The organism is Kitasatospora sp. NPDC032121, from assembly GCF_055580145.1.
The window spans coordinates 315,209-372,879 of the sequence record NZ_JBVILX010000005.1 but is presented as its reverse complement, the minus strand read 5'-3'; the positions used below and the strand labels follow the sequence as shown (position 1 = coordinate 372,879).

General features: G+C 72.8%; 31 protein-coding genes and 1 CRISPR repeat array (2 of these 32 running past the window's edge). Of the genes, 17 read left to right on the top strand and 14 right to left on the bottom strand.

Annotated elements, in window-relative coordinates; all coding sequences use genetic code 11:
* The 4 genes from cas1e to ACZ5OX_RS17660 all read left to right on the top strand — a co-directional run.
* Positions 1-969 carry the 3' portion of a type I-E CRISPR-associated endonuclease Cas1e gene (gene cas1e, locus ACZ5OX_RS17675; protein WP_465630770.1) on the top strand. Its footprint begins 54 nt before the window's first position, so only the last 969 of its 1,023 coding nucleotides appear in the window; its start codon lies beyond the left edge, outside the window; the stop codon is at positions 967-969.
* A complete protein-coding gene (gene cas2e / locus ACZ5OX_RS17670) occupies positions 966-1,244 on the top strand; it encodes a type I-E CRISPR-associated endoribonuclease Cas2e (protein WP_331744407.1) in 279 nt (92 codons plus the stop codon). The genes cas1e and cas2e overlap by 4 nt, the downstream gene beginning before the upstream one ends.
* Before the next feature lie 19 nt (positions 1,245-1,263).
* Positions 1,264-1,720: direct repeats of the CRISPR family, unit length 29 nt; unit sequence GTCGGCCCCGCACGCGCGGGGATAGTTCC.
* Positions 1,721-2,019: 299 nt separating this feature from the next.
* Complete coding sequence (locus ACZ5OX_RS17665; protein ID WP_465630767.1) at positions 2,020-3,726, top strand: amidohydrolase; 1,707 nt, start codon at positions 2,020-2,022, stop codon at positions 3,724-3,726.
* 445 nt (positions 3,727-4,171) lie between these two features.
* Positions 4,172-7,516, top strand: coding sequence for a bifunctional cytochrome P450/NADPH--P450 reductase (locus ACZ5OX_RS17660; protein ID WP_465630765.1), 3,345 nt, complete (start codon positions 4,172-4,174; stop codon positions 7,514-7,516).
* Positions 7,517-7,581: 65 nt separating this feature from the next.
* Here the strand turns inward: ACZ5OX_RS17660 and ACZ5OX_RS17655 are convergent, their stop codons facing one another.
* Complete coding sequence (locus tag ACZ5OX_RS17655; protein ID WP_465630763.1) at positions 7,582-8,205, bottom strand: TetR/AcrR family transcriptional regulator; 624 nt, start codon at positions 8,203-8,205, stop codon at positions 7,582-7,584.
* Between the two features lie 363 nt (positions 8,206-8,568).
* On the opposite strand from ACZ5OX_RS17655, the gene ACZ5OX_RS17650 reads away from it, so the two are divergent.
* Both ACZ5OX_RS17650 and ACZ5OX_RS17645 read left to right on the top strand, forming a co-directional pair.
* A complete protein-coding gene (locus ACZ5OX_RS17650; RefSeq protein WP_465630761.1) occupies positions 8,569-11,241 on the top strand; it encodes a SpoIIE family protein phosphatase in 2,673 nt (890 codons plus the stop codon).
* Positions 11,242-11,570: 329 nt separating this feature from the next.
* Positions 11,571-13,973 (top strand): sodium-translocating pyrophosphatase, encoded by a 2,403-nt coding sequence (locus ACZ5OX_RS17645; protein ID WP_465630759.1) that lies wholly within the window; start codon positions 11,571-11,573, stop codon positions 13,971-13,973.
* Positions 13,974-14,199: 226 nt separating this feature from the next.
* Here the strand turns inward: ACZ5OX_RS17645 and ACZ5OX_RS17640 are convergent, their stop codons facing one another.
* A complete protein-coding gene (locus ACZ5OX_RS17640) occupies positions 14,200-16,245 on the bottom strand; it encodes an FG-GAP-like repeat-containing protein (protein WP_465630757.1) in 2,046 nt (681 codons plus the stop codon).
* Positions 16,246-16,721: 476 nt separating this feature from the next.
* Here ACZ5OX_RS17640 and ACZ5OX_RS17635 point away from each other — a divergent pair, with 476 nt between their 5' ends.
* From ACZ5OX_RS17635 to ACZ5OX_RS17625, 3 genes are all read left to right on the top strand, one after another.
* Positions 16,722-18,662 carry a DUF8189 domain-containing protein gene (locus tag ACZ5OX_RS17635; protein WP_465630755.1) on the top strand — a complete coding sequence of 647 codons (1,941 nt, stop codon included), beginning with the start codon at positions 16,722-16,724 and terminating at the stop codon, positions 18,660-18,662.
* Between the two features lie 243 nt (positions 18,663-18,905).
* Entirely contained in the window at positions 18,906-19,955 is a 1,050-nt protein-coding gene (locus tag ACZ5OX_RS17630) for a LacI family DNA-binding transcriptional regulator (RefSeq protein ID WP_465630753.1), read from the top strand.
* Between the two features lie 237 nt (positions 19,956-20,192).
* Positions 20,193-20,690 carry a helix-turn-helix domain-containing protein gene (locus ACZ5OX_RS17625; RefSeq protein ID WP_465630752.1) on the top strand — a complete coding sequence of 166 codons (498 nt, stop codon included), beginning with the start codon at positions 20,193-20,195 and terminating at the stop codon, positions 20,688-20,690.
* A gap of 3 nt (positions 20,691-20,693) precedes the next feature.
* Here ACZ5OX_RS17625 and ACZ5OX_RS17620 read toward each other — a convergent pair whose 3' ends face one another.
* The 3 genes from ACZ5OX_RS17620 to ACZ5OX_RS17610 are packed head-to-tail and all read right to left on the bottom strand — an operon-like array spanning position 20,694 to position 25,221.
* Positions 20,694-21,662 carry an antibiotic biosynthesis monooxygenase gene (locus ACZ5OX_RS17620; protein ID WP_465630750.1) on the bottom strand — a complete coding sequence of 323 codons (969 nt, stop codon included), beginning with the start codon at positions 21,660-21,662 and terminating at the stop codon, positions 20,694-20,696.
* Positions 21,659-24,397, bottom strand: coding sequence for a molybdopterin-dependent oxidoreductase (locus tag ACZ5OX_RS17615; RefSeq protein WP_465630748.1), 2,739 nt, complete (start codon positions 24,395-24,397; stop codon positions 21,659-21,661). The genes ACZ5OX_RS17620 and ACZ5OX_RS17615 overlap by 4 nt, the downstream gene beginning before the upstream one ends.
* Positions 24,394-25,221, bottom strand: a complete 828-nt coding sequence (locus ACZ5OX_RS17610) for an FAD binding domain-containing protein (RefSeq protein WP_465630746.1) — start codon at positions 25,219-25,221, stop codon at positions 24,394-24,396. The genes ACZ5OX_RS17615 and ACZ5OX_RS17610 overlap by 4 nt, the downstream gene beginning before the upstream one ends.
* Before the next feature lie 388 nt (positions 25,222-25,609).
* On the opposite strand from ACZ5OX_RS17610, the gene ACZ5OX_RS17605 reads away from it, so the two are divergent.
* Positions 25,610-26,131 carry a nucleoside-triphosphatase gene (locus ACZ5OX_RS17605; protein ID WP_465630744.1) on the top strand — a complete coding sequence of 174 codons (522 nt, stop codon included), beginning with the start codon at positions 25,610-25,612 and terminating at the stop codon, positions 26,129-26,131.
* Positions 26,132-26,322: 191 nt separating this feature from the next.
* On the opposite strand, the gene ACZ5OX_RS17600 is transcribed toward ACZ5OX_RS17605, so the two are convergent.
* Positions 26,323-27,144 carry a hypothetical protein gene (locus tag ACZ5OX_RS17600; protein WP_465630742.1) on the bottom strand — a complete coding sequence of 274 codons (822 nt, stop codon included), beginning with the start codon at positions 27,142-27,144 and terminating at the stop codon, positions 26,323-26,325.
* Between the two features lie 12 nt (positions 27,145-27,156).
* Positions 27,157-27,489, bottom strand: coding sequence for a hypothetical protein (locus tag ACZ5OX_RS17595; RefSeq protein ID WP_465630740.1), 333 nt, complete (start codon positions 27,487-27,489; stop codon positions 27,157-27,159).
* A 35-nt stretch (positions 27,490-27,524) separates the two neighbouring features.
* On the opposite strand from ACZ5OX_RS17595, the gene ACZ5OX_RS17590 reads away from it, so the two are divergent.
* The 4 genes from ACZ5OX_RS17590 to ACZ5OX_RS17575 all read left to right on the top strand — a co-directional run bounded on the left by ACZ5OX_RS17590 (position 27,525) and on the right by ACZ5OX_RS17575 (position 34,251).
* Complete coding sequence (locus tag ACZ5OX_RS17590) at positions 27,525-31,022, top strand: CHAT domain-containing protein (RefSeq protein WP_465630739.1); 3,498 nt, start codon at positions 27,525-27,527, stop codon at positions 31,020-31,022.
* Positions 31,023-31,434: 412 nt separating this feature from the next.
* Positions 31,435-32,106 carry a GAP family protein gene (locus ACZ5OX_RS17585; protein ID WP_465630737.1) on the top strand — a complete coding sequence of 224 codons (672 nt, stop codon included), beginning with the start codon at positions 31,435-31,437 and terminating at the stop codon, positions 32,104-32,106.
* Positions 32,107-32,279: 173 nt separating this feature from the next.
* Positions 32,280-32,594 (top strand): hypothetical protein, encoded by a 315-nt coding sequence (locus ACZ5OX_RS17580; RefSeq protein ID WP_465630735.1) that lies wholly within the window; start codon positions 32,280-32,282, stop codon positions 32,592-32,594.
* On the top strand, positions 32,545-34,251 hold the full coding sequence (locus ACZ5OX_RS17575) for a SulP family inorganic anion transporter (protein WP_465630734.1): 1,707 nt from the start codon (positions 32,545-32,547) through the stop codon (positions 34,249-34,251). The genes ACZ5OX_RS17580 and ACZ5OX_RS17575 overlap by 50 nt, the downstream gene beginning before the upstream one ends.
* A gap of 209 nt (positions 34,252-34,460) precedes the next feature.
* On the opposite strand, the gene ACZ5OX_RS17570 is transcribed toward ACZ5OX_RS17575, so the two are convergent.
* The 5 genes from ACZ5OX_RS17570 to ACZ5OX_RS17550 all read right to left on the bottom strand — a co-directional run bounded on the left by ACZ5OX_RS17570 (position 34,461) and on the right by ACZ5OX_RS17550 (position 38,225).
* A complete protein-coding gene (locus ACZ5OX_RS17570) occupies positions 34,461-35,129 on the bottom strand; it encodes a GAP family protein (protein WP_465630732.1) in 669 nt (222 codons plus the stop codon).
* Positions 35,130-35,480: 351 nt separating this feature from the next.
* Positions 35,481-36,005 (bottom strand): NUDIX domain-containing protein, encoded by a 525-nt coding sequence (locus ACZ5OX_RS17565; protein ID WP_465630730.1) that lies wholly within the window; start codon positions 36,003-36,005, stop codon positions 35,481-35,483.
* Positions 36,006-36,121: 116 nt separating this feature from the next.
* Positions 36,122-36,622, bottom strand: coding sequence for an NUDIX hydrolase (locus tag ACZ5OX_RS17560; protein ID WP_465630728.1), 501 nt, complete (start codon positions 36,620-36,622; stop codon positions 36,122-36,124).
* Entirely contained in the window at positions 36,619-37,992 is a 1,374-nt protein-coding gene (locus ACZ5OX_RS17555; protein ID WP_465630727.1) for an NUDIX hydrolase, read from the bottom strand. The genes ACZ5OX_RS17560 and ACZ5OX_RS17555 overlap by 4 nt, the downstream gene beginning before the upstream one ends.
* Positions 37,989-38,225, bottom strand: coding sequence for a hypothetical protein (locus tag ACZ5OX_RS17550; protein WP_465630725.1), 237 nt, complete (start codon positions 38,223-38,225; stop codon positions 37,989-37,991). The genes ACZ5OX_RS17555 and ACZ5OX_RS17550 overlap by 4 nt, the downstream gene beginning before the upstream one ends.
* A gap of 559 nt (positions 38,226-38,784) precedes the next feature.
* Between ACZ5OX_RS17550 and ACZ5OX_RS17545 the strand changes: the two genes are divergently transcribed.
* From ACZ5OX_RS17545 to ACZ5OX_RS17535, 3 genes are all read left to right on the top strand, one after another.
* Positions 38,785-40,758 (top strand): Ig domain-containing protein, encoded by a 1,974-nt coding sequence (locus tag ACZ5OX_RS17545; RefSeq protein WP_465630723.1) that lies wholly within the window; start codon positions 38,785-38,787, stop codon positions 40,756-40,758.
* 160 nt (positions 40,759-40,918) lie between these two features.
* Positions 40,919-41,449 carry a hypothetical protein gene (locus ACZ5OX_RS17540; protein WP_465630721.1) on the top strand — a complete coding sequence of 177 codons (531 nt, stop codon included), beginning with the start codon at positions 40,919-40,921 and terminating at the stop codon, positions 41,447-41,449.
* 799 nt (positions 41,450-42,248) lie between these two features.
* Positions 42,249-44,291 carry a BTAD domain-containing putative transcriptional regulator gene (locus ACZ5OX_RS17535; protein WP_465630719.1) on the top strand — a complete coding sequence of 681 codons (2,043 nt, stop codon included), beginning with the start codon at positions 42,249-42,251 and terminating at the stop codon, positions 44,289-44,291.
* Here the strand turns inward: ACZ5OX_RS17535 and ACZ5OX_RS17530 are convergent.
* Positions 44,278-44,634 carry a nuclear transport factor 2 family protein gene (locus ACZ5OX_RS17530; RefSeq protein ID WP_465630718.1) on the bottom strand — a complete coding sequence of 119 codons (357 nt, stop codon included), beginning with the start codon at positions 44,632-44,634 and terminating at the stop codon, positions 44,278-44,280. The two genes, ACZ5OX_RS17535 and ACZ5OX_RS17530, sit on opposite strands and share 14 nt — an antisense overlap.
* 154 nt (positions 44,635-44,788) lie before the next feature.
* Positions 44,789-57,671 carry the 3' portion of an SDR family NAD(P)-dependent oxidoreductase gene (locus tag ACZ5OX_RS17525; protein WP_465630717.1) on the bottom strand. 4,154 nt of this gene lie beyond the right edge of the window, so the window shows 12,883 of its 17,037 coding nt (coding positions 4,155-17,037); the start codon falls outside the window, past its right edge; it ends in the stop codon at positions 44,789-44,791.

Below are 57,671 nucleotides of genomic sequence, written 5' to 3'. Positions count from 1 at the left end.
CGCGTCTCCAGCGTCTACGTCGAGCGCAGTCACATCGACCGCGACGAGAACGCCGTCGTCGTCATCAACAAACGCGAAACCGTCCGCGTCCCGGCCGCCATGGTCGCCGTGATGCTCCTCGGCCCGGGCACCCGCATCACCCACGGTGCCGTCAACCTCCTCGCCGACTCCGGCACCACCGTGTGCTGGGTCGGCGAGCAGGGCGTACGCATGTACGCCGCCGGCCTCGGCCCCAGCCGCGGCGCGGGCCTGCTCAACCGACAGGCCTGGCTGGTCAGCCGCACGAAGGAACGCCTGGCCGTCGCGCGGAACATGTACCGCATGCGGTTCCCCGGCGAAGACGTCAGCACCGCCACCATGCAGCAGCTGCGCGGCCGCGAGGGCGCCCGCATCCGCAAGCTCTACCAGGCCGAATCGCGGCGAACCGGCGTCCCGTGGAACGGCCGCGTCTACAAGGCCGGCGACGCGTACGCCGCGGGCGACGACCTCAACCGGCTGCTGTCGGCGGCCAACGCCGCCCTGTACGGGATCTGCCACGCCGTCATCACCGGGCTGGGCGCCAGCCCGGGGCTCGGCTTCGTCCACACCGGTTTGGCGACCTCGTTCGTCCTGGACATCGCCGACCTCTACAAGGCGGAGTACACCATCCCCCTCGCCTTCGACCTCGCCCAACAGGGCCACACCGAGGAACGCGACGCCCGCCTCGGCCTACGCGACCGCATCGCCCAGGACAAGCTGCTGGGCCGCATCGTCCACGACGTCAAGGCGCTCCTCAGCCCGGACGGCACCGAGATGCCCGACGTCGAGGTCAACGAACTCTGGGACGAACGCGTCGGCACGGTCCAAGGCGGCGTCAACTGGTCCGGCACCGAAGGCCCACCGATGCCCGTTGCCTCCGACCCCGGCATGGGAGACGAACACCTGGCCGTCATCGGACCGGAGTTCACCGAGGACACGAGCAGCCCATGACCGTCATCATCCTCATCGCAGCCCCCGAAGGCCTCCGCGGACACCTCACCCGCTGGATGGTCGAGGTCAACGCCGGCGTCTTCGTCGGCACCCCCAGCCGCCGCATCCGCGACCGCCTCTGGGACCTCCTCGCCACCCGCATCGGAGACGGCCAAGCCGTCCTCGTCGAACCCGCCACCAACGAACAGGGCTGGACCGTCCGCACCGCCGGCAAGGACCGCTGGAAGCCCGTCGACTTCGACGGACTGATTCTCTCGGCCCGCTCCCGCCGGTAAACCCACAGGTCACGAAGGGGTCGGCCCCGCACGCGCGGGGATAGTTCCGGGATTTTGAAGCTGGGCATGGGGTCTCTCTCGTCGGCCCCGCACGCGCGGGGATAGTTCCCGACCCGTACCCCCGCGACGAACGGCCCGCGGGTCGGCCCCGCACGCGCGGGGATAGTTCCTCGCTACAGGCACTTATCGCCCCGAAGTTGGCGTCGGCCCCGCACGCGCGGGGATAGTTCCATCCGGGGCGCGCTCTGAGGCGGATAGAGTGCGTCGGCCCCGCACGCGCGGGGATAGTTCATTGGCTGCTTCTGGGGGATGAGGGTGCGAGCTGGTCGGCCCCGCACGCGCGGGGATAGTTCCCCCCGCATCCCTGTCGGGGGGATGCGGGGGTGGTCGGCCCCGCACACGCGGGGATAGTTCCCATCCGAGCTGGGTCGCGGTGTCGGCGGCGATGTCGGCCCCGCACACGCGGGGATAGTTCCTGCCCTACGCCGCCCAAGCCCAGCTCCCGCCACCCGCCTCGCCGGGTCGACACGACGGGCCCGACGGTGCGCCCCAGGTTGCGCGGGCATCCGGCGGCCCCGGACGGACGTCCCCGCCTCACCCCACCCCGCGATCCCAGCGCCTGCGCCAGCGCCAGCGCTTGCGCCCTGCGTCCTCCCCTCCCGGGCCGCCGTATCGGTGGGATGACCGATGTGCGGTGGTCGGGTGCGCGGCGATAGTCCTCGGGAGGGCGTTCGCGGGTTGGCCGTGGTGCGCCCGGTTCCTGAAAGGGCTTTCCATGGGCACGCACGCGGATCTGGTGTTTCTCAACGGACGGGTGGTCACGGTCGATGCGGACTTCTCCGTAGCCGAGGCCCTGGCGGTGACCGGCGGGGTCATCAGCGCCGTCGGTCGGCGGGACGACGTGGCCCCGCTCGTCGGGCCCCGTACCCGGGTTGTCGACCTGCGGGGGGCGACGTTGCTGCCCGGTATCAACGATTCCCACCTGCACGGGTGCGCCTTCGGCATGGCGACGCCGCCGCTCTCCCTCGACCTCGGCCACCCCGCGGTGTCCTCGCTCGGGGACGTGGCCGAGGCGGTACGGGAGGCGGCCGGCCTGGCCCCGGCCGGGCAGTGGATCACCGGGCACGGTTGGGACACCGGCTTTCTCGACGAGTGCCTCCTGGATCCGTCGCGGCAGCCCTCGCGGCACGACCTCGATGCCGTCAGCCCGGATCACCCGGTCGTGCTGTACTCCTTCTCCGGACACGCGACATGGGTCAACTCCAAGGCCCTGGAGCTCATCGGGATCGACCGGCACACCGTCGCGCCGCCCGGCGGGGCCATCGTCGTGGACGAGGCGGGGGAGCCGACGGGGCTGCTGCACGAGGGGGCGCAGGACTTCGTCCAGAACGCGCTGCCGCCGCTCAGCCGGCAGGAGCGGAGCGACGCGATCAGGGCGACCCTCGCCACCCTCGCCCGGCTCGGCGTGACCAGCTACACCGAGCCCGGGCTCGGCCCGGGCGGCGAGGGCATCATGAGGGGCGCGCTCGGGGCGGAGACCCTCGACGTCTACCGCGAGCTGCTGGCCAACGGTGAACTGACCGCCCGCGTCGGCGTCCTGCTCCTGCCGACCGGGATGGCGAGCACCACCGAGGAGTTCGCCCGCGGCCTCGCGGACCTCGGCGGCGGACCCGGCGACGCGGATCCGCGCCGCCTCGCGGTCCACGGGGTCAAGGTCTTCGCCGACGGCATCGTGCCCAACAAGACGGCCTGGATGCACGAGCCGTACGTCGGCGGCGGCTGCGGTTCGCTGTGCGTCGGCGGCGACACCGACACCGAGCGCACCGCCGGGATCGCGGCCATGATCCGGCTCGCCCACAGCGCCGGGCACCAGTTGGGCGTCCACGTCACCGGCGACCGGGCCATCGACACCGTCGCGGACGCCTTCGCCGCGGCCATGGCCGAGCACCCGCGGCCCGACGCCCGCCACTACGTCATCCACGGCGACTTCCTCACCGCGCACAGCATGCGGATACTGGCCGCACACGGCTTCGGCGTCAACATGAACCCCACCATCAAGTGGACCGTCGCCGACATGGAGGAGGAGTTCGTCGGCGCCGAACGGGCCGCCTACGCGTGGCCCTACCGCGACGCCATCGACGCCGGTGTGCGGGTCGCCAGCGGTTCCGACGCTCCCGTCACACACCCCGACTGGCGCCAGGGTCTCGCCACCATGATGCTGCGCGAGTCCAAGGCCGCCCGCCGGGTGAGCGGCCCGGAGCAGCGCATCGGCCTCGCCGAGGCGCTGCGCACCTACACGATCGACGCGGCCTGGCAGGACTTCGCCGACGACTGGAAGGGTTCCCTGGAGCCGGGCAAGGCCGCCGACCTGTGTGTGCTCGACGGGGACCTGCTCGGCGCCGACCCGCGTGACATCCCGGCGATGCCCGTCGTCCTCACCGTCATGGACGGACGGGTGGTGCACGACGCCCTTCGCGACTGACGTACGCGATCGTCGCACTCCGGGCACATGATCATCCTTGGGGATGGCAGCGGAGTGGGGTGCGGCGGACATCCTGGAGGCGGCCGCCTCCGTCGCCCGAGCGGCCGCCTCCGTCGCCCGAGCGGCCGCTCCCGGCCCCGCCTGCCTCCGTCGCCCGAGCGGCTGCCGGGGAGTTCGAACCGGCCGCTGATCCGGACTCTCGCGCTGATCCGCATGGTGCGGGAGGTGCGGGAGGTGCGAACGAACCGTCTTGGCGCGGAAATTGATTGACCGTGCCGTATGACGAGGTCGGATCCCAAGTGAGCGCGACGCTACGTTCCGTGCGCCCCGTTAGTTCCCTCACTCGACCGTGTCAATCAATACAGTCGACCGACATGAGCACCTGACCATGTCGCCTGTATGGTGACTCGCAAGCGACTGCTGGTGTGCGACGAAAGGCACGGTCATGACTCAGAAGTCCGTCGGCGGGGCCCGGGCGATCCCCGAGCGCCCCTCGCTCCCCCTGATCGGCCACGCCCTCAACCTCCCCGGCGGGGCCGACCTCCTCGTCCACATGATGAAGGAGGTCAAGGAGCTGGGACCGATCTACCGGCTGCGGATCTTCGGCGCCGAGACCGTCGTCGTCGGCGGCCTCGACCTGGTGGCCGAACTGGCCGACGAGACCCGGTTCCGCAAGAACGTGCACGGGGACCTCGTCGAGGTCCGGCAGATCGCCGGAGACGGCCTGTTCACCGCCTTCAACCACGAGCCGAACTGGCGCAAGGCGCACGACATCCTGATGCCGGCGTTCTCCCTGGGCGCGATGCGCGGCTACCACGGCACGATGCTCAAGGTCGCCCGCTCCCTCATCGGCAAGTGGGACCGGCTCGCCGGCGTGCAGCCGGTGGACGTCCCCGACGACATGACCCGGCTCACCTTCGACACCATCGGACTGTGCGGCTTCGGCTACGACTTCGAGTCGTTCCGCCGCAGCGACGCCCACCCCTTCGTCGAGGCGATGGCCCGCGCCCTGCACTTCACCCAGGAGAAGAGCGAATCCATCCCCGGTTCGGAGCTCTTCAAGCGCAAGCAGGTCGAACGGTTCCGCCGGGACGCCGAGTTGATGACGGACCTGGTCGACGACGTCATCCGGCGGCGCAGGGCCTCCGGCGACACCGGCACCGACGACCTCCTCGGCAGGATGCTGCACACCAAGGACGCGGTGACGGGCGAGCCGCTGGACGACCTGAACATCCGCCACCAGGTGATCACGTTCCTCATCGCCGGGCACGAGACCACCAGCGGCGCGCTCTCCTTCGCGCTCTACTACCTCACCAAGCACCCCGAGGTCCTCAGCCGGGCCCAGGCCGAAGTGGACGCGCTGTGGGGCGACGCCGAGAACCCCGAGCCCGACTACGGGGACGTCGGCAGGCTCAGCTACGTCCGCCAGGTGCTCAACGAGAGCCTCCGCCTGTGGCCGACCGCCCCCGGCTTCGCCGTGGAGCCCCTCGAGGACACGGTGATCGGAGGCAAGTACGCCGTGCGCAAGGGCGAGACGCTGATGGTGCTCACCCCCGCCCTGCACCGCGACCCCGCCTGGGGCGAGAACGTCGAGCTGTTCGACCCGGAGCGCTTCTCGCCCGAGCGGGAGGAGGCGCGGTCGGTCCACCTCTTCAAGCCGTTCGGCAACGGCGAACGCGCCTGCATCGGACGGCAGTTCGCCCTGCACGAGGCCACCCTGCTGCTCGGCCTCCTGGTGCACCGCTACCGGCTGATCGACCACGCCGACTACCAGCTGAAGATCAAGTCGTCGCTCACCATCAAGCCCGACGCGTTCACGCTCGACCTGGCCCGCCGCACCAGCGGCGAACGCAGGACGCCCGCCCGGGCCTCCGCCCTCGCCACCACCCTGGCCCCCGCCCCCGCCTCCGCCACGACCACGGCCACCGGCGGCCACACCCGGACGACCACGGTCCGGCGCGCCGCCGGCACCGCCCTCACCCTGCTGCACGGCTCCAACCTCGGCACCTGCGCGGGCATCGCCCGGGATCTCAGTGTCGACGCCGAGGACCACGGCTTCACCCCGTCCGTCACCTCCCTCGACGACCGCGCCGGCCGGCTCCACGCCGCCGACGGCCCGGTGGTGATCGTGGCCGCCTCCTACAACGGCCGGCCCACCGACGACGCGGCCGAGTTCGTCGCCTGGCTCGACGGCCTGGCGCCCGGCGCGCTCGACGGACTCCAGTACGCCGTCCTCGGCGTCGGCGACCGCAACTGGGCGGCGACCTACCAGCGGGTCCCCGCACTCATCGACGAACGCCTGGCGGCGGCCGGCGCCACCCCGCTCCTCGACCGCACAGCCGCCGACGCCTCCGGCGACTTCGCGGGCACGGTCGACCGGTGGACGACCGAGCTGTGGACCGTACTGCTCGACCGGTACGGCGCGGCGGTGGAGGAAGCCGCCCAGGCCGGCCCGGCCGCCCCGGCCACCGAAGCGCATGACGAGGGGCAGGGCCAGGACCAGGGCCAGGACCAGGGCCAGGGCCAGGACCAGGGCCAGGGCCAGGGCCAGGGCCAGGGCCTGTACGAACTCCAGGACACCGCCGAATCCGTCACCGCCGGACTCGCCGCCCGCCACGGCCTCCTGCCGATGGAGGTGCTCGACGCCCGCGAACTCGTCGACACCGATCACGAACTCGGCCGCTCCAAGCGCTTCCTGAGGCTGCGACTGCCCGAAGGCGTCACCTACCGCACCGCCGACCACCTCGCCCTGCTCCCGAGCAACCCGCCAGCCCTGGTGCAGCGGGTCGCCGACCGCTTCGGCCTCGACCTGGACCGCACCGTCCGACTGCGCGCCCGCCGCCGCAGCCGCAACGCCCTGCCCGTCGACCGCCCGCTGACGCTGCGCCGACTGCTCACCGACTTCGTCGAACTCCAGGACACCGCCACCCAGGAGCAGGTCGCGGTACTCGCCGCACACACCGCCTGCCCGCCCGAGGAGCAGCCGCTGACCCGACTCGCCACGGCGGCCCCGGAGGAGTTCCGGCAGCAGGTGACCGCCGCCGGACACAGCGTCCTGGACCTGCTGGAGCGCTACCGCGCCTGCGAACTGCCCTTCGAGCACTACCTCGAACTGCTGCCGGTCCTGCGCCCCCGTCACTACTCCGTCTCGTCGTCCGCCGCCGCCCAGCCCGGCGAGGTGGACCTGATGGTCTCGCTGCTCGCCGCACCCCACCGCGCCGGCGAGGGCACCTTCCGCGGCATCGCCTCCCACCACGTGCAGACCCTCCGGGCCGGCGAAACCGTCCAGGCGCGGATACTGCCCTGCGGCGAGTCCTTCCGTCTCCCGGCGGACCCGTCCGTCCCGGTGATCCTGGTCAGCGCCGGCACCGGCCTCGCGCCCTTCCGCGGCGCGGTCCTCGACCGGCACCACACCGGCTCGACCGGTACCCTGCTGTGCTACTTCGGCTGCGACCACCCCGACGTGGACTACCTGCACCGGGAGGAGTTCGAGGCGGCGGAGGCGGCCGGAGCCGTCAGCATGCGCCCCACCTTCATGCACGCGCCCGTCGACGGCGCCCGCTTCGTCCAGGACCGCATCGCCCGCGAGAGCGACGAGGTCTGGGCAGTGCTGCAGGCAGGCGGCCGGGTGTACATCTGCGGCGACGGCCGCCGGATGGCCCCCGCCGTACGGGAGGCGTTCACGGCCGTCCACCGCGAGCACACCGGCGCGAACGACGAGGAGGCCGCCGCCTGGCTGGCCGAGCTGATCGCGTCCGGCCGCTACGTCGAGGACGTCTGGGCCGGCTGACTCCGGGCACGCGTGAGGCCCCACCGTCGTCGACGACGGTGGGGCCTCGCCTCACAACCCTTTTCTCAGTCCGTCGGCACGTCCGCGAGCTCCAGCCGCCCCCCAGCCAGGGCCACGGTCGCCGACACCAGCGCCTGCAGACCGACCCGCTCGGACTCCTCGTCCGGCAGGCAGAGACGCTGCATCGTCAGCCCGTCGAACCCGGCGAGGAAGAACCGGGCGACCGTCGCCGAAGGCTGGGCCAACTCGTGCCCCGCCCGCGCGGCCGCCTCGGCCACCAACTGCGCCGTCACCTCTATGACCCGCCGGTAGTGCTCCTGGCGGGCCTCGGCCAGCCGAGGAGTGCGGAGGGCGAACATGGTCAGTTCGGTGAGCAACTGGTGATTCGTCGCCGGCTCCAGCACGGTCCGCCACAACTCACCCGCCAACGCGGCGACCGTCTCCGCGAACCCGCCACCCTCCGGCGCCGCCCGCCCCACCCGAGCGGTCAGCTCGTCGGTGATCTGGTCCATGACCGCCCGGTACAGGTCCTCCTTCGTACCGAAGGTGTAATGCACCGTGGCCTGGGACACCCCCAGCTCGGCAGCGATCGCCCGGGTGCTCCCGGCGGCGACGCCCTCCCGGGACATGAGGTCGATGGCCGCCTTGATGAGCTGCGGACGGCGTTCGGCGGCAGTGACATGAGCCATCCGGCGATTATAGCGACTTAGTCTCCCGATTCAGTCGCTCACTCGCACCACCGGCCGCCCGGAGCACCGCTACCGGAGCACCGCTACCGGAGCACCGCTACCGGAGGACCTGGCGGAACACCCCGGACGGCCCCGGGGCACCAACCCGCCGGCGGTTCGTTCGGCTCTCCAGCGGCTTCGGGCGTGCGCACCGCCGGGCTGGGTGGCAGCGTGGAGGAGGGAGCCGGATACGCGGGGACGGCCTGCATGCATAGAGCGGACAGCCACGCCAACGGGGGGACGGAACCTGGCGGACCGGGGGAGTACCGGTCCGCCGGGGGGCGGTCACGCTCGAAGCTGGGGACGCACAGTGTCGCCGGGCAGGTGTTCCTGTGGCTGTTGGTCGTCGTGGTGCTGCTGGTAGGTGCCGGGTTGACGGCGCTCGTCCTGCAGGCCCGCGGCAACGCCACGAGTGACGCCGTGCAACGCACGCGCGCCGCGGCCGTCACCATGGCGCAGGCCCCCACGGTGGCGGCTGCTCTGGACAGCGCCGACCCGACCGCGGTGCTGCAGCCGCTGGCCCTGGCCGTCGCTCACAAGGGCGGCTTCGACTACGTCGCGGTCGCCGGCCCCGACGGGAAGCGCTACGCGCAGACCGCCCAGCCCGAGCTGATCGGGAAGCACCTCATCGGCCCGTACCAGCAGGCCCTCAACGGACCGATCACCACCAGCTTCACCGCGCCCATCGGACGGGTCGTGGAAAGCAGCGCGCCGGTCACCAGGCCGGACGGCTCGGCCGCCGGCCTGGTCCAGGTCGGCTACACCGTCGCGCACGTGAGCAGTACGGTGAGTAGCCAGTTGCCGGTGCTGTTCGGCGGTGCGGCCGCCGCGCTCGCCGTGGGCACGGGCGGGGCGGTGCTGGTGCGGCGGCGGTTGCGCCGCCAGACCCACGGCCTGGGCCCGGCCGAGATGACGCGGATGTACGAGCACCACGACGCGGTGCTGCACGCTGTGCGCGAGGGCGTGCTGATCGTCGGCGGGGACGGGCGGGCGCTGCTGGCGAACGACGAGGCCCGGCGGCTGCTGAAGCTGCCGCCCGAGGTGGAGGGGCGGCCGATCAGCGAGCTCGGGCTCGATCCGGGGCTGGCCGAGCTGCTGGTGTCCGGGCAGGTCGCCACCGATGAGGTGCATCCGGCCGGGGACCGACTGCTCGCGGTCAACAACCGCTCCACGGCGCCGTTCGGCGGTGGGCCCGGCAGTGTCGCGACGATCCGGGACACCACCGAGCTGCGGGCGCTGGCCGGGCAGGCCGAGGCGGCCCGGAGCCGGCTGCAGCTGCTCTACGACGTCGGGCTGCGGGTCGGCACGACCCTGGACATCGTGCGGACCGCCCAGGAGCTGGCGGATGTGACGGTTCCCAGGTTCGCGGACTTCGCCACCGTCGAGCTGGCCGAGGCGGTGCTGCACGGTGAGGAGCCGCTCCCCGGCACGGGCGTCGCGGGAGGCCCGCGGATCCGCCGGGTGGCCGCGGGCGGCATCCGCGAGGACCGGCCGTTCTACCCGGTGGGTTCGCAGATCAGCCCGCTGCCCGGCACGCCGGAGGCCACTGCCATGGAGAGCGGGCGTGCCACGCTGGTTGCCGACCTGGGTCAGGCACACGTGTGGCGGGCACGCGACCCGCAGACCGCCGACCGGATCCTCGCGTACGGCGTTCACTCGCTGATCTCCGCGCCACTGGAGGCACGCGGCCAGCCCCTGGGCACGGTCAGCTTCTGGCGTGCGGGGCGGTCGGAGCCGTTCGGGCCGGAGGATGTCGCCTTCGCCGAGGAGCTGATCGCCCGCGCGGTGATCTGCGTCGACAACGCCCGCCGCTACACCCGCGAGCGCCGGATGGCCGAGGCACTGCAGCGCAGTCTGCTGCCCCGGGGACTGCCCGAGCAGAGCGCCCTGGAGACGGCCTACCGCTACCTGCCGGCGCTGAACAGGGTCGGCGGGGACTGGTTCGACGTCATCCCGCTGCCCGGTTTCCGCGTGGCACTGGTCGTCGGCGACGTCGTCGGGCACGGCCTGCACGCCGCCGCGACCATGGGCCGACTGCGCACAGCCGTTCTCAACTTCGCCGCCCTCGACCTGCCCCCGGACGAGTTGCTCGCCCGTCTCGACGAACTGGTCGCCCGGCTCGACCCGGACGAGGAGGGGGCGGGAGAAGGCGACGTCGAGGGCCAGGACGAGGGTGAGGGCGGGCGGACGGTCACGGGCGCCACCTGCCTGTACGCGATCTACGACCCGGTCTCCGGACACTGCACCATGGCGCGGGCGGGTCACCCACCGCCCGCACTGGTCCGCGCCGACGGCAGCGTGGAGTTCGTCGACCTGCCCGCCGGGCCGCCACTCGGCGTGGGCGGCCTGCCCTTCGAAGCCACCGAACTCCAGCTGGCACCCGGCGCCGTTCTGGTCCTCTACACCGACGGACTCGTCACCAGCCGTGACCGCGACCTGGGGACCGGACTCGCCACGCTGCGCCGTTCCCTGGCGAACGCCCACGCGGACGCGTCCCCGGAGGAGATCTGCCGGGCCGTGTTCGACGCGGTGGCCCCGCCGAGTCCGAGCGACGACATCGCACTCCTCGTCGCACGCACGCAACTGCTCACGCCCGACCAGGTGGCCACCTGGGACGTACCCGCCGACTTCGCGGCCGTCTCCCGCGTCCGCAACGCGTGCACCGACCAGCTCGCCGCCTGGGACCTGGAGGAACTGGCCTTCACCACCGAGCTGATCCTCAGCGAACTGGTCACCAACGCCATCCGCTACGGCACTGAGCCCATCCGCGTGCGCATGCTGCGCGACACCAGCCTGGTCTGCGAGGTCTCGGACGGCAGCAGTACCGCCCCGCACCTGCGCTACGCGGACACCACGGACGAGGGTGGCCGGGGCCTGTTCCTGGTGGCCCAGCTGGCCGAACGATGGGGGACCAGGTACACGGCACGCGGCAAGGTCATCTGGTCGGAGCTGCCACTGACCGCACCCGAGTTCCGGTTCGAGGCGATGCTGCTGTGACCGGGGCTCCGGATGTCACCGGGGCTCCGAAGCGGCTTTCACCGGCCCGGTCGCGCCGCGGAAGCGCCCTGATCCGGGTCCCGTGGCTGCGGGCCTCCTGGGCGGCGGCTCCGGAGCGTGAGGTCTCGATCTCGGCGTAGGCGTCGGCAGCACCGGTTTCAAGGGCGGCAGCCCCGGTTTCCAGGGGGGGCATTCGCCGCCGCACGCCGGGTACGCGATTGCCCTAACCCCCGTGGAGACCTTCAGGCCCCGGGGTTAGCCTCGGTCTGAAGTTCCCGGGCGGCTGATTCGCGCGCCTGGCGCCCAGGCACGACGTCAAGGAGGACGGCATGGCTGGGGTCTTTCATGCGGGCGCATCCGTGGCGGCCGGGCCCGAGTTGACCGGGTCGGGCCGGACGCTGCTGGTGATCGTCGCGGTGATCGGGGCAGGAGCCCTGGTGGTGGCCTGGGCGCTTGCGCGCCAGGTCCTGGCCGCGGACGAGGGCACCGAAACGATGAGGCGGATCGCCGGGGCAGTTCAGGAGGGCGCGAACGCCTACCTGAGGCGCCAGTTCCGCACCCTGGGCGTCTTCGCCGGTGTGGTGCCCTTCGTGCTGTTGCTGTTGCCGGCGGACGACTGGGCGCAGCGGATCGGGCGTTCGGTGTTCTTCCTGGTCGGGGCGGCGTTCTCGGCGACGACGGGGTACGTCGGGATGCAGCTCGCGGTGCGCAGCAACGTTCGGGTGGCGGCGGCGGCCCGGGCGGGGACGCCGCCCGTCCCGGCCGTCGAGTCCTGGGAGGGACCGACGGCGGCATCGATCGTGCGGGAGGTGTCGCAGCGGGCGATGCGGATCGCCTTCCGCACCGGTGGGGTGGTGGGGATGTTCACCGTGGGGCTGGGTCTCCTGGGGGCGGCCACGGTGGTGCTGATCTACCAGGCGAACGCGCCGAAGGTACTGGAGGGCTTCGGCTTCGGTGCGGCGTTGCTGGCGATGTTCATGCGGGTGGGCGGCGGGATCTTCACCAAGGCCGCGGACGTGGGCGCGGACCTGGTGGGCAAGGTCGAGCAGGGGATCCCCGAGGACGATCCCCGCAACGCGGCGACGATCGCCGACAACGTGGGTGACAACGTGGGCGACTGCGCGGGGATGGCGGCCGACCTGTTCGAGTCCTACGCCGTGACCCTGGTCGCCGCGCTGATCCTGGGCAGGTCCGCCTTCGGCGACGACGGGCTGACCTTCCCCCTGGTGGTGCCCGCCATCGGGGTGCTCACGGCGGTCCTGGGCATCGAGACGGTCTCCCCCCGGCGCACGGACCGCAGCGGGATGACCGCCATCAACCGCGGCTTCCTCGTCTCCGCCGCGGTGTCCCTCGCCCTGGTGGCCGGCGCGGTGTTCGCGTTCCTGCCGGCCCGCTTCTCCGGACTGCACGGGGTGCCTGCCGAGATCACCCGGCACGCGGGCAGTCCGCGGGTGTTCGCCCTGGTGGCGGTGGCCATCGGGATCGTGCTGGCCACCGTCATCCAGCAACTGACCGGCTACTTCACCGAGACCACCCGCCGCCCGGTACGGGACCTGGGCAAGACCTCGCTGACCGGGCCGGCCACCGTGGTGCTCTCCGGCGTCGCGCTCGGCCTGGAATCGGCCGTGTACTCCGCGGTGGCCATCGGAGCCGCCGTCTACGGCGCCTTCCTGCTCGGCGGCGGCTCGTTGATCCTCTCCTTGTTCGCGGTCGCGCTGGCCGGGACCGGACTACTGACCACCGTCGGTGTGATCGTCGCGATGGACACCTTCGGCCCGGTCTCCGACAACGCCCAGGGCATCGCGGAGATGTCCGGGGACATCACCGGCGCGGGCGCCCAGGTGCTCACCGAACTGGACGCCGTCGGCAACACCACCAAGGCGACCACCAAGGGCATCGCCATCGCGACCGCGGTGCTCGCCGCCACCGCGCTGTTCGGCTCCTACACCGACACCATCGCGACCGCCGAGGCGCAGATCGGCCCGGCCGCCCACGGACCGAGCCTGAGCCTGGCCATCGACCAGCCCAACAACCTGGTCGGTCTGCTGGTCGGCGCAGCCGTCGTCTTCCTCTTCTCCGGCCTGGCGATCAACGCCGTCTCACGTTCCGCCGGCGCGGTCGTCTTCGAGGTCCGGCGCCAGTTCCGGACCCGGCCCGGCATCATGGACGGCACCGAGCGGCCCGAGTACGGCCGTGTGGTGGACATCTGCACCCGGGACGCGCTGCGCGAACTGGTCACCCCGGGCCTGCTCGCCGTGCTGACCCCGATCGCCCTCGGCTTCCTCCTCGGCGTCGGTCCGCTGGGCTCCTTCCTGGCCGGAGCGATCGGCGCGGGCACCCTGATGGCCGTCTTCCTGGCGACCTCGGGCGGCGCCTGGGACAACGCCAAGAAGCTGATCGAGGACGGTCACCACGGCGGCAAGGGCAGTCCCGCGCACGCGGCCACGGTCATCGGCGACACGGTGGGAGACCCCTTCAAGGACACCGCAGGACCAGCCATCAACCCGCTTCTCAAGGTGATGAACCTGGTCTCCCTCCTGGTGGCGCCCGCGATCGTCAACCTCAGCTTCGGGGCGCACGCCAACCTGGGCCTCCGGCTGGCCGTCGGCCTGCTGGCCCTGGCGGTCGTCGTCCTCGCCGTGTGGATCTCCAAGCGCCGGGGCACCGTCATCGGCACCGACGAAACGCCCACCGGCACCCACGCGCCGGAGGAACCCGCGCCCGTCCGGTGACGAGACCCCCGCGACACACGCGGACATCTCCATGACGCCGGGCATCGAGGGCTGGTACCTGCCGGCCGAACTCGAAGCACGCGTACGAATCATCCGCAGAAGCACCGGGTCCGTGGTGCCTGGCGGCGGGTCCGGATGGTCCTGCTTTCCGCCGAGGGCAGGCCGGTGGCGAAGATCGCCGGCGTGACGTTCACCGGCGCTGACCGCCGGGATCGCCCCTCGGTGTTCACCAGCCGTCGGTGAGCCGGAAGGGGCGTGTGAAGGAGGCTCCGCCCGTGTTGACCCACTCGTCGAGGACGCCGTAGGTGTCGTTGCGGGCGATGAGGTCGGCGCGGCCGGTGCCGCGGAAGTCGCCGGCGACGGTCTGGGAGAACGGGCTCCAGCCGTCGGTGACGAGGACGCGGCTGCGGAAGGTTCCGTCCCCGTTGCCGGGCCACAGGTAGAGGTTGCCCGTCGAGTCCTCGCGGGCCATCAGGTCGGCGTGGCCGGTGCCGCGGAAGTCGCCGGCGACGGTCTGGGAGAACGGGCTCCAGCCGTCGGTGACGAGGACGCGGCTGCGGAAGGTTCCGTCCCCGTTGCCGGGCCACAGGTAGAGGTTGCCCGTCGAGTCCTCGCGGGCCATCAGGTCGGCGTGGCCGGTGCCGCGGAAGTCGCCGGCGACGGTCTGGGAGAACGGGCTCCAGCCGTCGGTGACGAGCACGCGGACGCCGAAGGTTCCGTCCCCGTTGCCGGGCCACAGGTAGAGGTTGCCCGTCGAGTCCTCGCGGGCCATCAGGTCCGCGTGGCCGGTGCCGCGGAAGTCGCCGGCGACCGTCTGGGAGAACGCGCCCCAGCCGCCCGTCAGGTCGATCCTGGCGGCGAAGGACCCGTCTCCCAGCCCTGCCCACTCGTACAGGTGCCCGTCCGAGTCGTCGCGGGCGACGAGGTCGCCGCTGCCCTTGCCGTGGAAGGCTCCGGCCGTCGTCTGGGAGAAGGTGTGGGAGGGCCTGGTCGGAGCGGGCCGCGGGGCGAGGACCTCGGCGAGGGCCGCGTTTCCGTTGGTGGTGAAGTGCAGGTGGTCGGAGTCGACGTAGCCGGCGAACGCGGCGCTCGGGTTGATCGGGTCGCGGGTCGCCTCGTCGAAGTCGTGGAAGCCGTCGATCTCCGTCGTCGTGCGGATCCAGCTGTTCACCCGTCGGCGCACCTGGTCCCGGGCGACGGTGTAGTCGCCGTAGCCCTGGAAGGCGGGGATGGTGGCCACGGTGAAGCGGAGCCCGGCCGCGTGCGCGCGCGAGGCCAACTGCCGGATCCCCGACACGATCGCGGTGTCGGAGGCGTCGTCCATCGTGATGTCGTTGATGCCCTCGTACAGCACGACGCTCCGCACGCCGGTCTGGGAGAGCACGTCCCGGTCGAAGCGGTTGAGCGCGCTCTGGCCGAACCCGACGCGTCCTCCCGTCCCGTCGGTGAGGATCCGGTTGCCGGAGATGCCCTTGTTGACGATGCCCTCGGGCGTCGGCTGGGCCCTGAGGGCGCGCCCGTAGTCGTCGGTCCAACGGGTGTTGGAGTCCTGGTAGGTGTGCCCGCCGTCCACCTGCGAGTCGCCGAGGGCGACGACCGTCCCGCCGCTGCCGGCGGCCGTGACGTCAAGACCGCTGAGGTAGGCCCAGTAGTCGTACCTGGCAGGGAGGTTGGCGCCGCCGGTGTCCTGGCTGTGGTCGGCGCCGTCGCCGGGAGCGGAGGTGTAGGAGGTCGTGAGCGTGTAGGGGTGGTAGGGCGCGGTGGTGATCCCGTCGGGGAGCCAGAGGCTGACCAGCAGGTTCTCGTCCGCGGCGACCGGGAAGGCGGTGGGGTCGCTGTAGATCTCGCCGCCGGGCGGGATGACGGTTTGGCCGGATCCGCCGAACGTCAGGGTGACGGGCGTGGCGGTTGCCGTGGCCGGGTTCCCGTTCCGGGCCGCGGTCCCGTCCTGGGCCGCGATCGTGACGTGCCCGATGGTCACCGGGTCCGGGCTGAAGGTGTTCGCCAGGCGGATCCGGGCGGAGCTGCCGCCGATGCTGGTGTGGATGACCATGCGCAGCGTCTGCCGGCCCGTCACGCCCGAGGACGCGGGTGGTCCGGCCAGGCTCATGGCGGTGCCCCAACTCCCGGTCCAGGCCGAGGACGCGGGACGGGGTGCGCTCGGGCCGGATGCCGGCGCGGCGGCCAGCGGCCCGCAGCAGGTGGCCGCGTACGCGGGGGCCGTGGGCGGCAGGGTGACGAACGCGCCGACGACGACAGCGGCTGCCGTCATGGCGGACAGGCGGCCCCGCGGCGGGCGGTGGGCGACGTGCACAGGAATCCTTTCGCTGGGTACGGAAAACCCTTTTCCCGCGCGGTCCAGGCGGCGGACAATGGCGGCGCCCCCTTTCCCGGACGAGGAAATCCGAGATAGCGGCGAGAACTCTCGGAGCTCGTCCGCCGCCCACGATGCAATCACTCCCGGCCCGGAGTCCGCCATGCGGAACACCAGGCGGAAAGCATGGGGAAGTTCCCGCAGAAACCGCGTCACCAGGCACGTTCCTCCGGTGGCGCACGGTTCGACGGAGGAGCGGATTCGTCCGGGACCGAACCGGATGAGCGGGAAAGGGCAGCTCGGCCTGACCATGCGTCAGCCCACGGTTGCGCCTGGCGGATTTGCGATATACCGTCTCGGGCATTTCCTGCTCGACAATCCGCCAAATACCTCCTGGCGTGATCACCTGCCGACCTCGAATCAGGGGCAATCACATGGCAATCGGACGACGGCGACTCCTCGCCTCCCTCGCAGTCACCGCCCTCGCCGCACCCGTCCTGGCCAAGGGGACCGCGACCCGCGCCGCCGCGGCCACGGCTACGGGCACGGCTCTGACCGCCGGCTCCGGGCCGCTGTTCATGCAGGTCGTCGCCCACGAGGACGACGACATCCTGTTCATGAACCCGGACCTGTCCAACGCGATATCCGACGGCACGCCGTCCGTCACGGTGTTCGTCACCGCGGGGAACATCACCGGTGACCCGTGCAGCGGGGGCTGCGACGACCCCGCCGGCGATCCGCTGCGCACCTGGAACCGCCAGATGGGCGCCGTCAACGCCTACTCCCGGATGGCCGGAGTCGGTGACACGGACCCGGCGACCGACGAGATCGGGCACTGGATCGTCGAGGCCTGGACGGTCGCGGGCAAGCAGGTCGAGCGGTACATGCTCAGGGACCGGTCGGTACACCTGATCTTCCTCAACCTGCACGACGCCGGGCTCGCCAACGTGCTGAACGGCGGCACCGACACCACGGTCGTCCCGAAGGACAGCCCGCTGTCCGGGCCGTCGACCTACACGGCGGCGGACGTCGTCGAGGTGCTGCGGCAGATCATGGTGACGTACCGGCCGACCGTGCTCCGGGCTCAGGACGAACTCCCGGACACCCGCTACAAGGGCGACCACTCGGACCACATCTCCGCCGCGAAGTTCGCAGGCATGGCGGCGAGTCAGTACGGCGGCTCGCTGATCCAGGTGAACTACCGGGACTACAACATCAGCGACGTCCCGGTGAACCTGGACCCGGCGACGGTCGGCACCAAGGCCTTGTTCGTCTCCGAGTACGCCAGCCACGACCACTCGGGGAACTACGAGACCGCCTGGTTCTCCCGGATGTACTACCGCTGGTCGCGCGGGACCTCCTGGGCCGGGCTGAACCAGGACGGCCGGCCGCAGGTCTTCGTCGTCCGGGCCGGCTCCCTCTACACCTACTGGCGCCAGGGGGACGGCAGTTGGGGCGGCCCGGCGCCGATGGCCGACCCGGGCGGGCGGCTGGCGCCGGGCATCGCCGTCGGCACCAACGCGGACGGCCGGATGGAGGTCTTCGCGCGCCGCCTGACCGACCACCACATCATCTGCGTACCGCAGATCGCCCCCAACAGCGTGTGGCGGAACAGCTGGGCCGACCTCGGCAACCCCAACGCCGGGCTCAACAACGCGGACCAGGTCGGCGTGCCCGCGGTGGTCTCCTCCCAGGACGGCCGGTTGGAACTCTTCATCAAGAACGGCGGCGGCGGCCTCAGCAGCATCCGGCAGACCACCCCGAACGGTGCCTGGACGACCACCTGGGAGGACCTGCGCGGCACCGACCTCCAGGACCCGGTCACCGCGATCCGCAACGGTGCCGGGAGGATCGAGGTCTTCGCCAGCACCCGCTCCGAGGTCCTCAACTGGTGGCAGACCGCACCGAACGACGCCATCAACGGCCCGGTCTCGATTCCGAACGCCCGCCCGGCGAGCCCGCCCAAGGCCGCGCTCGACCAGGACGGGCGGATCGAACTCGCCTACCGCGAGGCCGACACCGGTGCCATGCTGGTCAGCTACCAGACCCGGCTCGGCAGTTCGTGGAGCCAGTCCCCGGCCAACCTCGGCGGCCACGCGGGTGTGGGCGAGCCGGCGATGGCCAACCTCAACGGACAGGTCGTCCTGTTCGAGCGCAACGGTGGCGGCGGCGTGAGCACCACCGCCCAGACCGCCCCGAACGCCGGCTACGGCGCCTGGCAGGACCTCGGCGGCACCGTCCTCGACCACCCGACCGCGATCGTCGACGGCGGCGGCGTCCTCCACGTGTTCGCCATCGGCACGGACGGCCGCGTCTACTTCCGTGCGGGCACCTCGGCCACCGGATTCGGCGGCTGGCAGGGCCTGCCGCTCTGACAGCAGGTCTCGCCGGCCGGTCGGGAGCAGTCCCGACCGGCCGGCGGGCCCCGGCTGACGGGCCCCAGGTCGGCGGGACTCGTGTGGCGGGGTGGGTCGAGAGGCGGTGGGAGCGCTCCCACCGCGTGTAGGATGGCCGCCCCCGAGAGTGCGCAAGCATGTCTCCCGAACAGTCGACCTCGTGGATCACTTCCGTCGCCCCGTTCCGGACGATCGCCCGGTGAGCCACGCCGGAGTGTGATCATGCCCCGAACTGAACGGCCGGGTCCCGGAACCGCCCGGTCCGGCGCGCGACCGACGGTGGAAGACGTGGCCGCTCGCGCGGGAGTCAGCCGGGGAACGGTGTCCCGGGTCATCAACGGTTCGCCCAAGGTGAGCACCGAGGCGAGGGAGGCCGTGGAGCGCGCCATCGCCGAGCTCGGTTACGTACCCAACCATGCGGCACGGTCCCTGGTGACCTCGCGGAGCGATGTCATCGCCCTGGTCGTCCCGGAAAGCGCGGCGCGGCTGAGGTCGGAACCGTACTTCTCGGACGTCATCACCGGGATCTCCGACGAACTCGCCGCGACCGACCTGCAGTTGCTGCTGGCCCTGGTCCGCAACGAGGACGAACGCGAGCGTCTGACGCGCTACCTCACCGCGCGTCGGGTCGACGGTGTGCTCCTGGTCTCGGTGCGTCAGGACGACCCGCTGCCCGACCTGCTCGAGTGGCTCGAGATGCCGACCGTGCTGGGCGGTCGCCGTTCCGAGCGGGAACCGCTGAGCTATGTCCACGCCGACAACGCGGGCGGGGCCCGGGCGGCCGTCCGGCACCTGGTCGCGCGCGGCAACAGCAGAGTGGCCACCATCACGGGGCCGCTCGACATGGAGGCGGCCGGAGCACGTCTGGCGGGGTACCGGGAGGCGCTCATGGAGGCCGGCCTCCCCTTGGAGGAAGCACTCGTCGCCCACGGCGACTTCACCGAGGCGGGGGGCTACGCGGCGATGCGCGAACTCCTGGCCGGAGCGCCCACCCTCGATGCCGTGTTCTGCGCCTCCGACCTGATGGCCGTGGGCGCGTTCCGGGCGCTGCGCGAGGCGGGGCGGCGCGTGCCGGGACAGGTGGCAGTCGTCGGGTTCGACGATTCCGTTGTCGCCCGGAGCACCGAGCCGCCGCTCACCAGTGTTCGCCAACCGGTCGAGGCGATGGGGCGGTTGATGGTTCAGCTGTTGCTCGAAGAGATCGCCGAACCCGGTCGGCCGCGTCGCCAGGTGACCCTTCCGACCGAACTGACGGTTCGGGCCTCGGCCTGACGGGCTCGGCCTGGCGCTCGGCTTGGCGCTCGGCTTGCGGGTTTGGCCTGGCGCTCGGCCTGGCGGTTTCGTCCTGGCCGATCCGGCCTGAGAGGGCATCAAATTCCGTTGTCCTTCCACGAGCTCCCGGCGGGTGTCGCGACCTACCCGGAGGTCACGGGCTGCTACGCTCCCCATCGTGGGAGCGCTCCCACGCGCCAAGACGTGGAAGCGCGCGTTCGGTAGGAGGGGGGACGGATGCCCGGGGGTGACGTGTCGAAGGCACAGCAAGGGGATGCGGCATTCGGGGGGATGCTGAGGGCGCTTCGGCGTGCAGCGGGACTCACGCACGAGGAACTCGCCCGGCGTTCCCAGGTCAGTGTGAGGACGATCAGCGACATCGAGCGGGGCCGGGTGCGCCGACCACATCGCCGTTCGGTCCAGCAACTCGCGACGGCACTCGGCCTGGGGGCTTCGCGCTTGGAGGGGTTTCTCCGTGCCGCGCGGGCCGTTCCCGGTAGCGGGATCGATCAGCCGGGCGGGGGCCACTGTGGGACGCCGGCCGCCGAGGTGGTGGACGAGCAGCCGTCCGCGGTGGTCGTGATGGTCCTGCCGTTGACGGCGATCGGGGAGAGCGGTCCGTGCTGTCGGCGCCGCCGGCGGTGTCCGCAGCCCCGCCCCGCCCGGCCCCAGCACCAGGGCGGGGCCCGGCCGGGGCGCCGACGCGGCGCGGACTCTTCGGTCCAGGCCCCCTGAAGGTCAGGGCAAGGTCCAGAACCGGGTCGTGACGAGGTAGAAGACGGCGGCCCAGAACGCGGTCACCCCGGTGACGATGCCGAGACCGATGCGGTTGTTCCTCCCCGCAGGCTCGTCCGGCGGGGGCCGCAGCCACCGCTTGAGCAGCCGGTTCACGTAGAAGGGCATCGTCAGGAAGCTCATGGTGAAGCTCGACAGCAGGTTGCCCACCAGCAGTCCGATCCAGAGCGGCATCTTCAGCGGCGAAAGGGCGAGCGTCAGCAGCACGACGGTCGGGTACAGGCCGACCCACACCGCGATGGCGGTCTTGGTCTCCGAGGGCGGCGGCACCTCCTCGCCGTTCTCCTCGAAGGCGAACCAGCTGCCGAAGGAGTTGTCGATCGTCCGGAGTCTGAACTCGTTGAACCTGCTGCCCTCGGCGAGAAGCTTCCGCCGCGCGCCTGACGTCAGCCAGGCGTCGAGGTGCTCGGCACTGTCGAACCGGTACAGGGTGGTCCACTCGTCCTGGAGTCCCTCGACCGGGCGGAAGAGCTCCGTACCGCGAAAGCCCTCGAACGTCCGCTCCTCCTGACTCATCCGCCGCTGCCAGTCGAGGAACTCGTCGACGTGGTCGGGGTGGACACGGTGGGTGACCACGACGGTCACGAGCGGATCCGGTTCCCGCACGCCGCCTCTGACGACCTGCTGGGTTCCCGGACCGTCGAGGTACCTGCTGCCGGCGTCGAGCAGGCGCTGCCTGGTCGCGCTGTTGATCCATGCCTGCAGGTGGGCTATCGAGTCGAACCGGTAGACGACGATCCAGTCGGGCTGCCGGGACGTCGGCGGGGAGACCTCCGCGCCGAGGTAGCCGGGGTAGTCGGCGGCGGCGGCGTTGACGTCCTCCTGCCACGTCTCGTACTCGCGCTCCAGCCCCGGCCGGACCTTCAGACCGATGATGGCCGTCGCCGCAGCGTCCCCGTCCCGGGGCTTCACGGTGTTCCTTTCGACCCCGCCGCCGTCGACACCGGACTGGCTTCGTTCAGCCGGCTGAAGATCCGTTCCGGGGTCAGCGGCAGCGCGCGGTAGCGGACGCCGGTGGCGTCGTGGAGCGCGTTCGCCAGGGCGGCGGCCACCGGGTTGACACAGCATTCCGCAATGCCCTTCGCGCGCAGCGGCCCGACCGAGTCCGAGGACGCCACCAGGAGCACGTCGGTTCGGGGAACGTCGGCGTAGGTGGGGATGCGGTAGTTGCGGAGGTTCGGGTTGACCACGGCACCGCTCGCGTCGATCCGGTGATTCTCGGTCAGCGCGAAGCCGATGCCCTGGGCGACACCGCCGTCCACCTGTCCCCGGACCTGTGCGGGGTTGATGACCTCGCCGGCGTCGGTGGCCTGCACGCTGTAGAGGATGCGGATCTCGCCCGTCACCCGGTGGACGGCGATCCGGAACCCCTGCGTGTTGGAGGTGACGCTTCGCGGCGAGCCGTAGGCCTTGCGGGCGGCGGTGAAACGGATTCCGCGCGCGCGGGCCAGGGCGACGAGGTCCGCCAACGACACGCGCTGCTCGCCGCAGAGGACGCCGTCGTCGTCCATCGAGCACATCACGACGTGGACGCCCGTGTGGGCGGCGGCGAACTCCAGGATCCGGTCCCGCACCGCGTTGGCCGCACGGAGGACGGCGTTGCCCGCCACGAAGAGTCCCGCGCTCGCGAAGGCGCCGGTGTCGAACCCCGTGCGGTCGGTGTCGGACTGCACCAGGCGGATCCGCTCCGGCGTCGTGCCCAACTGGTGGGCCGCGATCTGGACATGGGCGGTCGGGGTGCCCTCGCCGAACTCGACCGTCCCGACAGCCAGCTCGTACACCAGGTCGTCCCCGAGCGTGACCCAGGCCTCCGAGATGTGCTCGGTCGGGGGCGCGGTCTCGTGCAGGGAACTCGCCACGCCGGCCCCGACGAGCCAGTCGGGCCCCGGTGGCGGCTCGTGAGCCGTTCGGGCCATCGCGGCGTCCACCAGGTCGATGCACTCGGCGAGGCCGTCCTCGGTGAACGTCACGTCGTCGGGTCCGTCGTGCAACGCGACGAGCGGATCGCCCGGTCGGACGATGTTGCGGCGCCGCAGTTCCAGCGGGTCGAGGTGCAGGGCGCGGGCCAGTTCGTCCATCGCCGATTCCACGGCGAACGCCGGCTGTGTCGTCCCGTATCCGCGCAGTGCCCCGCTCGGAACGGTGTTCGTGTAGACGGCGAAGGCGTCGTACTTCTTGTTCGGACAGCGGTAGATCATGACGGCCGCGCCACCCGCGTACAGCGTCTCGCCGCCGTGGTTGCCGTAGGCGCCGGTGTTCGACACGTTGCGGACCTGGAACGCCGTGAGCGTCCCGTCCGCCTTCGCGCCGAGCTTGACCGTCAGCGTCATCGGATGCCGGGGCGAGGCCGTGGTGAACTCCTCCTCGCGGGTGTACTCGAAGCAGACCGGCCGCCCGGTGTCCAGCGTGGCGAGCGCGGCCAGATCCTCGGAGATCACTTCCTGCTTGCCGCCGAAGGCGCCGCCGACCCGCTTGCAGAACACCCGCAGCTGGTCCGGCCGCAGGGCGAACAGGTGGGCGAGCTTCGCCTTGGCGATCGACGGCGACTGCGAACTGGTACGCACGTTCAGGCGACCGTCCTCCATCCAGGCGATCGAGCCGTGGGTCTCCAGGTGCGCGTGCTGCACGCGCGGGGAGGAGTACGTGCCCTCGTGGATCACGTCGGCGTCGGCGAATCCGGCATCGACGTCACCGATGTGCGCATGGATCTCCATCAGGACGTTGTGGACCGGATCCCGGACGAAGGGGTCCTGCGAGCCGTGCAGTTGCGGCGCCCCCTCGGCCATCGCCTCCTCGGGGTCGAACACGGCCGGCATGACGTCGTAGTCGACGACGACCCTCCGGCAGCCCTCCTCCGCCGCCCCGACGGTGTCGGCCAGGACGGCCACGACGCGCTGGCCGACGAAGCGCACCGTGTCGTCGAGGATGAAGGTGTCGTCCGGGTCGACGAGATGGTCGGTGTGGATCGCCGTGGTGAAGCGCTTGCGCGGCACGTCCTCCCAGGTGTACACGCGGCGCACGCCGGGAACCGCGAGTGCGGCGGTCTTGTCGATCGAGACGATCCGGGCGTGCGCGTGCGGTGAGTGCAGCACCTTGAGGTGCAGCATGCCTTCGAGACGGGTGTCCATGGTGAACTCGGCGCGGCCGGTCACCACGTCGTCGGCCGCCGGCGCGCCGACACTGGTCCCCACCGCCTTCCCCGGGGCCGCCGTCTCCACACCGGTGACGCCCCGCACGGCGTCCTCGATCGCCCGGTAGCCGGTGCAGCGACAGAGGTTGCCCTTCAACGCCCGGGGCAGGTCGTCCTTCTGGGCCTCGGTGAGCGCCGCCGACGTCATGATCATCCCGGCTGTGCAGAAGCCGCACTGGAACCCCGGGGCGTCACGGAACTGTCGCTGCATCGGATGCAGGTCACCCGGTGATCCGAGACCCTCGATCGTCGTCACCTCGTGACCGTCCGCGCGGAACGCGGGGGTGATGCAACTGTGCACCGGATCGCCGTCCAGCCACACCGTGCACGCGCCGCAATCGCCCGCGTCGCACCCCTTCTTGACACCGAAGTGACCGAGCGAACGGAGGAAGGTACGCAGGCACTGGCCGGGTTGCGGCTCGTCGTCGAAGCTCCTGCCGTTCACCGTGAAGGTCATGCCGGGCCCCCAGCCATGAGTTCGTGACGAATCTCCTCAGCGAAGTGCTTGGTCAGGTGGCGACGGTGTTCGGGAGTCCCGTTCGGATCGGCGAACCAGTAGTCGGCGGGGATGACATCGATGCTGTGCTGAAGAGTTCGTGCGTCGGGAACGCTGTTGAAGGCGATCCGCACCGGCCGCGTGGTGCCGGCGGTGACGGTGAGCGTCAGGTCGTTCGTCCCGGGCGTCCGGGTACCGATGACGAACACCGTCGAGCGGCCGAGCCGGGTCAGTGCGAAGCGGCGGTGCGCGGTGCGTTTCCGCAGGGCACTCGCCGGAATCCTGACGCGGCGCAGCAGTTCGCCAGGTGCGAGGAGGTTCCGCTTGTCGCCGGTCACGAAGTCGAGGGCATCGACGACGCGGATCGACCCGTCGGGAGCCCACAGCTCGTACCAGGCCTCGAGGGCGACCGTCAGCGTGATCATCGGGCCGGCAGGCAACGACAGGCAGATGTTGCCGCCGACGGTCGCCGAGTTCCACACCTTGAACGAGGACAGGAACGCCTCGCAGCCCGTGGCGAAGAGGACACCCGCGGTCCATTCCCGCGGCGGCTCGAAGGCGTACAGGTCGCGGATGGTGCAGGTCGCGCCGATCTCCAGGCCGGTGTCGCCCGGAACGAGCGGATCCCAGCCCAGGGACGTCAGGTCGATCAGGCGGCGCAGGCCCGGCTGCTCGGCGGAGAACAGGAAGGTGCCGCCCGCGAGCCAGGCGTCGCCTTCACGCCAGTCCAGGCCGGGCCGACCGGGCGGGTGCCGGACGACTTCGGTGACGGTGTTGAGGTCCATGGGAACCGTTCTCCCTCATGCCGACCACCGCGCGACGGACCGCCCCCGGAGTCGCTCTCGGGCCGCTGCGGTCGAACGCCCGAGGAGGAGCCTTGGCGGGCGCTGGGACGCACATCCAGCGTATAGCCGGACGAGCCGGGCCCGCCAAGTCAGGGCCTCGGCATGACGCCGAGCCGTCGGGGTCGGTGCGGTGGTTGCGGCAGGTGTGGGGCCGGCGGTCCGGCGGGGGACCGGTCCCGGACGGTTCCCCGTGCGGCCGGGTACGGGCCGACCGGCGTTGCGGCCCGGGTGCGCGGAGGGCCACGCTGAGAGCGGAAGACCGCGCTGAGAACAGGACCGCGCTGAGAACAAGACCACTTGCCCGACGACCACCCGCCCGGAGCCCGCGATGCCGATCAGGATTCTGCTGGAGGGCCGCCCCGGCAGCGGGAAGACCACCGCGATCCGCCGACTCGCGGCGCTGCTGCCGACCCGGGAGACCTCCGGCTTCACCACGGAGGAGATCCGTACGCACGGCACCCGGGTCGGCTTCGCGCTGGAAACGCTGTCGGGCGAGCGTGCCGTGCTCGCCCATGTCGACTTCCCGGGGCCGCCACGGGTCGGGCGGTACGGCGTCGACCTGCGGGTCATGGAGCGCCTGGCCCTGCCGTCCCTGGTGTGGACGGAGCGCACGCTCGTGCTCATCGACGAGCTCGGCCGGATGGAGTTGGCGTACCGCCCGTTCGAGGACGCCGTCCGGGCCCTGTTCGCCGCCGAGGTCGGCATCGTGGCCACCGTCCAGGCGCAGCACGGCCCGTTCACCGACGCCCTCAAGCGCCGCGCCGACGTCGAGATCCTCCGGCTGACCGCGGCGAACCGGGACGCCCTTCCCGAACGGCTGGCGGCGCGGCTGGAGTCGGCGAGACGCTGATCCCGTACGAGAGGACGCATCCGACGGCCCGCCCCGGTGGCACCGTATCCGCGATCACCCGACGACACGACGACCTGCTGCGCGCCTCGGCCCGCTGGTCCGGGCGCGCCACCAGGCCCCCGGCCACGAGCGCGTCCGCCGGGATCCATACACCCGCGCTCTCGGCTCCCTTCCTGGCTCTATGGCTCCTTCTAGTCGCTGACGGCCGTCTGATGCGGCACTCGGCGTCGCAGCCCGCGGCGACGCGCGAGGTGGTCGCTGATCTGCTGTCCGATCCTGGGGGTGAGCTGCCCGTCCGGGCAGGGGAAGCCGAGTGCGGCCGCCAGGGTGGCGCCATGGATGTCAACCACGGATTCCACCATGGCGGCGAACTCCTCGGCGGCGGCTCGTCCCCGGGCCCAACCGGCGGTGACCAGTACGGCTGCGGGGAGCGCGGCAGGCCACCACCAGCAGGCCACCGGCAGGCAAGCCAGTCCCCACACCTGGGTCTCGGCGGCCTTCCGAAACCTGTCCGAGGCTGAAGTGAGCTCCGCCGCGGCCGACTCGGGGAGCAGCAGCCAGAGCCGTGGCCAGACCCGGGCCAGGTCGAGGTGGTAGTAGGTCCCGATTTCCACGTGCAGGCGGCCGAACCTGGCGCCGATCCCCGACGCCGGTCCGGTGGCCCCGGTGGCCGGGTCGGTCCGTGCGCGGCCGAGTCCCCAACGGCCTTCGCCGAGCCACAGCTTCTGCGCCACCGGTGCGAGCTCCCGGACGGCCAGTCCGGCCGCCGCCGATGCCACCGCTGCGAACGCCACGACGATCCCCAGGAGCACCGCGATTCGGAGGTCGGAACGGGCGGCCGGATCGACCGTGTCGGCCGAATCGGCAAGCAGCATAGGGACGTTCAGGGCGTTTCGGTGCCCCAGCACGTGGGCCGTCCAGCAGAGCGCAACGAACAGCAGTCCGGGCAGGCCGAGTTGGGCTGCCCATCGTTCGGTGGCCTTGCCGAGGAACCCCTTCAGCAGTGACGTCATCGTCGGCTCCGATCAGTCACGCCGCAGCGGAAGTGCGTCAACTCCACACAGGGGCACCGGCTGTCCGACGAAGCCGCGTCGCCAGTGCCGCTCGCAGCGGTCGCCCGGGCAGACCCACACCGCTTCGGGCTCGCCCAGCCGGCCGCCCGGCAGAGGTGCGGTACGGACACCCCCGTCGCTCACCACGAAGCCCGCGCGTTCCAGTGCCGCCGTGAGCTCCTCGGGCGTCGCCTCGCCGGTGCCGATCCGTGCGACCAACTCCCTTATTTCGTTGGGCGGTAGCTCCTCCCTCAGGTCCTCCAGGTACTCGCACACGTAGCCGGCGACGGCTTCCCTCGAAAGCACTGACAACCTCCCGCGCTGTGGCCCACCATGGCGTCATGACTGCCCCCGGATTCTTCCCGCCTGACGGCACCGAACCGGAACTCATGGCCGTGCTGAAACATTTGCTCGCCTTCGCCGCCGGCGGCGGACAGGCCGAGCTGCATCGGGAGCGAGCCGTGCTCGCGCGGTCCGCGCTCCTGGAACGAACCGAGAACACCCCCTACTGCGAACCGCGCAAGGCGCAGGCCCTCGGGCTCTGGGCCTGGGCCGACATCCTCGCGGGCCACACCGAACGGGACACCGCCGCCTTCGCCGCCGACTGGCTCACCATGGTCGGGCGGGTCTCCCCGCTGCTGCTGCCGTCGCCGTTGCGCGAGCGCGCGCCGATCGGGTGGGACGCCCGGTGGCTTGTCGACACCGCTGCCGGAACCGCCGGGCCACGGGCGACCACCGAGTTGCGGTACTTCGTCAACTCCGGGCTCGGCTGGGGGCGTAGCGCCGACGTGGTCGCGGCGGTCGGCCGCTTCGACCAGGCCGTCCAGGCCCTTCGGGAGGGGAGCGCCGACGACGCGGTCGACCTCCTGGAAGAAGTGCTCGACCGCCTGCCTGTCGGGCACTGGCTACGCCCGACCACGGGGGCCGCGCTCGGCGCCGTCCTCATCGGCGAGGCAGCCCGCCGCGGGAGCTCCGAGCCCTTGCGCCGCCAGGCGCTCACCGCGGTCGAGCAGGCCATCGGCGAAGCCCCGCCGACGCACCCGCGCCGGGCCTGGTTCCTCACCCTCCTGGCGATGGCCACGGCGCCCGATGACCTGTCTTCGCCGCTCTCCCGGGCCGGCCTGGAGCGGGCCATCACGATCGGCCGGCAGGCCATCGCCGCCACCGAGCCCGCCGACCCGGACCGCATCCTCTACTTCACCTCCCATCTCCCTCACCTCGCTCTCCGCCTCCACACCGGCTCCGACGAGGACGGCCGCCTCGGCGCCGAACTGGAGGAGCTGGCGCTGCGCATCGCCGACGACGGGATCGCCGACGACGGCTCCATCACCCAGAGCTTCAGCACCCTCGTCTCGTACCTGATCCCCCGGTTCGCCGGCACCGGCGACGCGGCGACCCTCGCCCGGGCCCGGGATCACATCGCCCGTTGGACCGAGCGGACAGCATCCGACCCCGACCGGCTGGGCGAGGCGCGCCTCGCCCACGCCAGGCTCCTCAAGGCCGAGTTCGACCTGACCGGCGCCGTCGGCCTGCTCGACGAGGGGGTCGCGCTGTGCCGAGCCGTCCTCGACAGTCCTGCGGGCGGGCTGGTCCGCCCGGACGCCCGCATCCTGCTCGATCAGCTGCGCGGCACCCGCCGGAGGGCTGTCGACTCCACCGACGGCCTGGACGAGCCCGCAGAGCCCCTGGACCTTCCGACCGTGGACGAGCTCGCAGGTGACCCCGCGCTGGCCGAACTGTCAGCCCGGCAGCTCCGGAACCGCCAGGTCGAGGCGCTCACCGCCGTGTTCTTCCGAGCTGTCGACCGGTACAACCAGGCATGGTACGGCGGTCACCCCCTGGACCCCGACGACGTCAGGGAGGCAGCCAAGGCGCGGCCGGCCGCCGAGGCCAGGGCGGCAGCCGAGCAACTGCTGGCCGTCCTCGACCCGGATACCGACGCGGGCCTGGTGGCCATCGTGAAGCGCTTCGTGGAGATCGTGTCCTTCCCCGGCGAGCCCGACCTCGACGCAGTGACCGAACTCGGCCGGCTGTTCGAGGCGAACAGCCTCGACGTTCCGCCGGACAGCCCGACCGGCCGGGTAATCCACCAGAGCGCGCAGGCGATGGAAACCGGCAACCCCTGGTCCCCAGGAGCGCCGGACAAGCTGCGCGCCCAGCTTCCCGACGCGCGACCCGGCAGCGTCCGCGAGGCCGAGATCCTCGCCGGTCTCGTCGCCGCCGGGTGCACGCAGTACGCGAACACCCCCGACCCCGGTGTGCTCACCGACCTCCTCGCCCACGCCGACCGGCTGCTCGCCCACCCCGCGGCCCGCCCCGCCCAGCTCTTGCTGGCCGCCCGCGACGCGGCCCACACCGCGGTCCAGGCCGGCGACTGGCCCGCCGCCGCCCGGCTGCTCGGCCGCGCCGCGGACACCATCCCGCTGCTCGCCTCGCCCCGGCTCGGCCGCGACGACCTCGAACGCATCCTCGGTCGCCACGCCCTCGTCCTCGGTGCGGACGCCTGCGCCGCCGCCCTGAACGCCGGCGCCCCGCCCTTCCGGGCGCTGCAGCACCTCGAGGCCGCCCGCGGCGTCCTGCTCGCCGGCGGAATCGCCGGCCGTACCGACCTCGGTGAACTCCACCGCGTCCACCCCGAGCACGCCGCCGAACTCGAAGCACTGCTCACGGCCGACCACGGGGACGACGCCGACCGCCGCCAGGCCGACGCCGGAAGCCGCGAACGCCTCCTCCGCCGCATCCGGAGCCTGCCCGGCTTCGAGCACCTGCTGCTGCCGCCGCAGGCCCGGGAACTGCTCGCCCTCGGCGCGGCCGGCCCGATCGTCACCCTGACCGGCAGCCATCTGCGCGACACCGACGCCATCCTGATCGCCGACGGCCGATGCACCTCCATCCCGCTGCCCGATGCGCCGCTGGACGAGGCGGCCTGCTGGGCGGTGAGGCTGGAGGAGGTGAACCGCGAGCGCGAGAGCCAGGGACCAGTGGTTCCGCGCAGCGTCGTGTCGCGCCAGTCCGAGGCGATCTCCGGCCTGCTCAGCTGGCTCTGGGAGGCCGTCGGGGAGCCGGTCACGGCCGCCCTCGACCTGCCCCACCGCCCCGGCCGACCGCTCCCGCGCCTGTGGTGGGTGCCCACCGGGCCGTTCGCCGTGCTCCCCCTGCACGCCGCCGGCCTGACCGACGTCGGCGGCCAGGACCCGGCACACAACCTGCTCGACCGTGTCGTCAGCTCGTACGCGCCGACGCTTCGATCCCTGCACCACACCCGCAGGCAGCCGTCGCGCGCCACCGCCAAGCCGATGCTCGCCGTCGAAGGGCCCGGTCTCCACCCTGACTACCGGGAGACCGACCCCATCCGGCGACTCGTCCCCGGCACGGACGTCCTCGACGCGACCACCACCGCCGACCAGGTGGCCGCCTGCCTCACGGACTATGCCGCCGTGCACTTCTCCTGCCACGGAAACCGCGAGGCGGGTCTCTTCCTCGCCGACGGCAGCCGACTCACGCCCCGGCACGTCGACCGGATGCGGCTGGACGGCGCCCACCTCGCGTACCTGTCCGCCTGCTCCACCGCCATCGACTCCGGCCGCCTCCTGGACGAACCGCTGCACGTCGCGGCGGCCTTCCAGCTCGCGGGATACCGGCACGTCGTCGGCACCCTGTGGCCGGTCCGGGAGGACAGCGCAGTGGACGTCGCCACCTCCTTCTACGGCAACGTTCAGATCCCTCGCGCCCCCGACGGGCGCATCGCCAGGGCCCTCGCCGACGCGGCGCGACGGCAACGGGCGAAGACACCACGGCTGCCGGCGGACTGGGCGGGTTACCAGCACATCGGTGCCTGACTCTTGTTGACGGGGGCCCGAGAACCGCGGTGAGAGGCGGGAAGCAGGAGCACGCCTTCGACGCCGACCCGGTGCCTCGTGCCCGGCGCCTCGTGCCCGGCGCTTGGGCCCCGCGCTTGCGCCCCGGACGGCCACCCGGCCGCCCGGGGCGCGCCACGCGCCGTCGAGACCGAAGCGTTCGTGTTCACGGCCACCGTCGTGACCCAGACGGAGAGCAGCAGCGCGATTCCCGCTGCCTGACCGCCGCCCGGATCCGGCTCGACCCGGAGCTCGCGCTCCTCGTCCGCCGGTGGCTCAGGCGCCCTGGCGACCGAGGTTCCGTCCGCCACCTGCCCGCCCGGATCGGCGCGCCATCGACAAGCTCGCCGGTTACCGTGACCTCGCCGGAAGGCCCCGCGATCGGAGGGTGGAGATGGAGAACGCTGTCGGCCAGATGCTGGCCTCGGCGGTCGGTGTGGCGATCAGCCCGATTCCGCTGATCGCGATGGTGCTGATGCTCGCGACGCCGCGCGGTCGGAGCAACGGCGGCGCGTTCGCGCTCGGCTGGGTGGTCGTGGTGGCGCTGGCGACCTCACTGATCGTGGCCTTCGGCGGCGACATGCGGACCGGAGACGAGCCCGCCGAATGGACGTTCTGGCTCAAGCTCGCCCTCGGCGTCCTCTTCCTGCTGATGGCGGCCAGACAGTGGCGGGGCCGCCCGCGCGAGGGCGAGGAGGCGCCGGTCCCGAAGTGGATGCAGGCCATCGACAGGTTCACTCCCGGCAAAGCCGTCGGACTCGCGGCCGTACTGGTGCTGGCCAACCCGAAGAACCTGGTGCTGGTGGTCGAGGGAGCGGTCTCGATCGCGTCCAGCGGGGCGAGCGCGGGAGGCAAGGCGCTCGCCGTGGTGCTGATGGTCGTGATCGCCTCGCTGTGCGTGCTGCTGCCACTGGGCGTCTTCCACTTCGGCGGTGACCGGGCCGAGGGCATCCTGGCCGGCTGGAAGGCGTGGATGACCGCGCACAACAGCGCCATCATGACCGTGCTGCTGCTCGTCCTCGGCGTGAAGTACCTCGGTGACGCACTGACGGGACTGGGCGGATGACCGCCCACGGCTGACGGATACCCGCCGGCCGGCGCGCCCTGCAGCGCACGACGCGGTCCGGACGCCGACAGACCCTCCAGTCACGCGGCGTGGCTGCGTGATTGCCCTCGGCGGCTGCACAACGATCGCTGGGCAAACCCGTGGCGTTCCGTTGAGCGAGTCGAGGTGACGTGGTGTCGCAGCCGCAGATCGAACGTTCGTTCCCCTCCTACTGTCGCGAGCACCGTGAGCGGTACTCGACCGGACGGGTGACCAAGATCAAGGACCGGCCGATCCGGGTGCTGGAGAACCTGGGCGGGTGGGCGGTGAACAGCATCGTCATCGAGGGCGACGACGGGCTGATCGTCTACGACACGGGAATCTGCCGGGAGCAGGGCGAGCTGATCGCGGCCGCCCGGCCGCGGCTGGCCCGAACTCCCCCGACCTGCCCGCCATGCAATGCCGCGACGACCCCGCGAAGGGCCCATGGACATCCGGTGGCGAGTTGACCGAGCCACGCTGCGCAAGGACGCAGTGGCCGGCCTGGTACTCGGAGTGGAAAGCGTCCCCGACGGCCTGGCGGCCGGCGTACTCGCCGGGGTCAGCCCGCTGTCGGGCCTCTACGCGTACCTGTTCGGGATGCTCGGCGGCTCGTTCTTCACCGGCTCGGTCTTCATGGCGGTCCAGGCCACCGGCGCCATGGCCGTCATCATCGCCGACACCCCGGTGATCCACTCGGGCGCCGATCCCGCTCGGGCGTTGTTCACGCTGTCCGTGCTGACCGGTGTGGTGATGCTGGCGGCCGGGTTCCTGCGACTCGGATCGATGCTGCGGTTCGTGTCGAACGCGGTGATGGTGGGGTTCCTCAGCGCCGTCGGCGTCAACATCGTGCTCGGTCAACTCGCCAACCTCACCGGCTACCGGGCCGCCGGAGCCGACCGGGTCGTCCGCACCGTCAACACCGTCACCCATCCCGGCGAGTTCCACGTGCAGTCCCTGACCGTGGGGCTGGTGACGATCGCGCTGGTACTCCTGCTCGAACGCACCAGACTCGGCCCGCTCGGGCTGGTGCTGGCGGTCGCCCTCACCTCGGCCGCGGTCGCCGCCCTGGGCCGGCACGGCATCGCCACGGTGCGCGACCTCGGAGCCGTCCCGCGTTCGCTTCCCCTACCCGCGGCGCCGCTGCTGTCGGCGGTCCCGTCGCTGCTGGTCCCGGCGCTGTCGCTGGCGCTGGTGGGCCTCGTCCAGGGGGCGGGCATCTCGTCGAGCTTCCCGAACCCGGACGGCCGTTACCCCGACGCCTCGCGCGACTTCATCGGGCAGGGCGCCGCGAACGTGATCGCCGGGGTGTTCCGCGGAATGCCGGTCGGCGGGTCGATGTCCGCCACCGTGCTGAACAAGACAGCGGGCGCGCGGTCCCGCCTGGCCCTGATGATCGCCGGCCTGGTCATGGCGGTGACGATCACGGCCTTCGCCGGCGTGGTCGGCCACATCGCCATGCCCGCCCTGGCCGGCCTGCTCATCCTGGTCGGCTGGCGCACCGTCAAGCCCGCAAGGCTCGCGTCGGTGTGGCGGACCGGCGGGTGGCAGAAGGCCGTACTGGTGACCACGTTCACGCTCACCATGGTGATCCCGCTGCAGTACGCGGTGCTGACCGGCACGGGCCTGTCGGTGATCCTGCACGTGGTGCGCCAGTCGAACCGGCTCACCGTCAAACGACAGCAGTTCGACCCGGCCGGGCACCTCGTCGAGAGCGACCCGCCGACGAACCTCCCCGCCGGCGAGGTGGTCGTCCTCCAGCCCTACGGAAGCCTGTTCTTCGCCGCCGCCCCGGCCCTGGAAGCCTCCCTGCCGACCCCCACCGAAGCCTCCCGCCACACGGTGGTGATCCTGCGACTGCGCGGGCGCACCGAACTGGGCACCACGGCCATCGGCGTGCTGCGCCACTACGCCGAGGCCCTCGCCGCGACCGGCGGCAAGCTCGTCATCGCCTCGGCCGGCGAACGCATCCAGGACCAGCTCCGGGTGACAGGGGTCACCGACCTGATCGGCCCCCAGAACATCTACCCCGGCGACGAGCGTGTGGGCGCCACCCTCAAGCGCGCCTACGCCGACGCGCAACGCTGGGTGCAGGACCAGCACGGCGACGAGACCGGCCGACAGTGAGCGGCGGGACCACCCGCACCGAGCCCGGGTTCGCCGTCCCCCCCAACGGGCCGTCCCCCGACCACGGGAAGTCGGCGGCCATGCCGCAGGTCCAGCTCCACGTGCGTTGACGTGAGAGGCGGGTCGCGGCGTCACCACCGACAACCGTCACTGCCACCCGCGTGGGCGCCTGCAACGTCGCTCACCCGCCGAGGGATGCCGTGGACGGCTCAGGTCAGCTCGACGATCGCCTCAATGATGAACTTGGCGGACAGCACCACCAGCAGGCTGATCACGATCGTGGAGTTGTGCCTGGTCAGCCACGCCCTCCAGCCCTCCAGAGTCGCCGCCCCGCCGGACCCGGCGAACACATAGACCCCCAGCGGAACCAGGACGCCCAAAGAAGCCACGACGACGAACACCACCAGCGCGAGGGCTTTCACCCCGACACGGGAGGCCGCGCCGTCGACCGCGGCGATCGCCCCGACGGTCAGCGCGAGGTTCGCGGGGTTCACCCCGGACAGTGCGGCGGCGAGCCCCGCACACTGGCCCGGCGAGAACTTGTCGACCTTCGCCATCCACGTCGGCATCTCGGCCGCCTTGCCGCGCCGTGGCCGGTCTCGCCACTGCTTGACGGCGAGCAGCGCGAACAGCACCCCCAGCGCGAGCGTGAGCCACATCGTCCACGTAGCGGCCTTCCCGCCCGCATGGGCGTCACGGCCGACGATCAGCATGATCACACCGACCGCGGCCAGCGTGGCCATCCAGCTGGTGACGAAGGCGATCCCCTTGGCCCGACCGCGCCGCGCGGCAAGCATCAGAACCAGCGCGATCACCGGCAGCGGGCTGACGGCCACACCGACGGCAGAACTCAGCAGCTGACTGATCGCGCCACCCATGCGGCAATGTCCTCTCTCCCGGAACCGACCGAACCCGCCACGTTCGCGGACAACGGAGACCCGACCACCCCGCACCTCCGGGACAGCAGCGATGCACGTTGATCGTGCCGACCACCACCAGGGCGAGACTGGCACCAGCCAAGCAGGGTGAGCAGGTACCAGCGGGCCCGGGGCGCGGCGACGTGCTCACCGACGGGGCGGAGTCGTTGGTCCAGGCATCGACGAACCGGATGACGAAGTCCCGAAGTCATGCATCCTCCTGATCGTCGGCCGGCGCGTCGTTGCCACCCGCGAAGCATCAGTCGGGCCCTGCAGGGCTACCCGCCTTGCACCTCGCTTTCCTCCGAAGAGTCAGCGTTCACCTGTTTGACCGACGAACCGCGCAGGGCACCGGGCCCCGACCAGGGCGCGCAGGTCCTCCGAGGCGTCCCAGCCATAGGTGGAGAACCCCCGCCCGTCGCCGGCGAGGTAGGCGGTGAGGGCGGCGTGCGAGGTGGGGAACATGGGGGTGGGCAGCGCGGAGGCGTCCATCCACAGGACGGCGAGGTGCTTGTCCGGCTCGGTGTTCGTCAGTTCGCCCCGCCACGAGGTCGCGGCGAAGACCGAGAGCAGGAACGGGCCCTTGCCGTCCCACCCGGCCTTGACCTGAATGGTGTGGACCAGCCGCAGCTCCTCGGCGGCGACGACCAGGCCCGTCTCCTCGTGCAGTTCGCGGGCGGCGGCCTCGTCGAGGCGTTCGCCCTCCTCGGCCTTTCCGCCGGGGACGGTCCAGGCGGGGACCGTGGACCAGGAGTCGTTGGCGTAGTGGACGCAGGCGACCTTGCCCGCCTTCTCGTCGTGGACGATGACGCAGACGGCCTGGCGCAGGGACTGCATGGGTGCTCCAACCGATAGGGGGAGAAGGGGTCTTCACGCGACGGGGTTCGGGTCGCGCAGCAGGTCCAGGACGGTGCGGGCGTGCCGGTCCACGTCGTGGAGGACGGTGGGGGCGCTCACACCGGCCAGCCGACGGTGGACAGGGCGCTGCCGCGGGTGATCTCGCGGAGCGCGTGGACGGTGTAGGGCACGGTGTCGGCCGGGAGTCGGTCGAGCAGCCAGAAGCGCAGCGCGTCGCACTTGTGCGGTTCGGCGTTCCGGACCCGGCCGTCGTAGCGGGTGGGTCGGAAGAACAACTGGAGGCGGCTGCGGCCGTCGTCGGCGTCGAGGTGGTGCAGGGTGTGGACGAGCGCGAGGTCGTCCTCGGCGATGAGGATGCCGAGTTCCTCCTCGGCCTCGCGCGTCATCGAGCGGGTGACCGTCTCCCCGGGCTCCATGTGTCCGGCCGGCAGGTGCCACAGGCCGTTCGCGTAGGCGGTGTTGTGGCGCCGGCCGAGGAGCACGGTGTCGCCGGCGAGCAGGACGAGGTGGACGCCGACGACCAGGGTCGGCGGCTCCGTCCTGGTGACACGGGGCACGATCGTGGAGCAGTGGCGGGTGTCGTCGAGCGGATTCACGAGGTGCTCCCGGACGGCAGGCCGGCTGCTTCGGTGAGCATCGGCAGGTAGTGCTGCAGATACGGCGGGACCTTCAGGGCGAGCACCTCGTCGAGGGGGACCATGCGCACGGCCAGGCCCTCGTCACCGAGCCGAAGATCGTTCTCGTCGCCGTCCCAGACCGCGTGCAGGACACGGGTGAGCGGGTGCACGAGGTCATGCTGCGGACCCGGCACCGGCCGCATTCCGGTGACCGTGATCCCGGCCTCCTCGCGGACCTCACGGGCCGCGGTCTGCTCGGGCGTCTCGTTCGCCTCCCGCCATCCGCCGATCGGCGTCCAGTGGCCGGGCCAGGCGATACCGGGTTTGTCGTCCCGCCGGTGCATCAGCAACCGCCCCGCTGAGTCGGTGACGAAGACCATGATGCCCTCGAAGTCGTCGGCAGGGGCCGGGCGTTCGAGGTAGAGCGCGGTACCGCAACGGTGGGCGCGCAGGATCTGCAGGAGTCGCCGGTAGCGGTCCACGGTCATGAGGGCGTGCCAGTCGTGGGCGGTCTCGAACCGCCACTCGCTGTGCTCGGAGGGGTCGAGCCGGATGCGGGCCTGCTGCTCGGGCGTCAGGACGCCGCCGTCGAAGACGTAGCCGCAGACCGGCACGGGGTACTCGGTGCCGGCCTGCTCGTGGATGACGGCGACCAGGCGCCGCCGGGCGATCACCTCGGGGTTCTCTGCTGCGAGGTCGAGGCCCAGCTCCTCCTCGGCCTCCCGCACGGCGGTGGTGAAGGGCGTCTCGCCGTGCTCGACGTTGCCACCGGGGAAGTTCCACACGTCCGGGTTGACGGTCGAGCGCATCCCGAGGACGCGGCCCTGGGGGTCGGTGACCAGGAGGCAGCCGTAGGAGCTGGGCCGGGCGATGGTGGTGAGGTAGCCGCCGACCGGCCGCCAGCCCGGGATGCCCAGGCGTCGGGTGAGCCATTCGATCACCGCGCGCTGACCGTCGCCGGTCGGCGGCAGGGCGTCCGGGTGGGCCCACTGGTGGCCGTCGTGGTCCGGGGAGAGGGCGATCTCGGTGCCGTCCGGTACGGCGGTGGTGAACACGAACTGGCGCACGCGCCGCCCGTGCTGGTTGGTGAAGTCGAGATGCCGCACGTACTCCAGCGGCAGGCCGGTGAGCCCGGTCTCTTCGAAGAGTTCGCGGGCCGCGCCCGCGGGCACCGTCTCGCTCTCCTCCCGGCCGCCACCGGGGTACTCCCACAGGCCCGGCAGCACGTCGTGCGGGGACCTGCGGATCATCAGGATCCGTCCCGAGGCGTCGCGGACCACGACGCCGACGCCGATCCGTTCGATGCCCTCGTGTGCGGCGAGGTTCGTGAGTACGCCGAAGTCGATCATTGATCAGGCTCCTCGGAGTCGCGGGCGGGCACGGTCGGCCGGCCGGAAGAGGCGATGCCGGCGGCCTGGCCGGTGGGGTTGTCCACGAGGACCTCCAGACGTGGCTGGTGTTCGAGCGTGCGGAGCCGTCCGTCGGCGAACGGCGCGGCAAGTGCGCACTCATGCACCGGAGTTGGACGGGTTCGCGCGAGCGGAGGTGACTGATGATGGTGCTGTTCGAACGCAGCGCTCAAGCGAATTCGCTCCGGGCGAGCCCGGGTCGAACGGGGACATTTCGAGCACCCCGCGCGCGTGCTCCAACGGCTCCTCCAACCGGCTGCGCTGGGCGTGAGGCAGGGCGGCGAAGCCCAGCGCGCAGGCGGCGAGAGCCCGTTCGAGTGCGGCGCCCTGGGTCGGGTCGAGACGGCGTCGGACGCCCTCATGGGTGAGGAGGTCGCGCGGCGCATAGCCGTCGCCGGATTCACCCGTTCGGCTGGTCGGATGGGTAAGGACGTTTCGGACGGAGGGTGTGTCGGGGTGGGCGGTGTCAACGGCCGTCAGCGTGAGGCGGGTGGTGAGGACAGGCCCTCGTCCGGCTCAAAGGCGAGGCAGTGGCGATCGCCTGGCGGGCAAGGGTTTGAACGTTCAGGCTCCTGGCCCCGAAAGGGACGGGCGCGAACCTCGACTCCCGGGTCTTGATCCATGTGACCGGTGACATGTGTCATTTCACATGCCGCGCCACGCGTCGTCAACGGGCAGCGCAGGGGCGGCTTTCACCTTCCCCGCCTTCCGACAGAGAGTCAGGACCGACCTGTGCCCGCAGCACGCTCACGCCCCGGCGGAACACTCAGAAGCCCCCGCGGAACCCTTGGAAGGCTCCTGTTCGGCGCCCTCGCGCTCGGCCTCGCCGCAGCCGGAGGCACCGGCACCGCCCTCGCCCAGGACCGGCCGGAGACGGCCCAGTCACCGACCTCGGCCACGCCCCCGAAGGACCCGCACCCCGCGGCCGAGGGCTGGCGCCAGATCAACGGCACCTGGGTGCAGGTCGGCTCCGTCCGGCCGCACGTGATGCCCAACGCCGACACCTTCGCCCAACGGCAGGCCGCGAAGGCCCACGACACCGCCGTGTCCCCCCGCAACAACTACGACCTGCAGATGACCTACCGGGGAGGCCAGGACTCCATCGGTGTCACCACCGGCCAGCCGAAGGTCTACCTGATCTACTGGGGCAGTCAGTGGGGCACCCCGGGCACCGACCCGGCCACCGGCAACGTCACGCTGTCCGGCGACCCCGACGGCGCCGCGCCCTACCAGCAGGACTTCTTCAAGGGCCTGGGCAGCACGACCGACACCTGGTCCAAGGTGATGACCCAGTACTGCGAAGGCATCGCACCCGGCTCGTCCTACTGCCCGCCCGAGGCCAACCACGTCGGCATGCCGGTGGCCGGCCAGACCCTCGCCGGCGTTTGGGTGGACAACACGAAGCCCGCGCCGAAGGCCGCCACCGAGCCGGAGATCGCGGCCGAAGTCGTCGCAGCCGCCCAGCACTTCGGCAACACCGATCCGAACCAGAACCGGGACGTCCAGTACGTCGTCAACACCGGCCAGGGACTGGACTCCGACAAGTGGAAGGAGCTCGGCTACTGCGCCTGGCACACCTTCATGCGCAGCTCGGCCGGCACCCTCGCCTACACCCTCATGCCCTACCTGACCGACGTGCCCAACTGCGGCACCAACTGGATCAACCCCGGTGCGCGCGGCCGCCTGGACGGGTACGGCATCATCGGCGGCCACGAGTACGCCGAGACGATCACCGACCAGAACGCCTCGGGCGCCTGGACCGACGCCACCGGCCAGGAGAACGCCGACAAGTGCTCCTGGATCCCGGTCGGCGCCAACGGCGGGATGTTCAACCTGACGCTCTCCACCGGCGTCTTCCCGGTGCAGACCACCTGGTCCAACTACGACCACCTGTGCACGGGCGACGGCCCGGTCTTCGGGAACGCGCCGCTCCTCGTCACCCGGCCGTGCGAGCAGACCGTCGAGAGCGGTAAACCGGTCAACATCCCCGTGCTCGCCTCCGACCGCGCCGGGCGCCCGATCACTTACGGCGCCAAGGGCCTGCCCGCCGGCCTACGGATCGACCCGGCGACCGGCCGCATCACCGGCACGACGCGCGCGACCGGCTGGAAGACCATCACCGTGACCGGCCGCGACGACCAGGGCAACACCCAGAGCCAGACCTTCAAGGCCGGTTTCTTCCACGGCCCGCAGAGCGGCTGCACCCCGATCGAACAGCTCAACGACCCCGGCTTCGAGAACCACACCGCCGACCACGGCGTCTGGAACCCGTCCGGGTACAACATCATCACGCCGTCCACCGCGCACCAGGCGCACAGCGGCTCGACGTACGCGTGGCTCGGCCAGAACACCGCCAACGACGACTCCATCACCCAGTGGGTGGAAACCACCCCCGGGTACACCAGGGAGCACCTCTCCTTCTGGCTGAACATCACAGGCAGCGCCGAGGGGTCCTCCGCACCCGGAGGCCCGGCGGCGGACACGCTCTCGCTGGAGCTGTACGACCAGTGGAGCGGCAACTACCTGGCGACCGTGAAGACGTGGACCAACCTCGACGCGACCAACGGCTACCGACTCCAGTCCTTCGACCTGACGCCGTACGTGGCGGCCGAGTTCGGCTCGACGGTCGGCATCAAGCTGGTCGCGCACTCGACGAGCGGGAAGACCGCGTTCCTGGTCGACGACGCGTCGGTCAAGTTGACCTGACCTGATCCGACCCGACCCGACCCGACACCCGATCCGTTCCGCACCGACCGGCACGCTCCCGGGCCCGTCCACGAGGACGGGCCCGGGAGCGGCTTCTTCGGGTCGAGTTCGGTCAGCGTTCTTCCGCCGGACAGCATTGACCGGTACCTCTGTCCCGCTCATGGCGAACAGCCATGACACCCACCCTCACCAACGGGACGAGAACGAGGCCTACAACCACGTCGCCATCGTCGTCGGCTCGCAGAGCACCGTTCCGGCCGGGACCAGCAGCCCGCTGCACTACGACCACTACAGCGTCGGCCGCACCATAGAAGCCGCCCTCGGCCTGCCGGGCCTGACCGGCAACGACACCTACGCAACGCCCCTCAACGCCGCCTTCGCACCGTCCACGGCGACCGGGCCGACGCTCACCGGCACCCTGAACGCGGTGGCGAACGGCGGCAACGTCACCCTCCGCTACGCCGTGCCGAACGCCTCCCAGGCCGGCCCGAAGAACTGGGTCGGCCTCTACCCCGCAGGCGTGACCCCCGGCTCCCAGTCCGCGCTGACCTGGTCCTACACGCCGAACCGGAGCGGTGCCGTCACCCTCTCCACGTCCAAGCTGAACGGCGCCGGCTCGTACGACGCCTACTACCTGGCCAACGACGGCTACTCGGTGCTGGCAGGCCCCTTCCGCCTGACCGTCGGCTGACGGCCCGGTGGGGCGGGGGCGGCCCGGCCTCGCCCCACCGGACGGCCGGCGAGGGCCGCTGCTCGTCACCGGCACCACCAACGCGGAGCACCCCCGTGAGCGCGCCGGCTCGGGGTGACCGCACCGGCGGTGGTCATCGCGGCAGTTGCCCGCGATGACCACCACCTGCCGCGTCTGCGCGGCGGACGCCCGCCCGCCGACCGGGCACCGGCGCGGGCTCGCCGTCAGTCCTGCTCGGTCGTCCGGCCGGCATTCGGCCGCACCCGCGGATCGCAACCTGGAAATACTGCCGCATTCCGGGGAAAGTCGATCCGGGTAAAGCCCTGGAAGGGCGGAGGAAGTGCGCGGGTAAATGTTCGTTGAATCAGCGTTGTGCACAGGGGTGCTTGCGTGCTACAGTTTTGCTGGCTATATATGGGTCCACGTGGGGGTGGGGTCGGTGGGCTCGCGACGGCGATCGGGTTCCGCGGCGCTGCGCGGATAAGCGTGTGAGGCCACGGCCGGTGGCCCTGTGGGGTGCGGTTCGGAACCATCTTCCGCTCGTGGGCGTTGTGCTTTTGGCGTGACTTTTCTCGGTCATGAGTACATGGGGGTAATCATGATTCAGTTTCGCGTGCTCGGCCCGTTGGAGGTCGTTCGGAACGGCGAAAGAGTCGTTCTGGGGGGCGTAAAGCAGCGCGCGCTGCTGGGGCGTCTTCTGCTCGAATCGAATCAGGCGGTCGCGGCCAGTCGATTAGTGGATTCCCTGTGGCCGGACGGTGAACCGCCCATTACGGCGAGGAAGATCCTCCAGAATTCGGTGTGGTCGCTCAGGTCGGTCCTGCGGTCGCTCCAGGAGCGCGAGCCGCATCCGGCGCTGATCACACGGTCGCCCGGCTATCTGCTCCACATCGACGAGGACACGGTCGACGTACACGTTTTCGCCCGGCAGTTGGAGCTCGGGCGCAAGAAGATGGCCAACGGATTCCCGGCGGAGGCGGCCGCGATCCTGCGGGACGCGCTGGACCTGTGGCGCGGGGACGTCCTGGCGGATCTCGCGGAGGCCGGGATCGTCTGGCCGGAGTCGAACATCGTCGAGAACGCGCGGATCGACGCCCAGGAACTGTACTTCGAAGCCAAACTGGACTGCGGCCACCACCGTGAGGTGATCAGCGGCATCGAGAAGATGGTGGAGGCGGAACCGCTGCGCGAACGGGCCCGCGGGCTGCTGATGCTGGCCCTGTACCGGTCCGGCCGCCAGACCGAGGCGCTCGACGTCTACCACCGCACCCACACCGACCTCGTCGACCGGCTCGGCCTGGAGCCCGGCCCGTGGCTGCGGGACCTGCAGCGGCGCATCCTGTCGCACGATTCGACGCTGAACGTGCTCTCCCGGGCCGAGGCCGCCGGGGAGGAACCCGAGCCGGCCGGCGGGCCGGTGGTGGTCGACGCGGGTGTCCGGCCCGCGCCGTACGAACCCGCCGACGAGGACGGGCTCGTGTACGGCCTGCTGGACGTCTCGGGCCGGCCGGGGGACCAGGCGTCCTCCCAGACGCGGTCGCACCGGCGCGAGGTGACGGTGATGATCGTCCGGACCCACGTCGGATCCGGGGCGGGGACGGGGCACCCCGTCGGCGTCGACGAACTTCTCGACGGCATCCACACCCTGGTCAGGGCAGGCGTGGAGTGCAGCGGGGGAGAGGTCGTGGCCTCCGTGGGCTCCGCGACGATCGCCCTCTTCGACCTGGACGACCCGCGGAAGGGCGCGGCCCGGGCGACCCAGCTCGCCCTGCTGCTGCGGGACAGCCTCGACGTGTCGGACGAGAACCGGCACGGGCTCACCATCCGGGCCATGGTGGCGACCGGCGACCTCCAGCGGCACTTCGACCCGGCGCCCCGCCGGAGCCGGGTCTCGGCCAACGGCACGCTGCTGGACCAGTGCTGGGAGATCTTCCCGCAGGTGCCGGTCGGCATGATCTGGGTGTCCGACCGCACCAGGTCGCTGACCCTCGACCAGGTGTCGTACCTGACCATGGCGGCCGGCAAGCTGCCGTACTGGGTCGCCGAGGCGCGCTCGGTGGAGTACCCGGTCGAGACCAAGCCGTTCATCGACCGGGACCACGAGATGGAGATCCTGCAGCGGACCTTCGAGCGGGTCGAGCAGCGCAGCCTCCCGCACCTGGTGACCGTCCTCGGCGACCACGGGACGGGGAAGAGTCGCCTCCTGATGGAGTTCTGCCAGTTGCTGGAGGAGAAGGCCCGGACGGCTCCGCTCATCGTGAAGTACCGGGTGAGGAGGTCGGTGGGGGTCGACCCGTCGGCGTTCGTCGAGCCGCTGCGGTCGCTCCACCGCGAGGCCGGACCGCCGTCCGAGGCGGCCGGTTCGGTACGCCCGGAAGCGGCGGGCGACGTGCACGAGGCGGAGGCCCTCGTGCACGCGCTCGCCCGCAAGCACCCGGTCGTCATCGCGGTGGATGACCTGCACCTCGCCGACGAGGCCACCCTCGCCTTCTTCGACGGCCTCGGCGCGGGCAGCCAGTCCGGCAGGCTGCTGATCGTGGCCTGCGCCAACGAGGACTTCCACCGCAGGTTCCCGCAGTGGGGGCTGGGCCGGCTGAACAGTACGCGGATCCTGTTGGAGCCCCTGTCGGTCGACGCCGTCGGCCAGCTCTTCGAGAACCTGATCGCGACCATCGGGGACTGCATCTCCGAGTCGACCTGGCGGACCTTCCACCGCATCTTCGGCGATCCAGGTTCCGCTTCGGCGAAGCGGGCGCGTCTGCTGCGGGCGCTTCCGCTGGTCGTCGGGACGAATTCCTTTCCCGGCGACCACGCGCCCGACGAATGGGTCAGTAGCCCTTGAAGAATCCGTACAGCCGGTTGATCCGGCCGCCCTCGAAGGTGGCGACGTCGAATCCGCTCACCACGGGTGCGCTCCCCGCGGGGCCGACCTGCCAGGAGAAGTGGACGGCGTCGTGATGGGTCAGGACCGGGCCGAGGGTGAAGAGCATTCCCGTGAAGTTGCGCTGCGCCATGGCGAGGTAGTCGCCGATGGCCGCCGCGCCGTGGGCCACGATGTTCGGATCGGTGTACGTCGCGTTCGGGGTGAATACCTCTTCGATCAATTCCCGCCGGATCCGGTCGTCGGATTCGTTCCAGATCCCGATGTATTGACCGACCAGCTGGTCGACGCCATTCCTGTCCATGAGTCAGCACCTTAGCAGTGGATGTGTGATTGATCGGGTCGTTCGGCAGAATTGCTCCGGTCGGCCGGAAGGCGGCGGAATATCCGCCTTCCGGCCGACCGGAGCGGAGCCCTGACCGGCGGGTCAGCCGGTCAGCGGCCCCGGACGGGACGGGTCACCCGAGGTCGTCGACCATGGCGAACAGGTCCTCGTCATCCGCGTCCTCCAGGTCCCTGAGCTCCTCCTCGAGCCGGTCGTCGCGGCCGTCGCCGGCCGCCGGAGCGCCGCCGACGAGCTGCCGGAGCCGGTCCAGCTCGTCCGGGCCGAGCCGTCCGTCACCGATCAGCGCCTCCAGCCGGTCCAGGAGCGGCGCGGCCTGACGGGCCGCCACGATGGCGCGCAGCCGCTCGGCCAGCAGGGACGGCGTCGGATGGTCGAACACCAGCGTGGTCGGCAGGCGTTCGCCGGTGAGCGCCGTCAGCCGGTTGCGCAGCTCCACCGCCGTCAGCGAGTCGAATCCGAGGTCCGTGAACGGTGCGTCGGAGGCGATCGCCGACACTCCGTCGTGCCCGAGGGCGGCCGCGACCTCACGGCGGACCAGTTCGAGCGCGGCCCCCGGCCGGTCCCACGGAATGTCCGCCGACTGCTGCGCCGCCGGCCGGGCCGCTCCGCCGCGCGTGGCGGCGGCCGGTGCGGGCCGGGGCGCGAGATCCCGGAGCACCGAGGGCGGGTTCGGGGCCGCGCCGAGGGCGGCCCGGTCGACGCCGGTCACCGCGAACACCGCGTTCCGGCCGCCGTCGGCCGCCGGGCCGGTGAGTTCCGCGGTGGCGGCGTCGAAGGCGGCCAGCGCCTCCGGCACCGCGACCGGACGCAGCCCGAGCGCGAGGATCCGCCTCAGGTCCGCCCCCGACAGCCCGTCGCCCATCCCGGTCTCCCACAGCCCCCAGGCCAGCGAGACCGTCGGCAGGCCGCGGGAGGTGCGGTACTCGGCCAGGGCGTCCAGGAAGGTGTTCCCCGCCGCGTAGTTCGCCTGCCCGGCCGTGCCGAGCAGCCCGGCGATCGAGGAGTACAGCACCAGGGGCCGGTCACCCGCCTCCTCGTGCAGGTGCCAGGCGGCGTCGATCTTGGGCCGCAGCACAGCGTCGACCTGTTCGGGCGTCAGCCCGTCCAGCGTGCCGTCGTCCAGCGTCCCGGCGGCGTGCACGAAGGCCACGGGCCGGTGGCGGGCGACGAGTGCGGCCAGTGCCGCGCGGTCGGCGACGTCGCAGGCCGCCGCGGTGATCTCGACGCCGTCGCCGGCACCCGCGATCTCCGGAGCCGTCCCGCTCCGGCTGACCAGCAGCAGCGAACGGGCGCCGTGCTCCGCCACCAGGTGCCGGGCCAGCTCCGCGCCCAGCGCACCGCTCGCGCCGGTGATCATCACGGTGCCCTCGCGCCAGGGGAGCGCCGCACCGGCCGGGGCGTGCGCCCCCGCCGTGGGCTCCGCCTCCTCCGGCCGGGCGTCCGCCGACCGCCGGTACCGGGCCAGCCGCGGGACGAGGAGCTCCCCGTCCCGGACCCGGACCTGCTGCTCGTCCAGGTCCCCGGCCGCGGCCAGGAGTTCCCGTACGGCGTCCCGGACGTCGCCCGAGCCGTCCCAGTCCGGGTGGTCCACCAGCAGGAACCGGCCGGGGTGTTCGGTCGCGGCGCTGAGGACCAGTCCCCGGACGCCGGCGTGGGCCAGGTCGGAGCCGACCACCACGGCGAGCCGTCCGCCGGTGTCGCGGTCCAGCCGGTCGCGCAGCACACCGAGGGTGTGATGGACGGCGTGCCGGGCCCGCTGGGGCAGGTCACCCGGGCCGGCCTCGGCCTGCACCACCGTGTGCCTGGTGCCGTCGGCCGCCGGACCGGACGCGTCCGGCCGGCGCCAGACGGGGGTGTACAGCAGGTTCTCGCCGGCCACGGGGGCCGGGAGGCCGGTGAGCGCACGCAGCACCAACTCGTCGACCTCGGCCAGGACCTGGCCACCCTCGCCGCAGACCAGCAGGCGCACCGTGTCCGGACCCGTGGGCGTGATCCGGGCCCGCAGGACCGTACCGTCGGCCCCCGCGGCCGCGTGGAACCGCACCCCGCTCCAGGCGAACGGCAGGGCGGCCGGCCGGTCGTCGTCGGCGACGCCGGGCAGCAGAGCGTGCAGGACCGCATCCAGCAGCGCCGGGTGCACGGCGAACCCCGCGGTCGGCAGGGCCGGTTCCGCCGGGGCGAGGACCTCGGCGAACAGCTCCTCGCCGTGCCGGTGCAGCGCCCGCAGCCCCCGGAAGGCGGGGCCGTACGCGTACCCGTGCTCCGCCACCCGCTCGTACAGCCCGGTCAGGTCGATCTCCGTGGTCCCGTCCGGCCAGGGCTCGGCCTCCGGGACGGTCCCGGACGTCTTCGGCGCCAGGGTGCCGACGGCGTGCCGGGTCCACCCGGGGCCGTCCGGACCGGCGTCCCCGCTCCGGGACCAGAGCGTGACGTCGCCGCCGTCGACCACCAGCTGGAGGACGAGGGCGCCGGACTCCGGCACCACGACCGGTTCGGTGACGGTGAACTCCGCGAGGTCGCCCGCCGATGCAGCCAGTTCCACCAGCGCCGTGCCGGGGACCAGGACGACGCCCCGCACCCGGTGGTCGGCGAGCCACGGCTGCTCCGCCAGGGTCAGCCGGCCCGTCGACACGGTGGCGCCGCCCTCGCCGGTGGCGCCCGCGGCGAGGTCGACCGCCGCACCCAGCAGCGGGTGCTCCGCGGAGCGCAGCCCGGCACCGGCCACATCGGTCCGGCCGGCCGGGGCGAGCCAGAACCGCTTGCGCTGGAAGGCGTACGTGGGCACGTCGGCCGGTCCGGCACCGGGGAACACCGCGCGCCAGTCGATCCCGACGCCCCGGGTGAACAGGGCGCCGAGCGCGCCCGCGACGCCGTCCGCCTCGGGCCGGCCGTGCCGCCGCAGCGGTACGGCGACCGGGGCGTCCGGCTCGTCGGCGGGGAAACCGGCGGCGATCATGCCGGTGAGCACCGCGTCGGGGCCCACCTCCAGCACCGTGCGCACGCCCTCGTCCCGGGCGGTCTGCACCGCCTCGTGGAACCGGACGGTGGCCCGCACCTGGTTCACCCAGTACTCGGGGTCGGTCCACTCCCCGGCGGACCGACCGGTGACCGTGGAGATCGCGGGGATCACCGGGGCGTGGTACGTGAGATCCCGGGCCACCTCCCGGAACCCGGCCAGCATCGGCTCCATCAGCGGGGAGTGGAAGGCGTGGCTGACGGACAGCCGCTTGGTCCGCCGGTCGGCGAACCGCTCCTCGACGAAGGCCAGCAGCGGCTCCTGCACGCCCGACAGCACCAGCGAGGCGGGGCCGTTGACCGCGGCGACCGCCACCCCGGCGGGCAGTTCCGTGCCGTCCAGTTCGGTGGCGGCCGCCTCGACGGCGACCATCGCGCCGCCGCGGGGCAGGGCCTGCATCAGGGCGCCGCGGGCGGCGACCAGCCGGGCCGCGTCGGGCAGCGACAGCACGCCCGCGACGTGCGCGGCGGCCAGCTCGCCGACCGAGTGGCCGAGCACCACGTCGGGCCGGACCCCCCACGACTGTGCCAGGCGGAACAGCGCGACCTCCACGGCGAACAGCGCGGGCTGTGCCGTGCCGGTCTCGTCCAGGCCGTCCCCGTCGGCGATCGCCGCCCGGACCACGGCCCGCAGCGAGGCGTCGAAGTGGGCACAGACCTCGTCGAAGGCCGAGGCGAACACCGGGTGCGCGGCGGCCAGTTCGAGGCCCATGCCGATCCGCTGCGCACCCTGTCCGGTGAACGCGAAGGCCAGTCGGCCGCCCGCCGCCCGGACCGGTACGGCGTCCCGCAGCGCCGCCGGCGCGGTCGCCGCGATCCGGTACGGCAGGGCGGCGCGGGTGGCCAGGGTGTAGGCCTCGTCCGCGGTGGACAGGTCCGCGACCCGCCGCGCCTGCTCCGCCAGCGCCTGCTCGCTCCGGGCGGACAGCACCCACGGGACCGTGGCCGGCGCGGGGCCGGCCGGTGTGGCGGAGACCGGGGCCGGGACGGCCTCGGCCTCCTCGACGATCACATGGGCGTTGGTGCCGCCGAACCCGAAGGAGGACACGCCGGCCCGGCGGGGCCGGGCCCCGCGCGGCCACGGGCGGGCCTCCGTCAGCAGCTCGACGCCGCTCCCGGCCCAGTCGACGTGCCTGGACGGGGTGCCGACGTGCAGGGTGGCCGGGGCGATCCCGTGCCGCATGGCCTGCACGACCTTGATGATCCCGCCGACGCCGGCCGCCGCCTGGGTGTGCCCGAGGTTCGACTTCAGGGACCCCAGCAGCAGCGGCTGCTCCCGGTCGCGTCCGTAGGCGGCGATCAGGGCTTCGGCCTCGATCGGGTCGCCCAGCTTGGTCCCGGTGCCGTGCGCCTCGACGAGGCCGACGTCGGCCGGGGCCAGGCCGGCCGAGTCGAGCGCGGCGCGGATCACCCGTTCCTGGGCGGGACCGTTGGGAGCCGTCAGCCCGTTCGAGGCGCCGTCGGAGTTCACCGCCGAGCCGCGCAGCACGGCGAGCACCCGGTGCCCGTTGCGCCGGGCATCCGACAGCCGCTCCAGCACCAGCATGCCGGCGCCCTCGGACCATCCGGTGCCGTCGGCGTCGTCGGAGAAGGACTTGCACCGGCCGTCGTCGGACAGCCCTCGCAGTCGGGAGAACTCCACGAACGGCGTCGGCGTGGCCATCACGGTCGCGCCGCCCGCCACCGCGAGCCCGCACTCGCCGCGGCGCAGCGCACTCGCGGCCAGGTGCACCGCGACCAGCGACGACGAGCACGCCGTGTCCACGGTGAGGGTCGGTCCCTCGAACCCGAACGTGTAGGCCAGCCGGCCGGAGGCGATGCTGCCGGCGCTGCCGCTGTACAGGTAGCCCTGCACGCCCTCCGGCGGCAGGTCAGGCCGGGAGCCGTAGTCGCTGTACATGACCCCGACGAACACGCCGGTCCGGCTGCCGCGCAGGGACTGCGGGTCCAGCCCGGCCTGTTCCACGGCCTCCCAGGTGGTCTCCAGCAGCTGCCGCTGCTGCGGGTCCACGGCGAGCGCCTCCCGCGGCGACAGGCCGAAGAACTCGGCGTCGAAGCGGTCCGCGTCGTGCAGGAACCCGCCCCGGCGGGTGGTGGAGGTGCCCGGGTGGTCCGGGTCGGGGTGGTACAGCCCGGCCGGCCAGCCGCGGTTCACCGGGAACTCCGAGGTGGCGTCCCGGCCGTCGGCGACCAGCTGCCACAGGTCCTGCGGCGAGGCGACCCCGCCCGGGTACCGGCAGGCCATGCCGACGATCGCGATCGGCTCGTCGAGGTTCCCGTCCGTCGCCGGCCGGCTCGCGGCCGCCGGGGGCAGCGGCCGCTCCCCGGCCGCGGCGAGGGCGAGCAGGTGCTCGGTCAGCGCGGCCGGGGTGGGGTGGTCGAACACCACGGTCGCGGACAGCCGGTGGCCGGTCGCGGCGCCGAGCCGGTTGCGCAGCTCGACGGCCGTGAGCGAGTCGAAGCCCAGCTCGCTGAACGAACGTTCCTCCTCGACCTCGGCCGGGTCGGCGTGGCCGAGCACCGCGGCGATCTGGTCGCGGACGATCTCCCGCAGGTCGGCGCCGCCGGCCCCGGGCGTCTGCGCACCCGGCAGGCCGGATCCGCCGTCCGGTACGGCCGCCGCAGTGGCCGCGGCCGGTCCGGCCAGGTCGCGCAGCACCCCGGGGAGGTCGGTGCGGCCGCGGAGCGCGGAGCGGTCGAACCGGGTCAGGGCGAGCACCGCGGCACCGTCGCCGGCGGCCGCGCCGAGGGAGGCGTCGAACAGGGCCAGCCCCTCCGCGGTGTCCAGCGGACGCAGGCCCGAGCGGGCCAGCCGCCGGACGTCGGCGTCGGTCAGCCCCTCGGAGATGGTGCTGGTCTGCGCCCACAGGCCCCAGGCCAGCGAGACCGCGGGACGGCCCAGGGCGCGGCGGTGCTCGGCGAGGGCGTCCAGGAAGGTGTTGGCCGCCGCGTAGTTCGCCTGGCCCGCGGTGCCGAGCAGCCCGGCGACCGAGGAGTACAGGAACAGCGGCCGGTCCCCGGCCAGTTCGTGCAGGTGCCAGGTCGCGTCCACCTTCGGGCTGAGCACCGCGTCGATCTGCTCGGCGGTCAGCCCGGCGATCGTGGAGTCGGCGACGACTCCCGCGGTGTGCACCACCGCGCTCGGCGCGTGGGCGGCGAACACCCGCTCCAGGGCCTGCCGGTCGGTCACGTCGGCGGCCACCAGGCTCACCTCTGCGCCGAGGTCGGTCAGTTCGTCCCGCAGGTCCGCCGCGCCGGGCGCGGCCTCGCCGCGGCGGCTGAGCAGCACCAGGCGCCGAACCCCGTGCCGGACGACGAGGTGCCGGGCCAGGACGGTGCCGAGGGTGCCGGTCGCGCCGGTGATCAGCACCGGGCCCGCGGTCAGGGCCGCGGTGCCGGCCGGGGCGTCCGCCGCGGTGCCGGCCGGGCGGGCCAGCCTCGGCACCAGGATCCGGCCGTCCCGGAGCGCCAGTTCCGGCTCGGGTGTCCGCAGCGCGGTCTCCATCTGCGCCGCGTCGGCGGTTTCGTCGGCCTCGACGAGCACCAGCCGGCCCGGGTTCTCCGTCTGGGCACTGCGCACCAGGCCGCGGATCGCGGCGTGCGCCAGGTCCGGGGTGATCACGAAGGCGTGGCGGCGCCCGTCGTCCTCGGCGAGGACCGCTCGGAGTTCGCCGAGGACGGAGTGCACCAGGGCCTTCGCCCTCGTCGGGACGTCCTGCTCCGGGCCGTCGGCCACGGCCGCCACCCGGTGCAGGACGGCCGGTTCGAGGCCGGCCCCGGGGGCGGGGGCGTCCCGCCAGAACACGGTGTGCAGGCCCGCCGGCGCGTGGCCGGCGCCGACCGGCAGCAGCGCCAGCTCGTCGACCGTCAGCACGGCCCGGCCGTCGCGGTCGTGGACCGCCAGGCCGGCCGTGCCGCCGCGGACCGTGACCCGCGCGGTCAGGGCCGTCGCGCCGGTCGCGTACCGGGTGACCCCCGTCCAGGAGAACGGCAGGACCGCCGGGGCGGCGGGGTCGACGACGCCGGGGAGCAGCACGTGCAGCACCGCGTCGAGCAGGGCCGGGTGCACGCCGTAGCGGGCCGCCTCGCTCCGGTGGCGCTGCGGCAGCTCCACCTCGACGAAGCGGTCCTCGCCGGTGTGGCGCACCGACCGCAGGCCCTGGAACGCCGGGCCGTACCGGTAGCCGTGCCCGTCGAGCCGCTCGTACACGCCGGTCAGGTCGGCCTCCTCGCCCACGGGTTCGGCGGCGGCCGGGGCCGTCCGCCGCCCGGGGACGAGGACGCCGTGGGCGTGCCGGGTCCACTCGGCGAGGTCACCGGCGGCCCGCGGGCGGGAGTGGATCAGCAGCGTGCGGCTGCCGTCCGGCTCCGGGGCCTCGACCCGGACCTGGACCGTCACCGTCTCGCCGTCCGGTACGGCCAGCGCGGTGGTGAGGGTCAGTTCGGCCACCGTCGGGCAGTCCACCCGGGACCCGGCGTGCAGCGCCATGTCCAGCAGCGCCGTGCCGGGGACCAGGACCTCGCCGCGGATCCGGTGGTCGCCGATCCAGCCGCCCGCACCGATCTCACCGGTCAGCACGGTCGCGCCGTCGACGAGGGTGACCGCGGTGTCCAGCAGCGGATGCTCCGAGGACGGGGTCTCCAGCCAGTACCGGCGGTGCTGGAACGGGTACCGCGGCAGCGGGACGGGCCCGGTCGCCGGAAGGACCGCCGACCAGTCGACCGGCACACCCCGCAGGTGCAGGGCGCCGAGCGCGGAGAAGGCCGTCTCCACGTCCCCGCGTCCGGACCGCAGCATCGGCACCGCGGTGCCGATGCTGCGGTCGGCGTCCCCGTCCTCGTCCGCGACGGCCTGTCCGACCATCGCGGTCAGCGCGCCGTCCGGGCCGAGCTCGACGAACTCGGTGACCCCGCCGCGGCGCAGGGTGCGCACCCCGTCGAGGAACCGTACGGCTTCCCGGACATGGGTCACCCAGTAGTCCGGGGAGGCCAGCTGTTCGGCGGTGGCGATCTCGCCGGTGACGTTCGAGACGACCGGGATCCGCGGCTCGTGGAAGACGACGGTGTCCAGCGCGGCGCGGAAGCCGGCGAGCACCCCGTCCATGTGGGGCGAGTGGAAGGCGTGGCTGACCGAGAGCCGCCGGGTCCGCCGGCCGAGGCCGGACCAGTGCGCGGTCAGCGCGGTCACGGCGCCCTCGTCGCCGGACACCACCACGGCCCGGGGGCCGTTCACCGCGGCGATCGCCGCGCCGGGAACCAGCGACTCGCGCACCTCCTCCTCGGAGGCCTCCAGCGCGGCCATCGCACCGTCGTCGCGGGCGGACTGCATGGCGGCACCCCGGGCGGCGACCAGCCGGCAGGCATCGGGCAGGTCGAACACACCGGCCACGTGCGCCGCGGCCACCTCGCCGACCGAGTGGCCGAGCAGGTAGTCGGCGGTGACGCCGTGGTGCCCGGCGAACCGGTGGAGCGCCACCTCGACCGCGAACAGCGCGGCCTGGGTGTACGCGGTCTGGTCGAGCAGCGCCGCGTCGGCGGTGTCGGGCTCGGCGAACAGGACGGCGGTCAGCGGCCGGTCGAGCACCGGGTCGAGGTGGGACGCCACCTCGTCGAGCGCGGCGCGGAAGACGTCGGACCGCTCGTACAGTTCGCGCCCCATCCCGGCCCGCTGGGCGCCCTGTCCGGTGAACAGGAAGGCGGTGGCGCCGCGGCCGGTGCCGTGCCCCTGGACCACGCCCGGCGCGGCGGTGCCCGCCGCGACGGCGTCGAGGCCGCGCAGCACGGACTCCCGGTCGGAGCCGAGGACCACGGCCCGCCGCTCCAGCAGGGCGCGCCGCGAGGCGAGCGTGCCGGCGACGTCGGCGAGGCCGAGCTCCGGCCGCGCGTCCAGGTGGGCGCGCAGCTCCGCGGCCCGGGTGCGCAGCGCCCGGTCGGTCCGGGCCGACAGCAGCAGCGGCAGCACCGGCGCGGCGGCGCCGGGCTCCTCGCCGGGGCGGGTCCCGGAGGTCCGGGCGGGAGCCGGGGACGGCCCGGCCTCCTCCAGGATCACGTGGGCGTTGGTGCCGCTGATGCCGAACGCGGACACCGCGGCGCGCCGCGGGCGGCCGAGGGCCGGCCACTCCTGCTGCTCGCCGAGCAGCTCGACCGCGCCCGCGGACCAGTCCACGTGCGGCGACGGCGTGCCCAGGTGCAGGGTGCGGGGCTGGATGCCGTGCCGCATCGCCTGGACCATCTTGATCACGCCGCCGACGCCGGCGGCGGCCTGGGCGTGCCCGATGTTCGACTTCAACGAGCCCAGGCGTACGGGCTGTTCGCGGTCCTGCCCGTAGGTGGCCAGCAGGGCCTGGGCCTCGATCGGGTCGCCGAGCCGGGTGCCGGTGCCGTGCGCCTCGACCAGGTCGACGTCGGCGCCGTTCAGGCCGGCGTCGGCGAGGGCGGCGCGGATCACCCGTTCCTGCGAGGGCCCGTTCGGGGCGGTCAGGCCGTTGGAGGCGCCGTCGGAGTTCACCGCGGAACCGCGCAGCACCGCCAGCACCTGGTGCCCGTTGCGGCGGGCGTCGGACAGGCGCTCCACCAGCAGCAGGCCGACGCCCTCCGACCATCCGGTGCCGTCGGCGTCGGCCGAGAAGGACTTGCACCGGCCGTCCTCGGACAGCCCCTTCTGCCGGGAGAACTCCACGAAGGTGCCCGGCCCGGACATGACCGTGACGCCGCCCGCCAGCGCGAGGTCCACCTCGCCCGAGCGCAGCGCGTTCGCGGCCAGGTGCAGGGCGACCAGCGAGGACGAGCACGCGGTGTCGACGGTGATCGCCGGGCCCTCCAGGCCGTAGCTGTACGCCAGCCGCCCGGAGATCACGCTGGAGGTGTTGCCGGCCAGCAGGAAGCCCTCCACCTCCTGCGGGGTGGCCGGGAGCCGCGAGGCGTAGTCGTCGTACATCACGCCGGTGAACACGCCGGTGCGGCTGCCGCGCAGGCCCGTCGGGTCGATGCCGGCGTCCTCGAAGGTCTCCCACGCCGTCTCCAGCAGCAGTCGCTGCTGAGGGTCGGTGGCGAGTGCCTCGCGGGGGGACATGTCGAAGAACGCGGCGTCGAACAGGTCCGCGTCGTGCAGGAACCCGCCGCTCCTGGTGTAGCTGGTGCCGAGGTGGTCCGGGTCGGGGTGGTACAGCCGGTCCAGGTCCCAGCCGCGGTTGACGGGGAACTCGGAGATCGCGTCCCGGCCGTCCAGGACCAGCTGCCACAGGTCGTCGGCCGAGCGGACGCCGCCGGGGAAGCGGCAGGCCATGCCGACGATGGCGATCGGCTCGTCGGTCCGGCCGCGGTTCGCGCGCCGCCGCGCGCCGCCGGCCGCCCGCTCGTCCGGTCCGCCGTCCGGGTCCTGGGCGAGGAACGCGGCCAGGGCCTGCGGGGTGGGGTGGTCGAAGACCAGGGTGGCCGGGAGCCGCCGGCCGGTGGCCGCGATCAGCCGGTTGCGCAGGTCGACGCCGGCCAGGGAGTCGAAGCCCTGCTCGCGGAACGCCCTGCCCATGTCGAGCGCGCCGGGGTTGGGCAGGCCGAGCACCGCGGCCGTGGTCGTGCGGACGAGCTCCTCGGCCTGCTTCGCCGTCAGCGTCCGTCCGGCGCGTCCGGCCGCCGCGGCGGTACCGGCGGTGCCGGCGGGCTTGCGGCGGCGCCGGACCAGGGCGGCCAGCAGGGGCGGTACGGGGTCGGTGGCGGACAGCAGCGACGGCTGGAGGACGGCAGGGACGGGCAGGGCGGTGGTCGTGCCCGTGGTGTCCGTCGCGTCCGTGGTGTCCGCCGCATCCGTGGTGTCCGCCGTCTTCCGCGACAGGGCCCGGTCGAACAGGGCGAGCCCCTGCGCGGCGGTGAGCGGCGCCACGCCGGACCGGGTCCAGCGGCCCAGGTCGGAGGCGCCCAGGGACTGCCCCATGCCCTCCTCCCACAGGCCCCACGCCAGGGAGGTCCCGGGCAGGCCGAGGGCGCGGCGGTGCGCGGCCAGCGCGTCCAGGTAGGTGTTGGCGGCCGCATAGTTGGCCTGGCCGGCGGTGCCGAGCAGGCCGGAGATCGAGGAGAACAGGACGAAGGCGTCCAGCTCCCGGTCCGCGGTGAGCTCGTGCAGGTGCCGGGCGGCGTCGGCCTTGGCGGCCATGACCGTGCGGACGCGCTGCTCGGTCAGCGCCGGGATCGTGGCGTCGTCGAGCACCCCGGCGGTGTGGACCACCGCGGTCAGGGGCGCGTCGGCCGGCAGGCCGTCGACCAGAGCGGCCAGCGCGGCCCGATCCGTCACGTCGACGGCGGCGATGCGCACGCCGTCCAGCTCGGCCGCCAGGGCGGCGGCGCCGGGCGCGTCCGGGCCGCGGCGGCTGACCAGCAGCAGGTTCCGCAGCCCGTGCCGGTGGTGGAGGTGCCGGGCGATCAGTGCGCCCAGCCCGCCGGTGCCGCCGGTGATCAGGACCGTGCCACCGGGGTTCCAGCCGAGTCCGGTCCCGTCGGCCGCGGCGCCCTCGGGGGCCTGGGCGGCCCTGGTGATCCGGGGCACCAGGAGCGCGCCGTCGCGGACGGCGAGCTGCGGCTCCCCGGTCCGCACGGCCGCCTCGACGGTGTCCGCGGCGGGGGCGGTGCCGGCGAGGTCCAGCACGACGATCTGGTCCGGGAACTCGCTTTGGGCGGTGCGGGCCAGGCCCCACACCGCGGCGGCGGCCGGGTCGGCCACGGCGTCCCCCGGTGCGGCCGCGACCGCGTCCCGGGTGACGAGGACCAGGCGCTCGTCCTGGCCGTGGCTCGCGGCCGTCCAGTCCCGGACCGCGGCGAGGGCGGCGGCGGCCGCCGCCGTCGGGCCGTCGGCCGGGGCCACCTCGACCACGGTGGGCCGGAGCGGGCCGGCGGCTTCCGCCGCCGGGGTGCCCGGGGGCTGCCAGGCCAGTTCGTACATCGGGACGGCGTCGGTGCGCGCCGACGCCCGGAAGGTCAGGCCGTCGACGGTGGCCACCGGCTCCCCGGTCGCGTCGGCGAGCAGCAGCTCGTACGTGTCGCCGCCGGCCGGGCGGATCCGGGCGCGGAACTCCGTGCCGCCGGTGGCGCCCGGGTGCAGGCGCACCCCGCTCCACGCGAACGGCAGGCGCGTCCCCTCCCCGCCGTCGACCAGGCCCAGCACGATCGGGTGCAGCACCGCGTCCACCAGGGCCGGGTGCATCAGGAAGCCGGAGTCCGCGGCGAAGTGCCCGTCCGGGAAGCGGACTTCGGCGTACGCGGTGGCGCCGTCGCGGTACACCGCCCGCAGCCCGCGGAACACGCCGCCGTAGGCGTAGCCGCGTTCGCCGAGCAGCTCGTACGCGTCGTCGACGGGCAGCGGGTCGCCGGTGGGCGGCCACTCCAGCCGGTCCGCCGCGTCCGGCTCCGCGGCCGCGTCGCCGTCGAGCAGCCCGGACGCGTTCCGGGTCCACTCCGGTTCGCCGTCGCGCCGCGAGTGGATCGCCAACTGCCGCTCGTGCACGGTGACCTGGAGCTGTACAGAGCCGGCGGCGGGGAGCTCCAGCGGGCTCTCCAGCGTCAGGTCCGCCACCCCGGACAGGCCCACCCGCTCGCCGGCGAACAGCGCCAGCTCCAGGAACGCCGTTCCGGGCAGCAGGACCGCACCGTCGACCACGTGGCCGGCGAGCCACGGGTGGTCGGCCGCCGAGACGGTGCCGGCGAGCACCACCTCGTCCCGGTCGACGAGTTCCACGACCGAGTCGAGCAGCGGGTGCCCCGAGCCGCCGCGCGCCGTGCGCGGCGGCAGCCAGTAGCGGTCGCGGCGGAACGGGTGCGTCGGCTCCTCGCCCCGGAGCCGGGCCAGGCCCGCGGTGAGGACCTCCGCCTCGGACCCGGCGGACCGGCCCAGCGGGACGGCCCGCCGCACCCCGGCGGACCTGACCAGCGGGGTGAGCGCGGCCGACGGCCCGATCTCGGCGAACTGGCCGGCGCCGGCCTCGCGCAGGGCG

Excerpts from the sequence above, each read along its gene's own strand:
- cas2e (WP_331744407.1), top strand. The coding sequence starts at position 966 with ATGACCGTCATCATCCTCATCGCAGCCCCCGAAGGCCTCCGCGGACAC.
- ACZ5OX_RS17665 (WP_465630767.1), top strand. The coding sequence starts at position 2,020 with ATGGGCACGCACGCGGATCTGGTGTTTCTCAACGGACGGGTGGTCACG.
- ACZ5OX_RS17660 (WP_465630765.1), top strand. The coding sequence starts at position 4,172 with ATGACTCAGAAGTCCGTCGGCGGGGCCCGGGCGATCCCCGAGCGCCCC.
- ACZ5OX_RS17655 (WP_465630763.1), bottom strand. The coding sequence starts at position 8,205 with ATGGCTCATGTCACTGCCGCCGAACGCCGTCCGCAGCTCATCAAGGCG.
- ACZ5OX_RS17645 (WP_465630759.1), top strand. The coding sequence starts at position 11,571 with ATGGCTGGGGTCTTTCATGCGGGCGCATCCGTGGCGGCCGGGCCCGAG.
- ACZ5OX_RS17640 (WP_465630757.1), bottom strand. The coding sequence starts at position 16,245 with ATGACGGCAGCCGCTGTCGTCGTCGGCGCGTTCGTCACCCTGCCGCCC.
- ACZ5OX_RS17635 (WP_465630755.1), top strand. The coding sequence starts at position 16,722 with ATGGCAATCGGACGACGGCGACTCCTCGCCTCCCTCGCAGTCACCGCC.
- ACZ5OX_RS17630 (WP_465630753.1), top strand. The coding sequence starts at position 18,906 with ATGCCCCGAACTGAACGGCCGGGTCCCGGAACCGCCCGGTCCGGCGCG.
- ACZ5OX_RS17625 (WP_465630752.1), top strand. The coding sequence starts at position 20,193 with ATGCCCGGGGGTGACGTGTCGAAGGCACAGCAAGGGGATGCGGCATTC.
- ACZ5OX_RS17615 (WP_465630748.1), bottom strand. The coding sequence starts at position 24,397 with ATGACCTTCACGGTGAACGGCAGGAGCTTCGACGACGAGCCGCAACCC.
- ACZ5OX_RS17610 (WP_465630746.1), bottom strand. The coding sequence starts at position 25,221 with ATGGACCTCAACACCGTCACCGAAGTCGTCCGGCACCCGCCCGGTCGG.
- ACZ5OX_RS17605 (WP_465630744.1), top strand. The coding sequence starts at position 25,610 with ATGCCGATCAGGATTCTGCTGGAGGGCCGCCCCGGCAGCGGGAAGACC.
- ACZ5OX_RS17600 (WP_465630742.1), bottom strand. The coding sequence starts at position 27,144 with ATGACGTCACTGCTGAAGGGGTTCCTCGGCAAGGCCACCGAACGATGG.
- ACZ5OX_RS17590 (WP_465630739.1), top strand. The coding sequence starts at position 27,525 with ATGACTGCCCCCGGATTCTTCCCGCCTGACGGCACCGAACCGGAACTC.
- ACZ5OX_RS17585 (WP_465630737.1), top strand. The coding sequence starts at position 31,435 with ATGGAGAACGCTGTCGGCCAGATGCTGGCCTCGGCGGTCGGTGTGGCG.
- ACZ5OX_RS17575 (WP_465630734.1), top strand. The coding sequence starts at position 32,545 with ATGCCGCGACGACCCCGCGAAGGGCCCATGGACATCCGGTGGCGAGTT.
- ACZ5OX_RS17570 (WP_465630732.1), bottom strand. The coding sequence starts at position 35,129 with ATGGGTGGCGCGATCAGTCAGCTGCTGAGTTCTGCCGTCGGTGTGGCC.
- ACZ5OX_RS17565 (WP_465630730.1), bottom strand. The coding sequence starts at position 36,005 with ATGCAGTCCCTGCGCCAGGCCGTCTGCGTCATCGTCCACGACGAGAAG.
- ACZ5OX_RS17555 (WP_465630727.1), bottom strand. The coding sequence starts at position 37,992 with ATGATCGACTTCGGCGTACTCACGAACCTCGCCGCACACGAGGGCATC.
- ACZ5OX_RS17540 (WP_465630721.1), top strand. The coding sequence starts at position 40,919 with ATGGCGAACAGCCATGACACCCACCCTCACCAACGGGACGAGAACGAG.
- ACZ5OX_RS17530 (WP_465630718.1), bottom strand. The coding sequence starts at position 44,634 with ATGGACAGGAATGGCGTCGACCAGCTGGTCGGTCAATACATCGGGATC.